The organism is Aliidiomarina shirensis (genome assembly GCF_003987345.1).
GTDB lineage: Bacteria > Pseudomonadota > Gammaproteobacteria > Enterobacterales > Alteromonadaceae > Aliidiomarina > Aliidiomarina shirensis.
On the sequence record NZ_PIPP01000003.1, the window covers coordinates 57,672 to 115,342 of the forward strand.

At 45.6% G+C, this 57,671-nt stretch carries 51 protein-coding genes, 1 pseudogene and 1 riboswitch (2 of these 53 cut by a window edge); of the genes and pseudogenes, 17 read left to right on the forward strand and 35 right to left on the reverse strand.

All coding sequences use genetic code 11. The features are described from left to right. Nucleotides 1-536: the 5' end (the start) of a GGDEF domain-containing protein gene (locus CWE13_RS07710; protein ID WP_126807458.1), read on the reverse strand. The gene continues 1,564 nt to the left of window position 1, outside the view; only the first 536 of its 2,100 coding nucleotides appear in the window; it begins with the start codon at nt 534-536; its stop codon lies off the left edge, out of view. A 249-nt stretch (nt 537-785) separates the two neighbouring features. Between CWE13_RS07710 and CWE13_RS07715 the strand changes: the two genes are divergently transcribed. Further along, a complete protein-coding gene (locus CWE13_RS07715) occupies nt 786-2,138 on the forward strand; it encodes a mechanosensitive ion channel family protein (RefSeq protein WP_126807460.1) in 1,353 nt (450 codons plus the stop codon). Between the two features lie 10 nt (nt 2,139-2,148). Here the strand turns inward: CWE13_RS07715 and CWE13_RS07720 are convergent, their stop codons facing one another. Then, nucleotides 2,149-4,203, reverse strand: coding sequence for a tetratricopeptide repeat-containing diguanylate cyclase (locus CWE13_RS07720; protein WP_126807462.1), 2,055 nt, complete (start codon nt 4,201-4,203; stop codon nt 2,149-2,151). 285 nt (nt 4,204-4,488) lie between these two features. Here CWE13_RS07720 and CWE13_RS07725 point away from each other — a divergent pair, with 285 nt between their 5' ends. Further along, nucleotides 4,489-5,205 (forward strand): YebC/PmpR family DNA-binding transcriptional regulator, encoded by a 717-nt coding sequence (locus CWE13_RS07725; RefSeq protein WP_126807463.1) that lies wholly within the window; start codon nt 4,489-4,491, stop codon nt 5,203-5,205. A gap of 63 nt (nt 5,206-5,268) precedes the next feature. Here CWE13_RS07725 and dsbG read toward each other — a convergent pair whose 3' ends face one another. Further along, nucleotides 5,269-6,036 (reverse strand): thiol:disulfide interchange protein DsbG, encoded by a 768-nt coding sequence (gene dsbG, locus CWE13_RS07730; RefSeq protein WP_126807465.1) that lies wholly within the window; start codon nt 6,034-6,036, stop codon nt 5,269-5,271. A gap of 61 nt (nt 6,037-6,097) precedes the next feature. After that, nucleotides 6,098-7,171 carry an SEL1-like repeat protein gene (locus CWE13_RS07735; RefSeq protein ID WP_126807467.1) on the reverse strand — a complete coding sequence of 358 codons (1,074 nt, stop codon included), beginning with the start codon at nt 7,169-7,171 and terminating at the stop codon, nt 6,098-6,100. A gap of 161 nt (nt 7,172-7,332) precedes the next feature. On the opposite strand from CWE13_RS07735, the gene CWE13_RS07740 reads away from it, so the two are divergent. After that, nucleotides 7,333-8,016, forward strand: a complete 684-nt coding sequence (locus CWE13_RS07740; protein ID WP_126807468.1) for a DNA-3-methyladenine glycosylase I — start codon at nt 7,333-7,335, stop codon at nt 8,014-8,016. Between the two features lie 464 nt (nt 8,017-8,480). Next, complete coding sequence (locus CWE13_RS07745; protein WP_126807470.1) at nt 8,481-10,025, forward strand: DUF4365 domain-containing protein; 1,545 nt, start codon at nt 8,481-8,483, stop codon at nt 10,023-10,025. 102 nt (nt 10,026-10,127) lie between these two features. Here the strand turns inward: CWE13_RS07745 and gorA are convergent, their stop codons facing one another. Beyond that, the gene (gene gorA / locus CWE13_RS07750) at nt 10,128-11,483 is read right to left on the reverse strand and encodes a glutathione-disulfide reductase (RefSeq protein WP_126807472.1); all 1,356 of its coding nucleotides are present in this window, start codon (nt 11,481-11,483) and stop codon (nt 10,128-10,130) included. Between the two features lie 204 nt (nt 11,484-11,687). Here gorA and CWE13_RS07755 point away from each other — a divergent pair, with 204 nt between their 5' ends. Further along, nucleotides 11,688-12,710 carry a hypothetical protein gene (locus CWE13_RS07755; RefSeq protein ID WP_126807474.1) on the forward strand — a complete coding sequence of 341 codons (1,023 nt, stop codon included), beginning with the start codon at nt 11,688-11,690 and terminating at the stop codon, nt 12,708-12,710. A 54-nt stretch (nt 12,711-12,764) separates the two neighbouring features. On the opposite strand, the gene CWE13_RS07760 is transcribed toward CWE13_RS07755, so the two are convergent. The 3 genes from CWE13_RS07760 to udk all read right to left on the reverse strand — a co-directional run bounded on the left by CWE13_RS07760 (nt 12,765) and on the right by udk (nt 15,394). After that, nucleotides 12,765-13,439 (reverse strand): MlaC/ttg2D family ABC transporter substrate-binding protein, encoded by a 675-nt coding sequence (locus CWE13_RS07760; RefSeq protein WP_126807476.1) that lies wholly within the window; start codon nt 13,437-13,439, stop codon nt 12,765-12,767. Between the two features lie 65 nt (nt 13,440-13,504). Next, nucleotides 13,505-14,716 (reverse strand): NupC/NupG family nucleoside CNT transporter, encoded by a 1,212-nt coding sequence (locus tag CWE13_RS07765; RefSeq protein WP_126807477.1) that lies wholly within the window; start codon nt 14,714-14,716, stop codon nt 13,505-13,507. Nucleotides 14,717-14,761: 45 nt separating this feature from the next. Beyond that, on the reverse strand, nt 14,762-15,394 hold the full coding sequence (gene udk / locus CWE13_RS07770; protein ID WP_126807479.1) for a uridine kinase: 633 nt from the start codon (nt 15,392-15,394) through the stop codon (nt 14,762-14,764). 226 nt (nt 15,395-15,620) lie between these two features. On the opposite strand from udk, the gene cfa reads away from it, so the two are divergent. Next, complete coding sequence (cfa, locus tag CWE13_RS07775; RefSeq protein ID WP_126807481.1) at nt 15,621-16,733, forward strand: cyclopropane fatty acyl phospholipid synthase; 1,113 nt, start codon at nt 15,621-15,623, stop codon at nt 16,731-16,733. A gap of 25 nt (nt 16,734-16,758) precedes the next feature. Here the strand turns inward: cfa and CWE13_RS07780 are convergent, their stop codons facing one another. Further along, nucleotides 16,759-17,352 carry a hypothetical protein gene (locus tag CWE13_RS07780; RefSeq protein ID WP_126807483.1) on the reverse strand — a complete coding sequence of 198 codons (594 nt, stop codon included), beginning with the start codon at nt 17,350-17,352 and terminating at the stop codon, nt 16,759-16,761. A gap of 234 nt (nt 17,353-17,586) precedes the next feature. On the opposite strand from CWE13_RS07780, the gene pheA reads away from it, so the two are divergent. The 6 genes from pheA (at nt 17,587) to CWE13_RS07810 (ending at nt 24,428) form a co-directional block, all read left to right on the forward strand. Next, nucleotides 17,587-18,750, forward strand: coding sequence for a prephenate dehydratase (gene pheA, locus CWE13_RS07785; RefSeq protein ID WP_126807485.1), 1,164 nt, complete (start codon nt 17,587-17,589; stop codon nt 18,748-18,750). A 48-nt stretch (nt 18,751-18,798) separates the two neighbouring features. Further along, entirely contained in the window at nt 18,799-20,598 is a 1,800-nt protein-coding gene (locus CWE13_RS07790; protein WP_126807487.1) for an ExeM/NucH family extracellular endonuclease, read from the forward strand. Nucleotides 20,599-20,716: 118 nt separating this feature from the next. Then, nucleotides 20,717-21,190: a Dps family protein gene (locus tag CWE13_RS07795; protein ID WP_126807489.1), complete on the forward strand. Its 474-nt coding sequence runs from the start codon at nt 20,717-20,719 to the stop codon at nt 21,188-21,190. Nucleotides 21,191-21,363: 173 nt separating this feature from the next. Further along, entirely contained in the window at nt 21,364-22,284 is a 921-nt protein-coding gene (trhO, locus tag CWE13_RS07800) for an oxygen-dependent tRNA uridine(34) hydroxylase TrhO (RefSeq protein ID WP_126807491.1), read from the forward strand. A 135-nt stretch (nt 22,285-22,419) separates the two neighbouring features. Beyond that, complete coding sequence (locus CWE13_RS07805; protein WP_126807493.1) at nt 22,420-23,073, forward strand: potassium channel family protein; 654 nt, start codon at nt 22,420-22,422, stop codon at nt 23,071-23,073. Then, on the forward strand, nt 23,070-24,428 hold the full coding sequence (locus tag CWE13_RS07810; protein WP_126807494.1) for a TrkH family potassium uptake protein: 1,359 nt from the start codon (nt 23,070-23,072) through the stop codon (nt 24,426-24,428). Before CWE13_RS07805 ends, CWE13_RS07810 begins: the two co-directional genes overlap by 4 nt. Nucleotides 24,429-24,431: 3 nt before the next feature. On the opposite strand, the gene CWE13_RS07815 is transcribed toward CWE13_RS07810, so the two are convergent. From CWE13_RS07815 to CWE13_RS07855, 9 genes are all read right to left on the reverse strand, one after another. Then, the gene (locus CWE13_RS07815; protein ID WP_126807496.1) at nt 24,432-25,118 is read right to left on the reverse strand and encodes a response regulator transcription factor; all 687 of its coding nucleotides are present in this window, start codon (nt 25,116-25,118) and stop codon (nt 24,432-24,434) included. Nucleotides 25,119-25,158: 40 nt separating this feature from the next. Next, nucleotides 25,159-26,325, reverse strand: a complete 1,167-nt coding sequence (locus CWE13_RS07820; RefSeq protein WP_126807498.1) for a sensor histidine kinase — start codon at nt 26,323-26,325, stop codon at nt 25,159-25,161. A gap of 32 nt (nt 26,326-26,357) precedes the next feature. After that, nucleotides 26,358-26,615 (reverse strand): hypothetical protein, encoded by a 258-nt coding sequence (locus CWE13_RS07825; RefSeq protein ID WP_126807500.1) that lies wholly within the window; start codon nt 26,613-26,615, stop codon nt 26,358-26,360. A 482-nt stretch (nt 26,616-27,097) separates the two neighbouring features. Beyond that, entirely contained in the window at nt 27,098-28,453 is a 1,356-nt protein-coding gene (locus CWE13_RS07830) for an MFS transporter (protein ID WP_126807502.1), read from the reverse strand. A gap of 11 nt (nt 28,454-28,464) precedes the next feature. Continuing rightward, nucleotides 28,465-29,256: a phosphotransferase gene (locus CWE13_RS07835; RefSeq protein ID WP_126807504.1), complete on the reverse strand. Its 792-nt coding sequence runs from the start codon at nt 29,254-29,256 to the stop codon at nt 28,465-28,467. Between the two features lie 26 nt (nt 29,257-29,282). After that, complete coding sequence (gene pnuC / locus CWE13_RS07840) at nt 29,283-29,897, reverse strand: nicotinamide riboside transporter PnuC (RefSeq protein ID WP_126807505.1); 615 nt, start codon at nt 29,895-29,897, stop codon at nt 29,283-29,285. Beyond that, nucleotides 29,890-30,144: a YkoF family thiamine/hydroxymethylpyrimidine-binding protein gene (locus CWE13_RS07845; protein WP_126807507.1), complete on the reverse strand. Its 255-nt coding sequence runs from the start codon at nt 30,142-30,144 to the stop codon at nt 29,890-29,892. Before CWE13_RS07845 ends, pnuC begins: the two co-directional genes overlap by 8 nt. Nucleotides 30,145-30,216: 72 nt before the next feature. Then, on the reverse strand, nt 30,217-32,340 hold the full coding sequence (locus CWE13_RS07850; RefSeq protein WP_126807509.1) for a TonB-dependent receptor: 2,124 nt from the start codon (nt 32,338-32,340) through the stop codon (nt 30,217-30,219). Nucleotides 32,341-32,434: 94 nt separating this feature from the next. Continuing rightward, nucleotides 32,435-32,544, reverse strand: a riboswitch (TPP riboswitch). Nucleotides 32,545-32,683: 139 nt separating this feature from the next. After that, on the reverse strand, nt 32,684-34,381 hold the full coding sequence (locus tag CWE13_RS07855) for a cyanophycinase (protein ID WP_126807511.1): 1,698 nt from the start codon (nt 34,379-34,381) through the stop codon (nt 32,684-32,686). A 492-nt stretch (nt 34,382-34,873) separates the two neighbouring features. On the opposite strand from CWE13_RS07855, the gene CWE13_RS07860 reads away from it, so the two are divergent. The 3 genes from CWE13_RS07860 to iadA all read left to right on the forward strand — a co-directional run bounded on the left by CWE13_RS07860 (nt 34,874) and on the right by iadA (nt 40,414). After that, the gene (locus tag CWE13_RS07860) at nt 34,874-37,648 is read left to right on the forward strand and encodes a TonB-dependent receptor (RefSeq protein WP_126807513.1); all 2,775 of its coding nucleotides are present in this window, start codon (nt 34,874-34,876) and stop codon (nt 37,646-37,648) included. A gap of 105 nt (nt 37,649-37,753) precedes the next feature. Next, nucleotides 37,754-39,229, forward strand: coding sequence for a putative basic amino acid antiporter YfcC (yfcC, locus tag CWE13_RS07865; RefSeq protein WP_126807515.1), 1,476 nt, complete (start codon nt 37,754-37,756; stop codon nt 39,227-39,229). 3 nt (nt 39,230-39,232) lie between these two features. Then, a complete protein-coding gene (iadA, locus tag CWE13_RS07870; protein ID WP_126807517.1) occupies nt 39,233-40,414 on the forward strand; it encodes a beta-aspartyl-peptidase in 1,182 nt (393 codons plus the stop codon). A gap of 3 nt (nt 40,415-40,417) precedes the next feature. On the opposite strand, the gene fre is transcribed toward iadA, so the two are convergent. The 9 genes and pseudogenes from fre to trxA form a co-directional block, all read right to left on the reverse strand. Then, a complete protein-coding gene (gene fre, locus CWE13_RS07875; RefSeq protein WP_126807519.1) occupies nt 40,418-41,119 on the reverse strand; it encodes an NAD(P)H-flavin reductase in 702 nt (233 codons plus the stop codon). Nucleotides 41,120-41,122: 3 nt separating this feature from the next. Beyond that, nucleotides 41,123-42,595, reverse strand: coding sequence for a 4-hydroxy-3-polyprenylbenzoate decarboxylase (ubiD, locus tag CWE13_RS07880; RefSeq protein WP_126807521.1), 1,473 nt, complete (start codon nt 42,593-42,595; stop codon nt 41,123-41,125). A gap of 388 nt (nt 42,596-42,983) precedes the next feature. Continuing rightward, a complete protein-coding gene (locus CWE13_RS07885; RefSeq protein WP_126807523.1) occupies nt 42,984-43,502 on the reverse strand; it encodes a hypothetical protein in 519 nt (172 codons plus the stop codon). A gap of 5 nt (nt 43,503-43,507) precedes the next feature. Next, nucleotides 43,508-44,290, reverse strand: a pseudogene (locus CWE13_RS07890) (RHS repeat-associated core domain-containing protein); the annotation flags it as partial. Between the two features lie 118 nt (nt 44,291-44,408). Further along, nucleotides 44,409-44,837, reverse strand: coding sequence for a hypothetical protein (locus CWE13_RS07895; protein ID WP_126807527.1), 429 nt, complete (start codon nt 44,835-44,837; stop codon nt 44,409-44,411). A 164-nt stretch (nt 44,838-45,001) separates the two neighbouring features. Then, a complete protein-coding gene (locus CWE13_RS07900; protein WP_126807529.1) occupies nt 45,002-45,607 on the reverse strand; it encodes a hypothetical protein in 606 nt (201 codons plus the stop codon). A gap of 224 nt (nt 45,608-45,831) precedes the next feature. Beyond that, complete coding sequence (locus CWE13_RS07905) at nt 45,832-46,326, reverse strand: hypothetical protein (RefSeq protein ID WP_126807531.1); 495 nt, start codon at nt 46,324-46,326, stop codon at nt 45,832-45,834. A gap of 263 nt (nt 46,327-46,589) precedes the next feature. Next, a complete protein-coding gene (gene rho, locus CWE13_RS07910; RefSeq protein WP_007419983.1) occupies nt 46,590-47,852 on the reverse strand; it encodes a transcription termination factor Rho in 1,263 nt (420 codons plus the stop codon). Between the two features lie 431 nt (nt 47,853-48,283). Further along, nucleotides 48,284-48,610 carry a thioredoxin TrxA gene (trxA, locus tag CWE13_RS07915; RefSeq protein ID WP_126807532.1) on the reverse strand — a complete coding sequence of 109 codons (327 nt, stop codon included), beginning with the start codon at nt 48,608-48,610 and terminating at the stop codon, nt 48,284-48,286. Nucleotides 48,611-48,709: 99 nt separating this feature from the next. On the opposite strand from trxA, the gene rhlB reads away from it, so the two are divergent. Together rhlB and CWE13_RS07925 are read left to right on the forward strand one after the other, a co-directional pair. Next, complete coding sequence (rhlB, locus tag CWE13_RS07920; RefSeq protein ID WP_126807534.1) at nt 48,710-49,972, forward strand: ATP-dependent RNA helicase RhlB; 1,263 nt, start codon at nt 48,710-48,712, stop codon at nt 49,970-49,972. Between the two features lie 53 nt (nt 49,973-50,025). Next, on the forward strand, nt 50,026-51,507 hold the full coding sequence (locus CWE13_RS07925; RefSeq protein WP_126807536.1) for a Ppx/GppA phosphatase family protein: 1,482 nt from the start codon (nt 50,026-50,028) through the stop codon (nt 51,505-51,507). Nucleotides 51,508-51,546: 39 nt separating this feature from the next. Here CWE13_RS07925 and hemB read toward each other — a convergent pair whose 3' ends face one another. The 8 genes from hemB to ubiB form a co-directional block, all read right to left on the reverse strand. Continuing rightward, nucleotides 51,547-52,548 (reverse strand): porphobilinogen synthase, encoded by a 1,002-nt coding sequence (gene hemB, locus CWE13_RS07930; protein WP_126807977.1) that lies wholly within the window; start codon nt 52,546-52,548, stop codon nt 51,547-51,549. Between the two features lie 80 nt (nt 52,549-52,628). After that, nucleotides 52,629-54,443 (reverse strand): sensor domain-containing diguanylate cyclase, encoded by a 1,815-nt coding sequence (locus CWE13_RS07935; protein ID WP_198677923.1) that lies wholly within the window; start codon nt 54,441-54,443, stop codon nt 52,629-52,631. Then, nucleotides 54,440-55,246, reverse strand: a complete 807-nt coding sequence (locus CWE13_RS07940; protein ID WP_126807540.1) for a TatD family hydrolase — start codon at nt 55,244-55,246, stop codon at nt 54,440-54,442. Before CWE13_RS07940 ends, CWE13_RS07935 begins: the two co-directional genes overlap by 4 nt. A 9-nt stretch (nt 55,247-55,255) precedes the next feature. After that, nucleotides 55,256-55,918, reverse strand: coding sequence for a hypothetical protein (locus CWE13_RS07945; RefSeq protein WP_126807541.1), 663 nt, complete (start codon nt 55,916-55,918; stop codon nt 55,256-55,258). After that, complete coding sequence (tatC, locus tag CWE13_RS07950) at nt 55,915-56,646, reverse strand: twin-arginine translocase subunit TatC (RefSeq protein ID WP_126807543.1); 732 nt, start codon at nt 56,644-56,646, stop codon at nt 55,915-55,917. The genes CWE13_RS07945 and tatC overlap by 4 nt, the downstream gene beginning before the upstream one ends. Further along, nucleotides 56,646-57,131 carry a Sec-independent protein translocase protein TatB gene (gene tatB / locus CWE13_RS07955; protein WP_126807545.1) on the reverse strand — a complete coding sequence of 162 codons (486 nt, stop codon included), beginning with the start codon at nt 57,129-57,131 and terminating at the stop codon, nt 56,646-56,648. Before tatB ends, tatC begins: the two co-directional genes overlap by 1 nt. A gap of 2 nt (nt 57,132-57,133) precedes the next feature. Then, nucleotides 57,134-57,358 carry a twin-arginine translocase TatA/TatE family subunit gene (gene tatA, locus CWE13_RS07960; RefSeq protein WP_126807547.1) on the reverse strand — a complete coding sequence of 75 codons (225 nt, stop codon included), beginning with the start codon at nt 57,356-57,358 and terminating at the stop codon, nt 57,134-57,136. Nucleotides 57,359-57,419: 61 nt separating this feature from the next. Continuing rightward, a protein-coding gene (ubiB, locus tag CWE13_RS07965; protein WP_126807549.1) for a ubiquinone biosynthesis regulatory protein kinase UbiB crosses the window boundary here: on the reverse strand, nt 57,420-57,671 show its final stretch. Its footprint extends 1,389 nt past the window's final position; 252 of the gene's 1,641 nt are visible here — the last part of the coding sequence; its start codon lies beyond the right edge, outside the window; its stop codon occupies nt 57,420-57,422.

Genomic DNA, 57,671 nt, shown 5'->3' on the forward strand with positions numbered 1-57,671 from the left:
CGTTCGTATTGGCTGTTAGCACGAAAAATACCGACCATAATGCTATTAGCGTAATAAAGGATTCGTGGGTTTTGTGTATCTTCGAGTTCTTCTATGAGTTGTTCTGCAAGAATTAGCGAGCGGGCCACCTCACCGTTATACCAATTTAATGCCACCAGGTTCGCTTGTACTTCTGCGATAACATCAGGATAGGGATAGCGCTCGGTGAAGCTCTGCATATCTTCGATGAGCTCAATAGCGCCAGGAATATCGCCTCGTTCGGCCAATTCAAATGCTTTATAAGTACGGCCACGTACATAGGTAGATGGATACTGGTCTGGGTCAAGTGAACCTAAAATATCATCAAGTTCCACGGCAGCCGCTTCGACATCATCAATACTGAGATAACTATCGAGGCGCTCTTCGAGTTCTGGATGGGTTATGCGCTCAATATCTTGAGCCCAAGCAGCCTGAACTGCCACAAAGATTAAGAACAGAAACAGATTAACAACGAGTATCGCACGATAACCAAAGCCGCTTGTTTTTCTTTTGTTCATGAACCTACCATTCAGAAAATAGTGACGGCCCGATTAAGTGCAACACAACCGAAAGCGGGGAAGTTAGATATATAACGTATATTTAACATAAAAGATGATTAAATATCCAGTTAGTACATAAACTCTTTAATCGTAGTTAGCGGTAATATTGGCAATCTGAAGTTACACATGCCGCCGCTCGAATGGTGGCGTAACACTAAAATTTAGGTCATTATTAACTAGATTTTAAGCCAACGGAGATTCGTCAGAATGGAGTTAATTCTTGCACAAGCCCAAGTGATCTTTAGCGAGCAAACCATTTCTGAATGGGTGGTGCTTTTACTTTCGATATTAGCAGCGCTCATTTCGCGCCGAATTCTTCTGAATAAACTGGGTGAGCGCGGTAATCAAAGCCAAGGTTTACGGCTTTTCGCTATTCGTTCATTAGAACGCCTGCTGTGGCCAGTAACCATGCTCGTAGTGTTATGGCTGGGGCAACTAATTGTAAACACTTACCAGCTTGAAACCTTGATGCTGGATTTAGCTTTACCACTAGTACTATCGTTTGCGGCGGTTCGCTTCTGTGTATATTTCTTACGTAAAAGTGTAAAAGGCGGCCCGTTCTTAAAAGCGTCCGAGAGCTTCATTGCCGCAACCATCTGGATAATCGTTGGCTTACACTTAACTGGGCTGTTACCGCAAGCTATGGCCGCGCTTGATTCCGTGGGCACTACTATTGGCTCCTTCCGCCTCTCACTATTATCCGGCTTGAAGTTAACGGTTCTAATTATGGTAGCCCTCACGATTGCCGGATGGCTTTCGCACTTAGTTGAAGTGCGCCTTACCGAAAATAAAACTATAAATGCCAGCGCCCGCGTAGGGTTAATCAAGTTCGTAAAATTCGCAGCCATTACCATTGCCTTATTAATTGTTCTAAGCTCTGTCGGCGTTGATTTATCAACCTTTGCTGTGTTTGGTGGCGCACTTGGTGTTGGTTTAGGTTTTGGCTTACAACGAATTGCCGCCAACTTTATTAGCGGCTTTATCGTGATCATGGACCGCTCAGTAAAGCCCGGCGATGTCGTTACCATTGGTACCGAATTTGGCTGGGTGCAAGAACTGAAATCGCGCTACATTGTGCTGCGCAATCGTGCAGGCGTTGATACGTTGATTCCAAATGAAAACTTAATTACCTCGAACGTAATTAACTGGAGTTATGCGGATCGAAACGTACGGATGGCCGTGCAGGTCGATATTGAATATACCTGCGATCCTGAAAAGGCTATTGAAGTTATGTTGCCGTGCGCTTTTGCTTCCGATCGTGTATTAAAAGACCCAGCCCCCAATGTGTTCTTAAAAGAATTTGGCGATAGCGGTATAACCATGGAGCTACGCTTCTGGATAGCCGATCCGGAGAGCGGAGTGGAGCGTGTTAAATCGCCGATTCGCGTAGCCATTTGGAAAGCTTTCCAAGAACACGGTATTACTATTCCATTCCCGCAGCGCGATTTGCACCTGAAGAGTATTGATATGGAAGCACTGCAACAACTACAAGATAAACTCGCGCGCGAGAATGCTGAAATTGAAAAAGCTGGCCCCGGAGCGGGGCCGAAAGAAAAATAATCGAGTTCTGTTACTTCGGGCCGTTAAAAATCGTAAGCGGGGCCCAACCTTTATCAATCGCTTGATTAAGATCGCGGTGCAGCACTTCATGAATTTCCGCATACGGCTTCGTAAGCTTTCGTATGTGTGAAATCTGGTTACGGCCGCGTAACTTACCTACGTAAAGCAGCATATCAGCTATTTGCAGCGCTTTTTCCCAATCACATTCGCGCTCAGAAACGTCGGCAAAAGGCAGAGTAATCATTCCGCCGGTTACCGATACTGGTATGCGGTTTTGCTCATAGTAAACCGGTGTATCGCCAATTACATGCAGAAGCTCATCAGCAAGGTTGGCAAGTTCTTCGTAGTTACGGTTACGCACGTAGATTAAGAATTCCTCACCTCCCCAGCGCACCACCATATCGTGCTCAGCTACCGCATGGGTTAATCGGGTAGCTACTTGTTGTAATACTTCATCGCCGGCCGCATGGCCAATGCGATCGTTGATCTCTTTAAATAAATCAAGATCCAGCAGGATAAGTGCATCAACATTCCCAGCATCAGCGATTGGGTAGTGTTCACCCGCCCGTAACTCCATCTCTTTCTGCATCGCACGGCGGTTGTGTAATTTCGTGAGTGGGTCGCGCAGCGTTTGTTCTTGTAGCTTTTCGTTCGCAGTGTTTAGCCGCACATTGGCTTTTCTAGCGCTTCGATAGGCGTAGTATAAAAGCGTTGCAGCCAACACCAATACAATGGCAAATAGCCATACAATGCGGCGCTGCAAAGCCGCATTCTCAATAACTTGCGCTTGTAAGTTATTGCGCTCTTCCAACAGCTCTATTTGTTGATCTTGTTCACGCGCTTCGTATTCAGCGGCCAATTCAGAGAGCATTTGCTCGCGCTCGCTGGTTAACAAATCAAAACGCAATCGCATGAGTTCACGCAAGGTATCGGCTTCTTCAATGTACATACCCGCTTCACGATACGCCCCCGATAAAAACGTTAACACTTCAGCATGATCACTGCGCCGTGCATGCTCTTTCATATACAGCGCAATAGTTTTCATTTCCTCGATACCCTCGGCGTATAGGCCCCGCTTCACTTTAATATCTGCAAGATTGAATTTTAAATAATTCATTTCCCGCATCATATTGGCATTTTCAGCAGCGCTTACACCTGCAAGTAAATACTCTTCAGCCTCCGTGTAGCGTTCCCGTTGAATAAGAATGGAACCAATATTGTTGCGAGAAACTACGGCGATACGCGCATTATCAGTGCGTTCTGCCCATTCAGCAGCGATTCGGAAAGAATCGAGTGCCATTTCGTTTTCATCGATTTCTGGGCGTGATTGCAAAAATCCCTTTAGCAAATAGAGATCGGCAAGCCTGTGGTGTACTTCATACCGCTCACCTTCAGCAATAGTGGAGTTCGTTAAATCTAACCCCGCACGGTAGTTCTCTAAATCGGTATGCAGATTGGCAATGTGATAATTCAAAAACTGGCGGCGCCGCAACGTTTGTACACCGCGGGTGCGAGTTAATGCTGCCTGCGCTTGCAAGAAAAAGCCTAGGGCTTCTTCATAACGTTCAACTTCTTGCAACGCTCGGCCCGCAACATTATTCACAAAAAACTGAATACGCGGGTTCATTATCTCGTCCACTAAAGGCGTTAACTTAATCACGTAACGCACTGCTGTATCGTTGTCACCCTGAGCACTGAGCACTTCCATAAACACAGCCCATGCTTCAGCTTGAGCTTCCACACTCTCGGCCGATCGTGCAAAGCGAATGAGTTCTTTGGCGAGTATTTCGGCTTCAGCAAAATTTTGCTCGGCGTGTGCTAACTCAAGGGCTCTATATCCCCAGGCACGAACATACGTAGAAGCGGGCACATTGATAGTAACTCGCTCTAATAATTCAGCTAATTTTTCACGATCTTCGGGGTAAAAGCCGACACCTAGAATACTATCAAGCTCTTGCTCGAGAGCGGGGTCAACTAAATCTACGGCATTTGCGGTATTGAACGCGATCAGACAACTAAAAAAGCTAATCAGAGCGAGATGCCCTAATTTGGTACATATTTTCATGTGGTTCTAAATCCTAAACTAAGTGGTGCTAAAATAACCGCCAACAGATCAGACCACAAGCAATATTTGTCATTGTTACGTCATAATCACGCCAAAATGAGATGAACTCCGGAATGAATTTAAATCACTTTCATTTCACTTTTTCCTCAAAACAACACAACGCTTTTCGCAAATTATCGAAGCAAGTATTATATGAACATGCACAAAGCATTAGGATTCCCCCAAAGCAAACGGTAGAATTCAGCAACAGCTATTTACATCGAACAAATTAACGGAAGTGAGTTTATGGGCCGCGCTTATCAAAATAGAAAAGAATCAATTGCGAAAACAGCTACCGCAAAAAGCCGAGTGTATAGTAAATATGGTCGGGAAATTTACGTAGTAGCCAAATCGGGTGGTGCCGACCCAGATACCAATATCTCATTACGCGGCCTTATTGATCGCGCCCGAAAAGACCAAGTACCAGCGCACGTAATTGCGAATGCCTTAGATAAAGCTTCGGGTGTTGGTGGTGAAGATTACTCACCGGCCCGTTATGAGGGCTTTGGTCCTGGCAACTGTATGGTCATTGTGGAATGTTTAACCGATAACCCAAACCGAACGTTCGGCGATGTGCGCAATTGCTTTACTAAATGCAAAGTTAAAATTGGCGCCCCCGGTACTACCGCACACATGTTTGATCATTGCGCAATTTTCAGTTTCGCCGGTGATGACGAAGACGTAGTACTAGAAGCACTTATGGAGGCCGATGTGGATGTTACCGATGTAGAAGTTGAGAACGGCATGGTAACGGTATTTGCGCCCCACACAGAATATGCTAATACCAAACAAGCATTAGTGGCTGCGTTTCCTGATATCGAATTCGAAACCGATGAAATTCAGTTTGTGGCACAAAACAGCATGGATATGCCGGAAGACGATATTCCGATGATGGAAAAGTTTTTAGATATGCTAGAAGATTGTGATGATGTTCAGCGTGTTTATCATAACGCTAATTTTTAACACGCTACTCTGAAACTAGAAAAGGGGCTCATGAGCCCCTTTTTGTTTTTCCAAATACCGGTTTTACGGACGCGGACCAAATATCGCTTCAAGTTGCTGCGGTTGTGGCATGCCGCGAATCACTTGCACATGATCGTTTTCATCACGGAAATATACAATGGGCGTAGAGCTTAAATTCAATTCGCGCATAATGCGATGATTGGCCCGAATTACCGATTCACCAATACGCACAAAACGTGCAACCGCTTCAATTCCGCCACGATCACGGCGATCAATATGCTCTTTTAATGCTTCCGCCGGGTCCGGGGAACCCATAATAGCCGCGGCTTGTGCTGGGCTTTCTTCACGAATAATACCCACCATCATGTGCCGTAACTGCACCTTACCAGCCGCAATCCAAGGCTCTGCGGCCTCACGAAAGCGATGGCAATAAGGGCAGTTTGGATCGGTCATGGTATAAATAACTCGTGGTGCATCCGGATCACCATCTTGCAACAGTGTGGCGCGGGAGATTTGTTCCCAAGCGTGCTCTTGTGCTGGTCCGGTAACCAGTTCATACAGAGGATCCGCTGCAATATCTCGGCCCTCCAGATCTAATAAATTTCCTACAATTACATGTTCACCATCGGCAGTAAGGTATAGCGCTATCGCTTGGCCTTGATATTCCGCCGCATACCCTTTCAAACCGCCCGGAGCAGGGAAGCTATCAACAATGGTAAGGCCTTGGTTAGCGAGCATCTGAATGGGTGCTGGCAATTCTTCCGCCTTTACCACCGATGCCATCATACAACTGCCCACAACAGCGGCCACGATTAACTTCAGATACTGCATTTATCACTCCAATTGCTAACTATTTATCTATACGGCTCAATCGCCAACCATTCTATCATGCTCAGTAACTTTCGATCAGTTCTTCGGCAATACTGCTCCCCGCTTCAGCGGCATTTTCAAGCAACTCGCGGCCACGTTCTCTCTGCTCCGCGCTTTCGGCATGCATCAACAAACGCATACCGTGCCACGCCATGACATCTATATCACCTTGAGTAATTAGATACTCAGCCCATGCTGGATGCACATAACGCAATGCCAAAAGCCGCTGAGCTTGGATGTTGCCATTGCGGGCGGCGCGCTCATACCAATAAAACGCTTCGGGTAACGCATCAATTTGTTCACTTTCATAACGCACCAGTGCCTCCGTGAGGCCACCCAAATATACTTGCTGCTCAGTAACCCCAGCATTCGCTTGATTCAGAGCATCATTGTAAGCGCTTAGCACATCCGCTTCCGCATCGGAGCTCATTTGCGTGTAGTTAATTGAAACCGTAGTTATTGATACATTCTCGCTCTCTGTATAGCGCCAACGCTGGAATGCTCGCCCTGCTTCACGGAGGAAATTTCGATCAGCAGCATTCAATGGCTGCATTGCCACAACCCTGCCTTCCGGGTTGATACCAATAATCACTTCGAGCCAGCCATGATTCCCACTCAAGGCAACTTCAGATGTCATTCGTGGTGTCGGCCGGTTAATTGCTTCTGGTGGGGGCATATCGAGATTCAAATCTTCTGCCTGAAACGATACCTGCACTGAGCGGTTAAGCTCTAGTAAAAGTTGATTCGCCTCTGCTTTTTCTGCGGCCGATAAGTGCGGTTCGATTTGCTCAATAATCTCTTGCGCTTGTTCATTCCCCCAGGCGCGTGCTGCAAACAAATACCCTAGCGATGCAACCGGGTTATATTCTACGCCCCGCTCCTCTATCAGCATCAAGCCAATCATGTAGGCCGCATCTGAACTTCCTAAGGGCATCAACTGCTGAAAAACCGTATGGGCATCTTCAAAACGTTCCAGCGCCAGTAAATCAAGGCCCACAGTAAAATCTTCGGTTTGCTGAGCCAATGCCGCAGGTGCCGATAAACTAAATAATAGGCTCATCGCCGAAATAATAATGAGCCGAGGTAGCCGAATCATGAGCAAAGTTCCTTTTTATGAAATTGCGAGGCACGATTGTTGCGCATATACAGCAAAAACACAATTAAGCTCCCGCGATAGCAAGAATTTGCAGGGCTTATTGGTTAAGGTATATTGGTTGCATCATTTTTGTGTTGCGCTTTTTCAGTGAGGAATTTTCAGTGGCGAGTAGTATCCCGAGCTTTCATCTTTTCTATGACCGAGCTATAGCCCGCAAGGGCAGTAAAAAAGCGATTCAGGGCACACTTCCGAAAGTTGCCAGCGCTGCTGAATTGATCGCTGTTGGCGATGATCGCTACCTTTCCGAGCTCACAGCCTGTGTATTTCGCGCGGGTTTTGTTTGGCGCATCATTAATCATAAATGGCCTGGCTTTGAAGAAGCCTTTAGCGGTTTTGTGCCATTATATTGGCAGCAGGTGCCACCTGAACGGTTGGAAGCTTTGGCACGCGATGAGCGCATTGTACGCAATATGCAAAAGATATTTACCGTGCCCCAAAATGCGCAAATGATCGTTGAAGCTTCAGAGGAATATAACGGTTTTGGGCGTTTTTTAAGCCAGTGGCCTTCCAATGATCAAGTTGGCTTATTGCTATGGCTAAAGAAAAACGGAGCGCGTCTAGGCGGCGCCACTGCACAACACTTTTTACGCCGAGTTGGCTGGGATGGCTATGTACTTTCATCGGATGTGGTTACCGCACTGGAAAATCACAACCTACTCGATGCCGCGCCTACCAGCAAAAAAGGGCTCACCCAAGTACAAACCGCGTTCAACGCGTGGCACAAAGAAACCGGCCTGCCCTTCAGCCATTTATCCCGAATTTTATCGTATAGCGTGGGCGCCTAAAGCTAGCGGCCGCAGCAACCTACTACTACGCCCCCTAGACAGTTTACACAATTAGGAAACTTGGTACTGTCCACTTATACTAAGCTGACAGATTTAATTTGAGAGTTTCTGGCTATACCTGTATTAGCAAGTCACCGCAGACTTCTGTAAATCTTTATCTTCCTCTTTACCAAGCCTACTAAAAAACCACTTTAATGAGTAATTGTCAATTATCACAACAAATACTATAAACACTAGCTGCTGACCTGTTGAAAGTTTCCGTAATAGACGAAAGAAGTTGAAAATAGTACGCTTATACGTGAGTTCACAACCAATCGTTGAAGTCTTCGCAGCGACTCATCGTTTGGAGAAGATATGTTCTTACGTAATTTTTTAAGTTCGAGTACTAAAAATTTTATACGTCGATATCATCGGGTTAAACCTGTATAAAGTATTCGTATATTTATAATGTATTAAGGAAATTAATGAGTCTCAACCCGTCGGAAATTGGCCGTATCGGTGAAAGCGAATTTTCAAGCTTATGCGCTAAAGCAAAGTATACGATTAATAGTTCAACTCAAGATGATCATGGTTGGGATTTTTTGCTTGAACTCCCTTCCCGCCATCCTATTGGCGTGAATACTCTCAATCACGCGGTCGAAACTATCTTTGTACAAGTAAAAGCAACAACCAGCAGGCAACCGAAAACTCAGGTTAAACTTTCAAACTTACGGAAACTGGCAACCTCACCAATTCCATGTTTTATAGCACTTCACCTTCTTAATTCCGAGCATAATACAGAGGTACTTTATTTAAAGCATGTCGACCACACTTTGGTAGAAAAATGGCTTCAATGGTCTGCCCAGCACATCAATGACAAGCTAAACACGATTAAGAAGCTTATAAAATTTGATAAGTCGGAAATACTTTTGAAAGTCCACCAAAATGAACTTGACTCTGCTATACGGTCAGCCGTAGGTGATAGCTACAACCAATATCTCTTTGATAAATCAAAACTTCTTGAAAAACTGGGCACCCCACAGGGGAAAATGCACTTTACACTTAAATCTCTGTATAGTCCTAACCCTTTGGCTGATCTTTTCACCGGCGCCCTTGATAAGGTCCAATTAGATAATCTGTGTTTTAGTGAAGAGCTTTATGGTATTGAACGTCCTCACCCACAAATTCAGGTAACGGGACCAGCTGAGCTTCGCTTAACGCCTAAATCATTTGACAAATGCACTATTTATGTAACCGATCCCGAGACTGATATTGAATACGAAATACCTGGTGATTTATTCTTGCCGCCTACAGATCTTCTTCACGAAAATTATAAACCTATGCGGATAGAAACAGAGACTTTTGCTATTCAAATAAATCTAGCCGCGTTTGATCAACCTCAAAGTGCTTCATTCACATCGAAGTTAGAGCCAAATAAAGCTCTACCCATAACCTACCTTGCTAACGCGATACCAATTTTGCATCTCTTTGAGCATACTCAAGAGCCATGCAAGATAAAGATACATTCAGAGAAGTATGGGCCACTTCAGGCTTCATTTAATTCTAATTCGCAAGACTCAACATTAAAAGAAGCCTCGAAATCGGCACAGAACCTTTGTGATTTTTGCCAACTAAAAAATTTAGCGACACCTACACATGCCACTCCTCAGCAAATTGCTGACCAAAGCACTGCGATATCTTTCTTATGGCTCGTTGCCCAAAGGCACCCAAAGCCTCACGGGATAACTCTAAACTGCACGTTTGAGGTAGATAAACAAGCTAATGTAGCTTGTGCTATTTGTACACATATATGCTTGGGTGAGCATGTTCTTATAGGTATAACCATCAATGTGGGCAAGCCAATTCCTTCGGACTTAACTCAAGTGTCTATATCAGACATCACAATCCATGATGTATTGGTTTTCAGTGCAAGTGATGTAGATAACAAAAAAATAAAGGATTCGATGGAGGCAGCGCTTGCGCCTTATAAGGCTAGTCACATTACGCATATTTTTCGTATGGATTTTTAGCACCACACTTGACTTATTTTTCTTTTACTAAGAAAGATAATTTTCCATAACATAGACCAACTTTCAGATTTTTAAACATGTAGGAGTAGTGTTTCTACACCATCATTTGAGAGTAACAAATTCTTCCGCACTTGTAGGGTGCAGCGCTACGGTGGCATCGAAATCAGCCTTGGTAGCGCCCATCTTCATGGCTACTGCAAAACCTTGTAGAATTTCATCCATACCTTCACCAATGCCATGAAGGCCCACAACTTTCTCTTCTTTACCTACACACACCAGCTTAAAGTTACTCAGCTCACGGTAGGGCGTAATGGCGTTGTACATAGCGGCAAAGCCGGAAGTGTAGGCTTTCACCTGATCCTCACCATATTCAGCGATAGCTTCAACTTCACTCAAACCAATAGTACCAATTGGCGGGTGGCTAAATACGATCGTAGGAATTAAGCTGTAATCCATATGCGCATCTGGCATATCTTGGTTAAACAAGCGCTCGGCTAACAACCGGCCGGCTTTAATCGCCACTGGCGTAAGTTGCGCTTCTCCGGTTATATCACCTACCGCATATACACCAGAAACATTGGTATTTTGATATTTATCGGTACGAATAAAGCCTTGCTCATCAGTTTTCACACCCGCATTTTCAAGGCCAATAGCATCGGTAGCCGGTTCACGGCCAATTGCCCAAATTAAGCAATCAACGCCGGTAATTTCTTCATCGTTTAGCGTCGTAATCGTTAATAGGCCATCGCTGCCTTTATCTACTTTCTTTACTTCAGAAAATGGGTGCAAGTTAGGGCCATGGCGCTCAATTACGCCCATCAGCGTATCGATAATATCGCGATCAAAATAACGCAGCGGCCGATCTTGGCGCACTAATAAATGGGTATCCGTACCAAGCGCATGTAATACGCCGGCAATTTCCACAGCAATGTACCCTGCGCCCACAACTACGGCTTTTTTCGGCTGCTCGGTTAATGCAAAGAACCCATCGGAATCAATACCATGCTCAGCGCCCGGCACTGGCGGCAGAGTAGCTCGGCCACCCACAGCAATGGTAATGTGATCTGCGGTAATACGCTCGCCATTCACTTCAACTTCATGGGGGCCTACAAACTTAGCAAAGCCTTCAATGTATTCAACGCCATTTCCTTCAAAACCGCGTTTATAGCCACCGTGAATGCGCTCAATGTAAGCTTCACGATTCTTCACTAAAGTACCCCAATCAAAGCCTGTTTGCTCTAATTCGAAACCATACGCTTTGCTATATTTAATAGCTTCGGCAATATGCGCACCGTACCACATCACTTTTTTCGGAACACAGCCAACATTTACACAAGTACCGCCAACCGCTTTCGCCTCAATTACTGCCGCTTTGGCTCCGCGAATTGCGGCACGGTTCGCCGATGCAATACCGCCGCTGCCAGCGCCAATGCTCAAATAATCGAAATGTCTGCTCATTGCTGTTTTTCCTTACATCTAGTTATTTCCAAGCGATTGCGGAGTATATCACGCTGAGCCTATTTTTTGATTTACGTAAATTCGATTAAAGCAATCTGGACGTTCATTCCACATTCGTGCAAGCTAAGCATTACGAGCCTGATTATTTTTAAAATACTAACTATTATAAAAAGGGAATTTAGGCTTTTTCGTGAGGATGGATGCTTGCAAATCACGCAATTTAACAGGCTACTAGCTATCATCGCAGCGAGCTTCTTTGTTGCCCAAGCAACAGCACAAGAAGAACCGTTGCTGCTGCCTGTAGAAAAGAAAGTTAAAGCGAAAGCAGAAGATGAACAAGATACCGACGATCTTGAGCTAGGCTGGCTCGATGGTTTGCAATCAGGTGTAGAAAGCTCGGTTGAAAATACAGCCCGTTGGATCGATAACTTTTTCGGCGATAGCCGCGCATTTGATGGTGATTACGATAGCAAAGGCCGCTTATCGGTTGGCCCTGAGTGGAGCCAATATGATGGTTGGAAAGTTCGTTCTAGCTTTCGAGCGCAGTTTACCCTACCGAACACTGAAGAACGTTTCTCGGCTATTATCGGCCGCACCAATTTTGATGATTTTACCGTTGAAGAGCAAACCTCATATCGCGGCTCAGTGATTCGCTCTGATCGTGGCGACCAAGAATGGATTGTTGGGCTGGGTTTTAATCCCAACCAAGGTGAAGCGAACCGGTTCTCTATTAGTGCCGGTATTCGCGGCGGTTTAAAAGCGGATCTATATACCCATGCCCGTTATCTGTACCAGTATCGCATAGATGAATTTAAGCAGGTGCGCACGCGCTCGAGCTTATTTTGGCGGGATAGTGATGGCTACGGCTTTAATCAACGTATTGATATCGAGAAAAGCGCCAGCCCAGAATGGCTTAGCCGTTTTACTATTGATGCTACACGCGCTGAGCGAATCGACGGTATTCGTTGGCATGGGAGCTTCGCGGTATATCACCTTTACGGAAATGAACGAGCAGTAGCAGGTGAAATCTGGTACGAAGGCGAAACCAAACAAGAAGTGCCATTGCGAGAATGGGGGTTACGTGCCATTCACCGTCGTCAGTTCGCCCGAGATTGGCTTTACCTAGAGCTTTCCGGTGGTTTGCATTGGCCGCGTGAAGAACTAGCTCATCGGCGTGAAGCACAATGGCTTATTGGCCTTGAATTTGAAATGTGGTTCGGCAATTAAAAAAGCCGGCAAGCCCAATACATTAGGAACTTACCGGCTTTCGAAAATATGCGATTAATCGTTTGTGAAATCTGAAACGTCTATATCTTCATCTAAATTAATTTCTTTGTTCGCACGCTCGCGAAGCAACTCAATCGTACCATCAATACCGTTTTGACGTAACGATGCCTCGATCTCTGAACGTTGCGCGTTCAACATGCTTACGCCTTCAGCAACCAAATCAAACGCCATCCACGGTGCATCAGGGCTTCGACGTTGCAACTGAAAATCTAAACGAATGGGTGGCCGCCCGCCTTTTTCTACGAGCTGCGCCCGAACAGTTACACGGCGCTCATTTTCATAACTTCCAGCACGGCCAAAAGATATTTTATGGCGAGTTTCATCGTACTGGGTGAATACTCGCGCGTAGGTGGTTACCAAATATTCGCGAAATACCGTTACAAATTCTTCTTGCTGACTCTCATTCAAGCGATCCCAATTGCGGCCCAATACTAGCCGTGCCGCATATTGATAATCTGAGTAGGGTAACAGTTCATCAACCATTATCTGCCGCAAGAAACCCGGATTCTCTTCAATGGTGCTGCGCTCTTCGGTAATGCGAACTGTCATTCGCTCTGCGATTTGCTCAAGCATTTTGAACGGGTTGCTCGTATCAATTTCTTCCGCTTTTGCATTACCAAAAGCGAACGCTAATAAAATTACACTAATCCATACTGTCAATTGTTTCATGTGATTACTCCTCGGTTCACACAATACTTCCTTTGAAACCACTTCTTCCTTCTACGCTGTACCTTTTATGCGGCCAGAACAAAAAAGAATCCGGCAATACAAGCACTCATTAAGTTAGCAAGTGTAGCAGCCAACAAAGCGCGCATGCCCATCGTTGCAATATCTTTACGTCGGCTCGGGGCCATACCACCTAACCCACCCAGCAAAATAGCAATCGAAGAAAAGTTAGCAAAACCACAAAGCATAAAGGTGATAATGATTTGGCTTTGCATGCTCATTGTATCTTTAAATTGCGCGAAATCTAAGTAGGCAACAAATTCGTTGATTACCAGTTTCTGGCCAATAAAGCTGCCAGCGATCTGCGCTTCATCCCATGGAATACCCATAATGAACGCGAGCGGCTGGAAGATATAACCAAAAATAACCTGCATGGTAAGCTCTTCGTAACCAAAGAACCCGCCGAACCAGCCTAAAACGCCGTTTACTAATGCGATAAGTGCTACGAACGCAAGCAACATAGCACCTACGTTTAGGGCCAATTGCATGCCGCTCGAAGCGCCTGAAGCTGCAGCATCAATCACATTTGCACGGCGTTCTTCCGTAGGCACATGTTGCAAATTATTATTCGGTTCTTCTGTTTCTGGCACTATGATCTTCGCCATTAACAAAGCACCTGGCGCCGCCATAAAACACGCAGCAATAAGGTATTTCAATTCAATACCCAAGCCTGCATAACCGGCAAGCACTGAACCGGCGATTGAAGCTAAGCCACCCACCATTACGGCGAAAAGCTCTGAACGGGTCATGTTTGGGATAAACGGACGCACAACTAGCGGCGCTTCGGTTTGGCCTACAAAGATATTCGCTGCAGCCGACATTGATTCAGGGCGGCTGGTACCCAGTAGTTTTTGCAAACCACCACCAATCAAGTTGATAACCTTTGTCATGATGCCAACATGATATAAAACGGCGATAAGTGAAGAGAAAAACACAATAACGCTTAATACATGAATAGCGAAAATAAACCCTTGTGAGTATTCACCGATATCACCAAACAAGAAGCTAATACCCGCGTTTGCGTATTCAATTACACTCGCGACACCGAAGGCGATGCCTCCGAGCACTTCTTGCCCGATAGGCACATACAATACAAATGCACCTAACCCTGCTTGCAATGCAAATGCTAAAACGATGGTACGCCACCGAATACTTTTACGTGCTGTTGAGAATGCAAACGCAACCAGTAACAACACAGCCATTCCGATAAGGCTTATCATTCTGTTTCCCTATTTATTATTCGCCGGTATTGAGCTCAATTAGCTTTATTCAGCCAGGAGCTGCCGGATTTTTGTTTTAATAATATCAATGGCAATTTCGTTTTGGCCGCCGCGGGTTACCACAAGATCGGCAAATTGCTTCGAAGGTGCGATAAATTCAAAAAATGCGGGGCGCACATAATGTTCATACTGCTCAGTAATCGAACTAAGTGAACGGCCTCGCATTTCAATATCACGATTAATACGCCGTAATAAACAAATATCTAAGGGCGTATCCATAAACACCGATATATCGAACTGATCCCGTAATTTAGGATCACAGAGTAACAAAATACCTTCAACGAGGATAACCCGAGCTGGCGTTACCGGAATAGTATCTTTTATACGTGTATGTTCTTTATATGAATATTGCGGCATTTCAACTGAATTTCCATCGCGTAAGCTCTGCAAATGGGCAGCTAACAGCTCATGTTCAAATGCGCTCGGGTGATCGTAGTTGGTAAGTACTCGCTGATCTAATGATAAATGGCTTTGATCGCGGTAGTACGCATCTTCTGAAAGAACAGAAATACGTTCGCCACCAAGTTCAGCAACTAACTCTTGGTAAACAGTTGAAGCAAATAAACTTTTCCCAGAAGCTGAAGGCCCAGCAATGGCAATAACAGTTGTTTTTCCCACAAGTAACCCTATTTTCTACATCGGTAACCGCACATTAGCGCGCATTATCCCGAATTACGGTTCATTTATAAACATGTAATTCTGGAAATCGCAGCTTATACGCTACAAATTCAATTTTTTTTGTTAATGTTTATGTTGATACGATTAGAAAAAACACAACTTTGGTAGATGTAGAGTACAAGGTTTATGGCGAAATACACATTTCCGGCAACAGGAGACGTAACGCATGAACTCATCTTATCGCCTAGCAGAAGAACTATTGCTCGCGGCTGACATTCAAATAAACGGCAACCGCGATTGGGATTTTCAACTTCACGATTCGCGCGTGTTTGCGCAAGCGCTAGCCCGGGGAAACTTAGGCTTGGGCGAATCTTATATGGACGGCGAATGGGATTGTCATGCGCTTGATGAATTCTTCTTTCACCTGTTACGAAATAAAGTTCAGCAAAAAATTAACCCATCTCGCTTGCTATTCCACTTCTTGAAAAATCGTTTCTTTAACTTACAAAGTAATCGCCGTTCCTGGCAGGTAGGCGAAGCGCACTACGATATTGGCAATGCGTTCTATAAAAAAATGTTGGACGACCGCATGGTGTACACCTGCGGTTATTGGAAAAACGCTGAAAATCTGAACCAAGCACAAGAAGCAAAACTCGATTTGGCCTGCCAAAAACTGGGGTTGCAGCCGGGCATGCGGGTTCTTGATATCGGCTGTGGTTGGGGTAGCTTCATGCGGTACGCGGCCGAGAATTATGGCGTTGAATGCGTCGGTATTACCATTTCTAAAGAGCAAGCAAAACTAGCGGAAGAACACTGCGCTGGCTTACCGGTAGAAGTACGGTTAGCGGATTATCGGGATATGAATGAACCGTTTGACCGCGTAGTAAGCCTTGGCATGTTTGAACACGTAGGGCCGAAAAATCACCGGAAATATATGGAAGTAGTGAAGCGTTGTGTAGCGCCCGATGGTCTTTTCCTGCTGCATACTATAGGCCGTAATATAGGCGATACCATGCCCGACCCGTTCATTGAGAAATATATTTTTCCAAATGGAGAATTACCATCTATGCGCCACATTAGCCGGGCGAGCGAAGGTTTGTTTGTCATGGAAGATGTACATAGTTTCGGTGCGGATTACGATAAAACACTCATGGCCTGGCACGCTAACTTTGAAGCAGCTTGGCCGGAATTCAAAGAGCAATACGGTGAGCGCTTTTATCGAATGTGGCGTTATTACCTACTTTCTTGCGCAGGCGCATTCCGTTCTCGTGATATCCAGCTTTGGCAATGGGTACTTTCGCCCAAAGGAATCATTGGCGGTTATGAGTGCCCGCGTTAGCGAGCACTCACTTTCAAATTTATAATTAGTAGCCCCAAGGTGCAGGTGGCGAATCAATAATTTCGCTTAAATCGAAATCAACTCGCCATGTCCACTCACCGTCGGCCATTGTGCCGTAGCTATAGCGTTCGCCAGGCACCACTTCTATTCGCCAACCCAGGGTTTCGCCGTTCTCACCCGTTCGTTCAGTGAAAATAAACATCTGTTGCTCCGCCGTTCCAGTATCTACTGTAGCGCCACCATAATCAGTTTCTTCAGAAGGTGAGCCGTCGGGTTCGCGATGATCATGGCTTAACGTTAAATGATCATGATGCCGAGTGTAGATCCAAGTACGAGAGCGATCCCAATCATTGCGATCCGGCTTTTCAATGTGGAACGGCGCCAGAACCTGATTTTCCGAACACTCGCGAAAGTGCACAATAAGTTTTTCATCGCCTTCAAGCAAATCACGGCCTGGACGCTCTATTACACGTTCTCCCGCATATGCTTTACCACACAAACTTTTCAACGCTGCAAAGAATTCCTGCTGTGGTTGTTCATCCGGTGCCGCGCAAGCAGTTGTTATAACAACCGCGCCCAGCACACATAAACTACGAAATAAAATTTTCGAACTCTGCATATTTTGCCTTACTCCTGATAGTAAAAACCTCACCGAATAGGCGCCTACCGAACTGTAACGCGCAAAATAAAATTTTTCAGCGTGTTTCTAAAAAAACCTACCGAATCTGTTGTTATTTACTGCACCTACGCCACCAATTTACGCAAGTTTCATGGTATCTTCATAAATTCACAAGATTATAGCTGGCCTGTTAAACGGGTTTTGGCAAAAGAGTATGAATTGAGGGCGATACCCATGGATTTACAATCGCTGCGCACGCGCATTGAAGATGTCGATCGGCGCATTTTAGAAGCACTCGCCGAGCGCCGCGAAGTTGCGTTGGCCGTAGCACGCAATAAAGCTGAAAAAGCAGGTGCCGTGCGCGATACTGAACGTGAAGCTTCACTGCTATTACGGCTTATGGAGCACGGCACTGAACTCGGCCTTGATGCCGGCTACTTAACGCGCCTTTACCAAATTATTATTGAAGATTCAGTGCTCACCCAACAAGCCTGGATGCAACAAGGCGATGGTAGCGGAAGCTTAAGTATTGCGCATTTAGGTACGGCGGGCAGTTATTCCCACTTGGCCGCACAAGGCTATGCCAATCGTCGACAGTGCACGCTGCAAGGCGTTTCCTGCGAAACCTTTAATGATGTTTTGAAATCAGTTGAAGATGGGAATACAACCCTTGGTATTTTACCGATAGAGAATTCAACATCGGGTTCTATCAACGAAGTATACGATTTACTTCGCCATACGCACCTGCACATTGTTTCCGAAACCTACCTTTCGGTTGAACATCAACTGCTGGTTAGCAAAGGCGATGAAGATAAAGAAATACACACGATTTATGGGCACCCGCAAGCAATAGCACAGTGCTCACGTTATTTAAGCCATTTAGAAAATGTGAAAGTGCTTTCTTGCCCTTCATCAGCCCATGCAATGGAGCTGGTAGCAACTAGCAAAGAACCTGGTATTGCCGCCCTAGGTTCGCAAAGCGGTGGCGCGTTGTTTAATCTTGTTGCAGTGGCGCAGAACTTAGCGGATCAGCCCGGTAATCAAACACGCTTTATTTTAATTCAACGGGAAGCCTGCCATGTTCCGCAGCAGGTGCCAGCACGTACCAGTTTAATTATGGCCACCCATAATCAGCCAGGCGCACTCGCCGATGCGCTGATTATCTTGCGCCAGCATGAACTCAACTTAATTAAGTTGGAATCGCGGCCAATGCCAGGTAATCCTTGGGAAGAGTTATTTTATGTAGATTTGGCCGTACACGAACAAAGCCCGCAATGGCAAGATGCGTTGCGGGAATTAAAGGCAATGACCCGGTTTATAAAAGTGCTCGGTAGTTATGCTGACGAGCGAGTGAAAGCAACACGAGTAATAGCCCCAGAACAAAAATCTGGCGCTTAATTTCACAACTTAGCTACACTTAACGAAATTATTTTGGATAACAAACTTATGAACTTTAAATTACTGAGCTTTTCTGCAGCAAGCATTGCGGTTCTTACCTTGAGCGCTTGTTCTGGCACGTACAGCTCTTCAGACAGCGGCGATATCATTGCCGAGCAATGTGCAAGCCCGACCGCTGGCCTCGCGCAATTAGCAGCGCTTGCGCGCAGCGATGAGAATACTAGCGTTACAGTGAACGGCGTGGTGCATGGTGTTTTCCAGGGTGAACACCAGCTTCAAGGTTTCTTTATTCAAGGCGACGACGGTGCAGCTTTTGTACCCGATAGCCCATTAATTGGCGAGGTTGTTGAAGGCCAAAGCATTCAAGTAACCGGTAATATCGATTCATATTACGGCGGCTGGCAGCTAACCAATATTAGCGATTTCGCTAACTGCGGTACTGCCGAAATTAAAACGGTAAATGTAAGCCTACCATTGCAGCAAAATGAAACGCTGGATAATCATTTACTCCAACGCGTTTCTCTCGATCACGATATGGTGGTTATTGGCAATTATCAGCTTGGTCGCTTTGGCACCCTAGATATTGCCACCGAACGCTTATGGACCGCCACTCAAGTTGAACAGCCAGGCCCTGATGTTTCCGTTAGAACCAGCTACAACAATGCGCGCCGTTTAGTGCTCGATGATGGCTCGTGGGTAGAAAACCCAGAGGTTGTGCGCTACCCCACTGGCGGCCTCAGCATGGCTAATCCCGTTCGTGGCGGTGATGAAGTGAGTAATATTGAAGGCATATTGGTACGCGTTGGCAATAGTTACCATATCCAACCTGTGATAGATCCAACATTCCAACAAAGAAACCCTCGTACTGATGTTCCTGAATTACCTGAAGGTGATTTACGAGTGGTTGCATTTAACGTGCTCAACTACTTTAACGGCGATGGCCAAGGCGGTGATTTCCCAACGCCTCGTGGCGCAGCAACGCCAGAAGAGTTCGAACGCCAGCGGGCGAAAACGTTAGCGACTATTGTTGCCTTAGATGCCGATATTTATGCGTTAATGGAAATGGAAAATGATGGCTTTGGCGAATTTAGTGCCCTTGCCGACCTAACCCGCGGCTTAAACGATACGGTTTCAGGCTCGCCATACTCGTATGTGAGCGCTGATGCTGATCAAGTTGGCGGCGATGCCATTACCCAAGCCATTATTTACCGCAATGATCGGGTTGCACCTAAAGGTGACGCGCAATGGACCGAAGAAGGCCCGTTTAGCTGGGGCAGCCGCCCGCCACTGCTGCAAAACTTTAGCGTAAATAGTACTGGTAAAGAAATTGCAGTTGTAGCCAATCACTTTAAATCGAAAGGCAGTTGCCCAAGTGAACGTAATGACGCAAACGCCAATCAAAACGATGGTCAAGCGTGCTGGAATCAATTGCGCGTTGAAACGGCTGAAGCGTTAGTGAAGTGGCTTGCTAGCAATCCGAAGGATTTAAGCCATAGTAACTACATAGTGCTTGGTGATTTTAATGCTTACAAGATGGAAGATCCGCTTGCCGCTCTAGCCGGTGCCGGCTTCCCGAACCTAGCCAACTACTTCGACACCGATGGTTACTCGTATGTGTTTCGGGGTGAGCAAGGAAGTTTAGATCACGTATTAGTGCACGATTCAATTTGGGATGCTGTTCAAGGTATGGCGCATTGGTACATTAACGCCGATGAACCAATTGCCTTCCAATATCCAACCCGTGGGAAAACTGAACAACAGCAAGAGCAGTGGTATGCGCCATCGCCTTATCGTTCTTCGGATCATGATCCTATCATCACGGTAATTGATTCAGCGCAACTACATTGATAAAAACGAATGGCACAATAGATAAGTATCGTTAGTAATCTCCACGTAAGGTGGTAGTGTTGTTAGCATGAACGATGGCGTTAGGAATTTTTTTAACGCATGGGAAAGGAGTAAACATATGCAACAGTTAAATGTTATTGGTTTGGAAGCACAAGGTGCGAAAGCGCTGGCTGATAAACTGAACCAACTCTTGGCAAACTACCAAGTGTTTTACATGAATGTTCGCGGTTTCCATTGGAATGTGCGCGGCGAACGCTTTTTCGAACTACATGTAAAATTCGAAGAAACCTACAACGATTTATTATTGAAGATCGATGAAGTAGCAGAGCGCATTCTTACCTTGGGTCAGCGCCCCCGCCATGCTTATTCCGCGTATCTTGAGCAAAGCAATATCGCCGAAGCGAAAGATGTGCATGATGGCCGTGAATGTGTAGAAAATATTCTGCAAAGCTACAAAGCGGTAATCCAACTACAACGTGAAATTTTAGCTGAAGCGGCAGAGCTAGGCGACGAAGGTACCGTTGCCTTGATGAGCGATTACATTTCTCAGCAAGAGAAAACGGCTTGGATGCTTACTTCATATTTAGGCTAAGTCTCGAATAAATACCCATTTGAAAGCCACGGTTTGCAAACGCTACCGTGGCTTTTTTGTTTAGGTTGAAGCCTAGCGAGGCGATTTTTTATTCGCTATAATGCGCCCGCGTTTTTACACGCACCCAGTTAACCGCACTGAATTTACGATTCAGCCAGCCGAAGGAAAAAGTGATGCAATATATTTGTGCAGCGCTCTATAAGTTTGTAGAGCTAAATGATTATGAAGAACTCCGCCAGCCGTTATTTGATGTAATGGCTGAAAATGAAGTAAAAGGCACCCTTTTACTCGCCCGCGAAGGTATTAACGGCACTATTTGTGGTACCCGCGATGCGGTGGATAATGTGCTCAACTGGTTGAAAAGCGATAGCCGCTTCGCCGATCTCGAGCACAAAGAATCACCTAGCGAAACCCAAGCTTTTTACCGCACCAAGGTTAAATTGAAGAAAGAAATTGTAACCATGGGCCTCGATTGGGTAGATCCTAAAAATATCGTGGGCACATACGTGGCGCCGTCAGAGTGGAACCGCATTATTAGCGATCCCGAAGTATTACTTATCGATACCCGCAACGATTACGAATATGCCGTGGGTACATTTAAGGGTGCTATTAACCCGAAAACAGAAACATTTCGGGAATTTCCCGAATACGTAAAAGAGCACCTCGATAAAGAAAAGCACAAGAAAGTAGCCATGTTTTGTACCGGTGGCATCCGTTGTGAGAAATCTACGGCATACTTGAAAGAACTTGGCTTTAACGAGGTGTATCACCTACACGGCGGTATCTTAAAGTACCTAGAAGAAGTACCCGCCGAAGAGAGCATGTGGGATGGCGAATGCTTTGTATTCGACCAGCGTGTAACCGTGAAGCATGGCTTAGAGCAAGGCTCTTATGACCAATGCTACGCTTGCCGCATGCCAATCACAGAAGAAGAAATGCAATCAGAGCAATATGAAAAAGGCGTAAGCTGCCCCCATTGTTTTGATAAAACAACGCCAAGCCAGAAAGAACGCTTCGCCGAACGCGAGAAGCAAGTTCAACTCGCCAAAGCACGTGGCGAAAAGCACATTCGTGATGGCCGCTTGGAAGGTTAGTTAACGCCAAATAACGACCGATAGAAACCTCGAGCTTTTCTGAAGCTCGAGGTTTTTTTATGGAAATTTTACACCTTCGAATCGCGTTACCTCTTAAAATAGTGAGTATCTAATATGATTTAAAGAGGAAGAATCATGGCGTATTTTGCAGTTATTGGCCTTGGCCGATTTGGTACTACTACTTCGTTGGAACTTATGCATCTTGGGAATGAAGTGCTCGGTATTGATATCGACCCGAAAGCAGCCGAGCCTCTTGCAGAGCGCCTATCACAAACTATTATTGCCGATGCCACCGATGAGCGCGCACTTAAAGAACTAAATCTTGGTAATTGTGATGGGATAGTTGTAGCAATTGGTGAGGATCTACAAGCCAGTTTATTGTGCACGCTAAACCTTTTAAATTTAGGAATTCGTTGCCTATGGGTTAAGGCGGGCGATTCCGCGCATCACTCTATTCTCAGTAAGTTGGGCGTGCGCAATATTGTTCACCCCGAAGAAGAGATGGGTATTCGCGTAGCACAATCGCTAAACTACCCAATGGTCAACAGTTACATCGGATTAGGACACAACACGTACATTGTGGATGTAAATATCACAGAGAAAATAAGCTCTAAAACTGTAGGGCACCTGCGTAAAGCAACAGGAAACCAAGTAAACATTCTACTAGTGAAACGCGACATAGAAATGTTTCATCATCCAGACGATAATTTTGCCCTGCAGAATAAAGATCACTTAGTTTTAGTGGGTGCTCGGGATGTGCTAACCAAACTTGGGCCGTTGTTGAAATGAATAGCCGCTATATTGCTCTGCACCCTAAAGTTAACCATAGCCGCAAGAAGATTCAGCTCAGCCCACCCACGATACTAGCTTTAGGGTTTGCAGGATTGATTGTTATCGGTACATTTTTATTAATGTTGCCGATGTCTGCTAATTCCAACATTTCACTACTTGAAGCAGCTTTTACTGCTACCTCAGCAGTTACGGTTACCGGGCTAGTTGTTGTTGATACCGGCACTGATTTCACCATGTTCGGGCAGCTCATTATTGCTTTGCTAATTCAAGCCGGAGGCCTTGGTTTAATGACCTTCGCTATTGTTGCGCTGATAGCGATTGGTGGGAAAATTGGTTTTCGGCAACAGATCATTGCTACCGCGGCGTTTAATCAAACATCGTGGGCCACCGTGGTACAAACGGCGAAGGCGGTAATTGTTTTCGCTTTAATCGTTGAAAGCGCGGGCATGCTTATCTTATTTTTGCGGTGGTTGCCTGAGATGGCCTGGCAACAAGCATTATTTCATAGCTTCTTCTATGCAATTTCAGCCTTTAATAATGCCGGATTTGCTCTCGATGCTAACAGCTTAATGCCGTATGTCGGCGACCCCACGATTAATATCATTATCACCGGCTTGTTTATTACCGGTGGATTGGGATTCGGTGTGTGGATGGATATCTGGCAACAGCGACGCTGGAGAAAGCTCAGCATTTACAGCAAAGCATTGCTTACAAGCGTGGTATTGATCAACGTTTTCGCCATGCTAATTATTTTTATACTCGAGTTAGATAACCCAGAAACTCTGCGTTCACTAACATCATCGGAGCAATGGTGGGCGGCATGGTTCCAAGCAACCACAACTCGAACCGCAGGCTTTAATACTATCGATATTAGCGCTTTGGAAGACAGCACAACCACTTTAATGCTGTTGCTGATGTTTATTGGTGGTGGTTCATTAAGTACCGCCAGCGGTATTAAAGTAATGACATTTATCGTGTTGGTTATGGCAACTTACGCTTATCTGCGCCAGCGTGATGAAGTTGTTTTATTAGGCCGCACTATTCCACGTAACACGGTTCGTAAGGCACTGGCGCTAACCTTAATATCTGTAGCGCTCATCTGGATAGCTATATTTTTACTTACGGTTCTTCAGCATCAACCATTTTTAGATGTTGTGTTTGAGGCGGTATCCGCATTTGGAACGGTAGGTTTATCGCGAGGCCTCACCGGCGAGTTATCTGTATTCGGGCAAGTGCTGATTATGGTGCTCATGTTCGTTGGTCGCTTGGGCCCGCTGACTATGGCTTATTTTCTTGCTAGCCCTAAACCTAAGCACTTAGGTTACCCTGAGGTAAAAGTACCGATTGGTTAATCGTTATAAAAGCTTGAGCCGATAACCTACAGCTTGTTCGGTGTGGATATAATGATGGTCGTGATCAAATTCACGGCAATCTAATTTACGGCGTAAATGGCTGATAACGATACGGAGATAATGGCTATCTTCGGCGTGTGTTGGTCCCCAAATATCACACAGCAATTGCGTTTGCGTAACTACCCTTTCAGGCGCACGAGCGAGCGCTTCAAGCACTTGGTATTCCTTACGAGTTAGTTCAACTGGCTCACTATTTAGGGTTACTAAACGAGCGGCGAAATCGATGGTTAAAAGTTTATCGCTTAGCTGCTCAGCTACTTGAACTACTTTTTTATTGCGGGTTGCTGCACGAATTCTCGCGCACAGCTCACCTACATTAAACGGTTTTGTAATGTAATCGTTTGCGCCTGCGTCGAGTGCCGCAATCTTTTCTTGCTCGTGCTCTCGCGCCGAGATCACGATGATAGGTGTATCAACTAGCGTTCGAATAAAACGCACCAGCGATTTCCCATCTTCATCAGGGAGCCCCAGATCGAGAAGAATGCAGGAAAACGCTGTGCTGTTCAGCCACTGCTTCGCCGCAAATGCACTTTCAGCCTCAAGCGCTTGATAGCCTTCGCTATGAAGAGCAATTTGTAACATTCGGCGAATATTCGCTTCATCTTCAACAATTAGAATTTTACTGCTCACAACGCCTCTACTTACCACCCGATTCAATGATGATGCACGTTCATTTATTCTCGTTTCTATGCATTGGTAAGTCGATTATAAACCGCGCTCCCATTGCGTATTCTGTATCCACTTTTAAAGAGGCCCCGTGAGCACCTAGCATACCTTTACTAATCGCAAGCCCCATTCCTCTCGGCGAACTCTCGTTAAGATTCGAGCTTCTTGAAAAGAACATCGTGAAAATGTACTCCTCTTCACCGGCGGGTATTCCTGGGCCTTCATCTTCAATTTCTATTCGCAGCGTATCAGCAGTTATTAAATAAGAACGAACCCGCACGGGAATATTTACCGGCGCGAAACGACAACAATTTTCCACAATATTGAAAAGGGCTTGTTCGATCAATGCCGCATGAACATACAAAAGCGCATCATGATCATGCAGAACAACATCAATTTGAGGAACATGACGATATTCATTATTATCTAATCGAACGGGGTATCGGGCTAACCGTTTAGTTAAAGAAGCAATAATATCGCCTAGCGTTACCCAATCTCGCTGTAATTCAAGCTCGCCGTAACCCAACCGGGTCATATCAAGAAGGTTTTGAATATATTTATCTAGCCGCTTCGTTTCCATGTAAATACCGCTAACCAGCTCGTGCTTGTTGTCATCCGAAAGCACGCTTTGCTTATCGCGAAGCATTTCAGCAGACCCCATAATGGCACTCAGCGGAGAACGTAAATCATGTGAAACTGACGACAAAAGCGCGTTTTTTAACTGCTCCATTTCAGTTTCTAACTTTGCTTTGCGCAAAGATTCTGTTGTTATGATCTGCTTCCGAATTAATGATGCAGCGGGTGCCACCAGCAAGCTAAAAGCCATCATAAAAACTAACGTAATAATATCGTCTTGGGAGTCCACACGAAATGTAAATTGCGGGCTGGTAAGAAAGAAGTTAAAGCTCAAGAAGCTTATAATTGCCGTGGTGATCGCCGCAACTAACCCTCCCTGAACACCCACGAAAACAATTCCTGCAACATATAGTAATGAGATGTTGCCAATCGTTAGCCAAGGTAAAAACAAAGCTCCCAAAAGGGTCGCGATAACAACCCATGCCGCTCCTGCCGCAATCGCTTGTGGTGTGCCTTGTATCAAAGGAAAATAACGTTGCAATGACGGCTCCAGTTCATCAGAGGTAATCGGCAGAAACAATTGTGCTTTTATCAAGAATGGCCGCAGTTTTAGCAGAACTATTCTACCTATTCACTCATCGGCTTCTTCCGCTCCATTTCTTGCCGAAGAATTCTTTTTGTAGCGTCAGATTTATCATCAATGTAGCGAATAAATAGTTCGAAAATTACGTATAAAGCCAAACCTAATGCAGGCGCACCCGCCAAAAATGTACCGATAATGATAGTTGGTAACGTGGCAATATTTATTGGTCTTTTTAGGTTACGAAGTTCTAGCCAATACTCTTTATACATACTCACAAAAGCAGCTTTTTTACTTACTTCCACAATAAACCCATCCATTTGATAGTTGTTTTGCTAACTATGACACGAATCCTATGCAATCAGAATGCTTAAATCGCTCGGTTTGCTAACGATAAAAAACCTATGCTAACTTGATAGTACATTTGGTAGTAAATATTTTCGCCGTACTGAAAACGATTGTATTCAAAATAACTGGAGTGACATTAATATTGCTAAATTAAGGAGCACATAATATGGAATTTGTACCATTCGCATCAGGGGTGCTACTCATATCACTTCTCATCTTTTTAACACTATTACCGTTATTGGTGTGGTCATTTTGCCAAGAAGCACCTCGGCCATCATGGCAGTTAGCGATAGCGTTTATTCTCTGCCTTTTCCTGCCGACACTAGGCGTTCTCTTTGTTTTGATATATGTACTCAACATAGTGATTACACATAAGGCGCGAGTGAGGAATAAGTTGAAAGTTTCAAACTCCTGAGTACTTTCGAGAACCAGTTAGGCACTATTCATCGGTTACGTTCGGTAACGTAAGTGCGCGAATACCGGCTATTACGCCCACAACAATGAGTAGCACTAGCACAGCATAGGTTCCGGCTAGCTCATCCAGCACGCCGAGCAGCATGCCTAGTAACAGTAAAATACCAATCACGGTATTGCTTACGGCAGTGTATTGCGCCCGATTCTCTTGGTTGGCCATATCAACAAGGTAGGTTTTGCGGCCTACGCGCGCGCCATGATGAGCCACCGCAGCTAGGAATATTAAACCGCCACCCACTAATACTTGGCCAAGCCACGCCTGCGCGGTGAAATCAATAAACAAGGTGAGTGCCATTACCGCCGAGGCCATAAAGGCGGCAGCGGCCATAACATGGTTGCTTGCACTATCCGACCAACGCCCCCAGAAGCGCCCTGCCAACATGCCCGCTAAACCACTAGCGAGTAGCATACCGCCTAAGCCAGTAAGCTCTCCGGCGCTTTGGCGCTGGATCAGCACTACAATATAGGGTATCGAGAACGCGGAAGAAACGAGTAACGCTCGTGTAGCCACAAACTGGCCGAACTGCTTATCTTGCCAAATCAATGCTATCGATTTTATCGCCTCAGTTATCGCATTGCCGCCGCCAGCAGTAGCGCCTGGCGTTTCCGGAATACGCGCATAGCTTATTGCTGCCAGTAGCCACAGCACCGCAGCTCCCGCCAAAAGCGCAATGAAAAGCAAATAACTGCCTTCAACTTCAGGGGCGAATATAATAACCACAGCGGTAGCTAAGGTAAGCACCCCGGCGGTTGTTGCCGCTAAGCCCGTTAGCCTTCCACGGCGAGTTTTCGATATGGTTTTTCCCAACACATCTTTGCTTGCTACCGAGCAGATCCCCCGAGATAAACTAAAAACAATCAGCCATCCGATTACCCACCAACCGAAAGTTGTTGCGCTCGCTTGCCAGCCGAATAAGCCATAATCGCTGAGCATTAAAAAACCTGAGGCCATAAATAACAACGCCAGCGCTTGCCCAACACTGCCCGCAACCCAGAACCATTTTCGCACTGGCCGTTCGCGCATGCGTTGCGCAACAAAAAGCTGGGGAAGCAGCGATAGGGATTCCCGCAAAGGCACCAGCATACTAATGAAAAACGCCGGGGCGCCAACCACAGACAGCATCCACGGTAACACTAAACGCGCACTTACCAGCGAATCGCCCAATTTTGTGAGGGTTAATGATAAGAGGTGGAGCACAAATGATGTGGGCTGCTCGCCGCAGGCTTCATCAGGAATATCTTTGCATACCCGAGCATCTTCATCTTCCGCTAAGAATTGATACATACGATCGGTGATATCGTCCTGCGATTGTTTGCTCATTTTACGCTCCTCTAGCTATCTCCATCATTCGCTAACGCATTCTGCAATGCAAACCAAATGCGATTAATAAGCGCAATAAGGCGTATCCAATCACGCAGCTCCTCACGCGCTACCGGTGTTTCTGTTGCAGAATTGTAGGCTTCTAAAAACACCTCGATTTCATCATCATAAAAATCATTGATAACAATGGTGGAAGCTACATCGAAGCCAGGATGGCCATAACCGGCGTATTCCCAATCAATCACCCGCGGTTCTGGCTCGGGATAAACGTGCTCGGCGTTTAAATCGTGGTGGCAAAATACACGCGGCCCTATTTGCCAAGCCGCAAAAAGTGCTTTGTAACTTTCACAATCTTCGCGCGATTGGGCACCTAGTTCAGGATCTAACTCAGCTAAAGCATTACAGTACCCCAACACCCGCTTCCATAAAGACCATGGCTGAATATCGGGGGTTAGCTGATGAATTTGCTGTTGGATCTTACCTAATTTATGAGCGCGGTCTTGCGGATCGAATATTGCGGCAAGTGGCTCGCTCGATAACCATTCGGTAATCACAACGCCGCGCTCGCAATCAGAAAAAATAATGGCGGGCGCTATGCCAAGTTCCGCCAGTTTGATATCAGTTTCTACAGCTTCGCCGGTTACTCGGCCAAACGCGTTATCATGGGCGTATTGTTTTACTAAAAATCGATGCTCATCATTTTCAATACACCAAGTTGCGTTGGCAAGATCTCTGCCTACCGAACTCGTTTTCCAAACACCATGCACCGGCAAGTGGGCCAGACACCAGGTTGGAAATGCCATAGAATTTTATCCTTTTAGTAGCAGAATTAACTAGGTTGAGCATATGCCAAGTTTCGCTGAAAATCTTGGCGCCAGCGCCAATACCCTATTGCAGCCATTATTACATAAACAACAAATAACAACGCGGTGGCATGATAGCCCTTAACCCAAAAGAGGCCTATATATACTACATCAATCACTATCCAATATAACCAGTTCTCTAAAACCTTTCTGGCTACTAAAAAGGTAGCAAAAAAGCTAAATACTGTAGTGAGGGTATCAATGTAAGCCATATCGGCATTGGTGTAGCGATTTAATGTAAACCCGAGTACTAGGCTTACCGCCACGAGCGCGAGCGCCCAACAGGCATGCCACTGCCAACGAAGCTGGCTTATTTCTAACGTTTTATGAGTGTGCTCTCGGCCCCGCACCCAGCTCCAATAACCGTAGCCAGCCATAATGACGTAGAAAATCTGCAGCACAGATTCCATATATAAACGGCCAGTAAAGAATAAAACCGTGTAGATACTGGCACTAATCGCAGCGGCAGGCCAACACCAAAGGCTTTGCCGAATCGCCAAAATTACGTAGGCAATGGCTAAACAAACGGCTACTAGTTCTGCAGGCGAAGAGAGCGCGAGCAACTCCAATAATCTATCCATTTGGATTTAAATCGCGGTTTATGAATTTACACACCAGAACTTGTGGCGGAATCTGTTGATAAACCCGCTCCAGCTCATCGGTAAGGGTTGTCATCAACGTACGATACTCACCAAAAATCTGCGTGCTCATGGTATTCGTGTTTACGCTTAACTCTTTATGCTCCGCCAAACGCTCCACAAATTCTTGAATAACGGGGCGGTATTCTTCAGCTAACGGATACAAACTAATTTCGGCCGATAATTGCATGGTTATTTCCTTTAATTAGGGTGAGGAGAAGCCCCAGCTCACACATCCAGAGCCTCCCCCCGTACTGCAAATTTAGAAACGGTATCGAGCAGTAATACCTACCCGGCGCGGTTCACCATATTGCACATAGTTTTCAGGCGCATACTCTTTACGCGGATCATTTCCGAAGTAGAAACCACGCGTAGTGTAATCCTTATCAAATAAATTCCGTGCCCATAAGCTGAATTCCCAGTTTTGCCACTGGTAGTTCAAACGCGCATGAAACAACTGATAGCTTTCTGATTGCTCATCATGGCTGTTGGAATAATAGAATTTATCGCGGGCATCCATTTCTAAACGCAAGGTGAGGCCGTCGCGTAATAACAGCTCCGTGCCCAGATTCACTTGATAGCTCGGCGCATGTGCCTGATCGCGGCCCGCCAAGTTAGTACCGTCTTCCAGAACAAGATTATTTAATTCGGTTGCGAGCCAGCCAAGATTTAAAAATGCCCGCAATGAATCGCTTGGTACATAATCAAACTGTGCTTCAACACCGTAATTTTTTCCATCAGAGGCATTATCTAAGTATGAAACAAACACGGCGCTGCGTTCTACATAAGCATTCACTTGCATATCATCACGCCAGCTGTAAAAAGCGTTTAAGTGCACACGCAAGCTATGATCAGGTAAGAAAGCTTTGTAGCCAACTTCGGCACTGGTGAGATACTCCGGCGCGAACGTGGCGCGAGATTCTAAAAACTCGCGGTGATCTTCAAGATTACGATCTTCCACCCGGCCCAACGCTTCGCCATTTACACCACCGCCTTTGAAACCACGCGTAAGGCTAGCGTAAGCTTGCTGCATCGGCGCTAGGCTGTATTCCAAACTAGCACGGCCACCCAAAGCACTATCGCTTGGCGCTGCCGCAATGCCTCGGCTATCTAAATATTGGTTGCTGTAACGTTCCCAGCGCAAACCATAGGTTAAGCGCAAGCGCTCCGTAAGCATCTGTTGCAACTCGGCATACGCTGCGGTGCGTTCGGTATCGTAGGTGCTGGCAAATGGCGCATCGAGATAGGTATATTCGCGCGTTAAATCTTGCTCACGCTGTTGAAAGTAAGCACCCACTAACCAATCAGTTTGCACACCAAACAAGCTAATCGGGGCAGCCGAAAGTAGGCGAGATTCCAGCTCTAATTGATCACGCTCGCGGAAATAGGCATCAGAAGAATTGTATTCCCAATCGGGGCGAATACCCTCAAACGCCCAATCTTCATCAAAGCTATATTCCGAATCAGCCTGCAAGTAGCTCGCAAATAGCTGCCATTCATAAGCCGTTGCACCGGTATAAGTAGCCGCTATTCGGCCCGCATGGCTATCCAAAGTATCGCGGCCGGGCGTATCTGAAAGGGTTTCACGGGTGCGATCTAAACTAAACGCATCGTAGCCATTATCGATATCAAAACGATGATAAGTAAGCTGCAATACCCAATCATCGGTTACGTCCCAAACCCCGTTCAAACGCAAGGTTAGTTCATCAATATCTTGAGTATCTTTACGATTAAGGTGTATGTTCTCGATAAAGCCATCGCTTACATTCGAGTACAGCGAACCACGCACCGCCAAGTTATTGGTAACGCGATTACCAAAGGCAACGCCCGCCGCATACGAATTATAATTCGCCCACATGGTTTCTACCTGGCCCGATGGTGCATAGGTAGCTTCTTCACTTTGCAAATACACCATACCTGCCATGGCATCAGCGCCAAAACGAGTGCTTTGCGGCCCACGGAACACTTCAACTTGGCCGATATCAAATAATGTGCCGGCAGCCCCGAGGCCACTGTAGTTGATACCATCGATAACCAAGCCTACTGAAGGATTAATAGGATCAACAAATTGGCTGCGCTCGCCAATACCACGAATTTGAATAAAGCTAGCCCGTGAAGCGCCCGAAGCTAGATTCACGTTCGGTGCCATCATTAAGGCTGATTCTATATGCGCAGCGGCACGGTTATTCAAATCATGGGCAGATAAAACGGAAACGCTGGCGGCTACATCTTCGATGCCACGGCTGCGGAAATCGCCAGTAACCGTAATGCGTTCAATATCTTTTTTAATATCTGTAGATGATTCTTCAGCAACTGCAATAGAGCTCACAGAAAGTGCTGTAGAGAGTGCGGTAGCAACCGCGAGGGAAGTTCGAGTAATTTTCATTTGGGATCTCTTCTTTTAATAATGCTTTAAAGATGAGATCCGGTTAAACGTTGTATTGGTGAGATTATTGGCACTGTTTCGAGTTCGCCAACAATAGATGCTGATTACCAATCCCTACGCCAGTATTAACCGGATCAGGTACAAAGAGTTCACTACGTATCTCAGCCATCGCTTATAAAAAGCTAGGCACCCCTTTGGTAATTGTTGTCAGTTATTCACTGCAACGCCGCGCAGTATAACGAATGCGCGGCTCTTTGCAAGCTTCGTTATTCGCTTCGAGATTTATCATCACCCCAGTCAATCGATTGTTAAGATCTGTTTTAAGGTAAGCTCTCATTAGCGATTAATCGTCTTCGACGGCAAAATGTATGATTCCGTTTACCACCTCGCATCCATCCTTTTCATTTGCTGTTCGCGTAAACTGATCAAACGCAAGCAAAACACTAATACCGTTGTATTCTTGGAAATAATGGGCTGGTTCAGATTCGGGAGCACACGCTTGTAAAGCTGATGTGATCGAACGGTCACGCAAAAACTGGGAACTCCCAGAAGCTCCCGAATCTCCTTGAGCTTGAGTATTAAATGCGATTTCTACGATGCCATCTTCCTTGGAAAATTTTCCACTCGTTCCGTTACGTAAATAACTAAAACGCGCTAACAACCCTGTATCGGTGCGATCCGGGTGTGCTTGCACAAACACACCATGCGCTCCCTGTACTCGAAAATCTCCGGAATACGTATTTACAAGTAAAGCCGTAGTTTCATCAACTCCTACCGCGAATGGGGCTTCAGTAGCGATTTGTAAAGCGAGCAAACGCCCTTGCCGGCCTCGCTCAGAAAAATGCGTATCAAGAATGCCGAATGGAAATAAATCTAAACCACCCTCTCGGTTATAGGTTAGGCTATCGGCAGATACCGCAGGCTTACAACTATCAAAGCGAGCACAATCAGCTGCTGGAGGTTGCGTCATGGCGAATGCGCCTTCGCGTAAACCTGCGTCACTGCTTCCATTAGTGATCATTGGGTTACCAGACATCACCGCAGTTCCCGCGCTTGTGCCTCCGGCGATCATTTGCCCAGAAAAAACACGAGCACGAATGGAATTTAACCAATTTGTGGGGCTTCCATCAGGTTTGAAAAAGGCCTGCCGTGTTAACGATTGATCACCACCATTGATGAAAACCCCATGGGCTCTCTCAACTAGATCTAATAAGGATTCGGGATTTTCACAGGCTCTCTTTTGTATTTCAGCAAGCCACGGGTAAACTCGCTCACGCGCGAAAGATTGTTGATATTGTCCACGATATTCAGGCAACGCATCACATTCATTTGCTGCCACCGCGTGGCCGAAAGCAGCATCAATGGGTAACCACTCAGCACTGACCCCTTGAACTCGAAATGTTTCCAAGTAGAAATCTACCGCATCAAAGCTATCTCTCCCTGAAGCAGTAACAACCAATACTAATGGTTCCTGATTCTCAGCTTCAGCTAACTGTCTCGCTCGGTTTGCAAAAGTTAAAAATAGATCTGCGCCCTCAGGCTGCTTACTTAAATCCGGGCGACTGACTTCAGGAGCATCTTGCGCTTCGGAAGCCTGCAGATGATCACGAATTAAATACCATTGCGGAGTAGTAATGTCACGCCACAAGTTCGGATAAAGTTCACGGAAAAAAGCGCTAAAATCTGACATTGTCGTCGAATTGTCGGAAAACCTTCGCTTTGCAGCGTTCAACATTTCTGCCGTTTTTTGCCTCGTTTCCGAACTACCCGACCAGTTGCTTTCAGCCAAAATCCGTTGAATATTTTCCTCGCGAAAATCAGCATACGTAATTGTGCGCATAGTGGCTGAATCAATCCAACTTTCATCGGAGCACCTTCCCGCGGAGATACTTGAGCAAGTGTTCATCGAGCCACCGACCAACATTAAATTCCACTCAACTTTTTCGACATTTCCAGCGCTAGGTTCCGCTTCCGCAACTACCGTGAAAGTGAAAATAAATAATAGGGATAACAACCATTTGAATCTTTTTACAACAAACATATTCCTCACCAATCGGGGCTATATTCATAACCAATAAATTTATTTAAGAATGGTTTACAAAAAATTCACTTTGTTGACACTAAAAAAAACTAATGCTAAACCATATGTAAAGCCAATGTTGCAATTCGCTCGCTGGCTCTCTATTATTTATAGTTACAACTCACTCGGAGATAGCGCAAGCTTTTTAAATTATGCTGAAAAAAGCGATACGTTTATCAACCTACCACTATCAGAGTTTTTACCTCTCGGAGTGGTGGAACGAATAGGAACCCAGCTAACAATCTCTGTTTAGCTGCGGCGGCCTTGTGTCCATCGCCCAAATACTTCGCACGATTAATTAAATTTATTTTAATTCTAAATCTAAGCTAAGAATCGCCCGGAATCCCGGTTTTTGGGGTTAATCCGTTCGTATTCAGGCTATTCGCATCGAACTGGAGTTCATCCTCCAATTGTTCGAGTGCGCAAACTAATAATTAAAATCTGAGGTCTTTTATGAAGAACCGGAAACTACAACTGCCTTTGCTAGGCTTTTCTCTATCCGCATTAACACTTGCGATGGGGGGAGCTCTAGCGAACGAAGAGGACGAAAACACCACCCAAGAAGCGGAATCGAACGAAAAGGTTGAGCGTATTCAAGTAACTGGCTCCCAAATTCGCGGCGTTGATCTTGAGGGCGCACAACCGCTAATCACTATCGGTTTCGATGATATTCGAAACTCTTCAGCTACCACTGTTAGCGAATTGCTACGCGATGTAGGACAAACCCGAGGCGGTGAAGGCAGCTTTTCAACATTTTCTAGCGGCGCATTACAAGGCGATTCTCCAGTTGGCCAGGCAGCCGCTTCACTTCGGGGATTAGGTGCCTCATCCACTCTAACCTTGATAAACGGCCGCCGGGTTACGGGTAGTTCATTTGCAAACAACTTTGAAAATTTTGTTGATATCAACTCGATTCCGCTCTCGGCTATTGAGCGGGTTGATATTCTAGCTACTGGAGCTTCGGCCACTTATGGTGCTGACGCCATAGCTGGTGTAATTAACTACGTTCTACGTCGAGATTTCGAAGGCGCAGAAGTTAATATCAGTTACGGAAATTCAGAAGCAAGTTCAAACGATGGCAAGCTCAACGTTAACGTAATTGCCGGCAAGAACTATGGTGACACCAACATTACCGCATTTTTTGACTATTACGACCGCGAGCCTCTATACGACCGCGATAGATCTCGTACAGCAAATAGTTTCTTTCCAAGCCAACAAGGTATCTACCCTAGTTGGAATACCCGTTTCTTTGATGACGATGATTATGTTGAAGCAACCTGCCCAGATGATTTAAGTAAATCTGGTGCCTTTGGTGAATATTGTGAATACAACCAAAATGCCGTAATGCCTACGTACACCGCTTTAGAATCATACGGTGCTGGCATAATGCTAACCCACGAATTCGATTCGGTGACTTGGTTTAACGAACTTATGTTTTCTCGTACAGAAGCCTCGAGCAACTCAACTGCCGCACCATGGAGTGGTTACGATGTTTCGTTTGAACACCCGGATATGCCTGCTGAACTTCGCGATCGGTTCTTAGATTTATGGGATTCAATTGGTGAAGCGCCATTGGGCGAAATTCGTGGTTGGGGCCGATTTGCCGATGGCAGAACTATTAGCAATGAAACCGAAAGCCTACGTTTAGTTTCTGGATTGGAAGGCAACTGGGGAAGTTGGTTTTGGGAGGCAGCAGCGACCTACTCTGAGTCCAGCTCTGAGCAGCGCGCTATTGCAGGAATATACAACCGCGCGCGGTTTGAAGCAGCCCTTTTGGGCGAATTATGTGCTGATGGCACCACAAACTGCGCACCTGACGAAAACGGCTTGTGGTACAACCCGTTTGGCGGCCAAGCTAATAATTCTGAGCAGGTTCTTGGTTTGTTAGAGGAGCAATTACCCCGAAACGGTAACTCGAAATTATACGGTATTGATTTTCGCACTTCCGGTGATCTCTACGAAATGCAAAACGGTATCCTTTCTGCCGCATTCGGCGTTGAAGCTCGCCGTGAAGAGATTTCTGATAACCCGGATCCACTCGCGCGCGGCACGTTCGAGAACAATTATATGCCTGGTGTAATTGGATTCGGTTCAACGGGGGCGCAAGCGAGTCGTGACCAATGGGCTGCATTTGCCGAATTATTTATCCCAATTACTGAACGCTTAAATGCTCAAGTGGCCGGCCGTTATGATTATTATGACGATTTCGGTGGTGAGTTTAATCCCAAAATTGGTTTGCGCTACGAAGCTTCCGATGAGCTTGTTGTACGCACCTCTTGGGCGCAATCATTCCGAGCACCATCCTTAAGCCAAGTTGGTGCAGAAATTACGCTGAGTTCGTTTAATCTTGAATGTAAAGAGGCGTTCCGCGGAAATTATTGTGGCGATACTCAAATTGAAACAAATATCCTTACCAAGGTATTTGGTAACGAAGATCTCGAAGCAGAAGATTCCGAATCTTTCAGTGCTGGTTTTGCCTGGAGCCCTAATCGCGATATCACATTCACGGCTGATTACTGGCGTTTTGAACACAACAATATTGTAGGGGTAGATGGCGAATTTATGCTGCTTCGCAGTTTATCTGATCCGAGCTTGCGCTTCTGTGGTGAGTTACCGGCAAACGTTAGCCAAGGTATCGGTTTTGAAGAGTGTGATGAGAACGGTGTTGGTATTGTAACTAGCCGTCTAGCTGGAGATGTTCATCTTCAGCTTGAAAACCTAGGCAAACAAACGACCCAGGGTGTCGATTTAACCTACACCCAATACTTTGAAGTTGATGGTATTGCCAGCTTCACTTGGTTGGTAGATTTCACGCATTTACTCAACTTCGACCGCCAACTTTCACAAAACGCGGAAGAAGAAGCCCTCGCTGGTAGTTTCCGCTATCCGCGCACTGTCGTAACGAACACCTTACGTTGGGATCGAGAAGAATGGTTTGGTAATTTGCGCGTACAATACACCAGTGGCTATGACGACGATATCGAAGCGTTTCAACAATCCGACCTCGATCGCTTAGGTATTAGTGCCAATCGCAAAGTACCAAGCTGGACGAAAGTGAATGCAACCGTTGGCTATGAAATAAGCGAAAACATTACACTTCGTTTCAACATCGAAAATCTGTTTGACCGTCAAGCGCCCTTTGCCTATGGCACAAGTGCGAACGTTGATCATTTTAACCACGATACCATGGGGCGCTTTTATCGCTTAAGCGCTACGTATCGGTACTAAGCTAAAAGGTTAGAAAATAAACACCCTAGAGCACTAAAGTTCTCTAGGGTGCTTTAATTTAGTACCCTATCATAAAGCAAGATGCCACTTTTAAGTGAGAGTTCTATGCAACAACAACAGCGGCGAATGCCCGATACGTTCGTTATTCTTTTCTTCGTGGCACTTCTTGCTGCTGCGCTTTCATGGTGGATTCCCGCAGGCGAATTCAGCACGGAAATAGTAGAACGAGAAACGCCTACAGGCGTGCAAGAGCGCGAAGTTTTAATAGCTGATTCGTATCGAATAGCTCCGCAAGAAGGTGGCTTTAGATGGTTCGCTGAGGGTGGTGAAATAGGCCTTGCCAATATTCCATTCGAAGGGATGGTTTCTGGTTCAAAGTGGGGTGCCGCGATTGGCGTAATGGCCTTTATTCTCCTTGTCGGTGGCTCGTTTGGAATTATCGTAAAAACCACAAGCATCGAACGCGGCATACTCGCGCTAATACATCGAACGCAACGCTATGATCAACTATTCTTGATTCTACTTTTCTTAGTCTTTTCGCTAGGCGGGGCCGTTTTTGGAATGGGTGAAGAGGCCATAGCTTTTTGCTTGGTATTGCTGCCGGTAATGACAAAGCTCGGATACGATAAAGTTACGGTAGTTTTAGTAACCTATGTGGCCACGCAAATAGGTTTTGCTACTTCTTGGATGAACCCATTCAGTGTTGCCATAGCCCAAGGGATTGCCGAAGTTCCATTACTTTCGGGTGCAGGTTTTCGTATGGTGGTATGGCTATTGCTTACAACCATCGGGATTGCCTATACCCTGCGTTATGCGAACCGCACGCGCAATCGAGACGCCGTGAAAAGTTTAATGCCAGCGGAATCAATCAATACCAACCCGGAAAATACGGATGAGTTGCGCCAACCATTCACTACCCTTGATACCGTAATTCTGAGCGTTTTCGCACTCGGTATGGTTTGGGTAGTTTGGGGCGTGGTGGCTCGCGGATATTACATACCCGAGTTAGCTAGCCAATTTTTTGTAATTGGCATTGTTATCGGCTTATTGGCTGTGTTTGGTAATCGCTTTCGAGCGAATGATATGTCCGAAGCTTTTGTAAAAGGTGCTCAAGATCTATTGCCGGCGGCACTTATCGTGGGCTTTGCAAAAGGTATCATTCTTATTCTCGGCGGCGGCGAACCCGATGCACCCTCGACGTTGAATACTCTACTTTACTACGCAGGCTCGAGTTTATCGGGAATGTCGGAACATGTAGCCGCAGTGAGCATGCTGTTGTTTCAGGGCGGTTTTAACTTCTTCATGACATCGGGTTCCGGGCAAGCCGCACTCACTATGCCCATTATGGCACCCTTATCAGATTTAGCCGGTGTGAGTAGGCAAACTGCAATACTAGCCTTTCAACTTGGTGATGGCTTAACCAATATTATCGTTCCAACATCTGCAGCACTGATCGGGTGTTTAGGCGCGGTAAAATTAGATTGGGCGTCATGGTTAAAAGCTATTTGGCGTTTTCAAGTTCTACTCGGTGTTTGCTGTATCGCAATTATGCTGGTAGCCGTTATTACAGGATATAAATAACTAATGCTTACTTTAATTAAAGGGGCCGAAGTTTACGCGCCCGAATACCTTAATCGTAAAGATATCCTTATCGCTGATGGCCGCATCGCTGCCATTGCGGAAAACTTGGAAATCGACATTTCAGGGGTGGAGATTGAAACTGTTGATGGTAAAGGTTTATATGCCTTTCCTGGCTTTGTAGATCCGCTTGCACATATCACTGGTGGCGGTGGTGAAGGTGGCTTTCATACTCGTACCCCAGCAATGGAATTGACCGATGCTTCGATGTTCGGTGTTACCACTTTGGTGGCAGGTTTAGGTACCGATGCGACCACTAGAACATTGCCAGATATGCTCGCAAAAGCACACGGGCTCTGCAACGAAGGGCTTAGCATATATTGCTATACAGGTTCTTATGAAGTTCCAATTCGAACTCTTTTAGGCTCGGTGCGCGACGACATAATGATGATCGATAAGTTTATCGGCGTTGGCGAAGTGGCGATTGCTGATCATCGAGGTTCGCACCCAACGGTTCATGAGTTGGCTCGGATAGCTGCCGAGGCGCGAGTAGGTGGAATGCTCAGTGGTAAACGCGGCATTGTATTTCTTCATGTAGGTGAAGATGAAGACAAGCTAAATTTAGTTCGAAATGTAACTGAGAATTTTGCGGTTCCCATCACTCAGTTTTATCCAACCCACATGAACCGCTCGGCCGAGCTGCTTCGTGATGGCTATGATTTAGCTAAAAAAGGTATGGTAATGGATGTAACGGCTAGCACTACACCAGAACTATTAGCTCAAGGGGAATTAAGTGCGGCGGCGGCATTAGCACAAGCTTTGCAGGATGGTATTGCTCACACTCAAATAAGTTTTAGTTCTGATGGCAATGCAAGCCTTCCCGATTTCGATGAAAGCGGAACATTAGTTGGGCTACAAGTGGGTCAAGTGCGTTCGGTTTACGATGCCTTTGTAGAAGCGGTTAACAGTTACGATATCGATATTTCAATTGCTTTGCACGCGGTTAGTTCAAACGCTGCGCGCTACCTCGGGCTAAAAAGAAAAGGTGCGTTAGCTGCCGGAGCTGACGCTGATATCGTTTTGGTGAAGCGTGATAGCCTAGCGATTGATTCCGTTTGGGCTAATGGAAAGCGCTTAGTTGGTGGAGGGAAAGCTCTCGTAAAATCTACGTTTTATCGAGAGCCATAACGGTTAGATATATGCCAAGGCATCGCCAAAGAGCTGTTCTTTAGGCAGGCCTTCGGCGTTAAACGCATCGCGCGCCACTCGAACCATTTCAAAACGGCCGGCTATATACACATCGTAGTCGGTCAGGTTTTTCACAGTTTCTAGCACCGCAGGAATGAGTAATCCCTGTATTCCTGGCCAGCTTTCGTTATTCACTTCCTCGGCCACCGGCACATAGTGAAAACGCGAATCACCTGCTGCCAGTTGTTGCAGCTCTTCATGCATGTATAAATCACTGGCCTTGCGCCCGCCCCAAAATAACGTAATCGGCCGCTTATTATCACTGGCCAAGTGCGCTTGTAAAATCGACCACGTATATGAAAAACCGGTACCACCGGCAACCAGCAACAACGGCCGCGTACTGCCCGCGAGATAGCCGGCATCACCGCTTGGTAGATTGATAGTAAGTTTGCCCTCAGCTCGAATTTTTTCAATAACTTCCCAAGCGTAGGGGTTTTCTGCCGTAGCACCAATATGCAATTCAACGAAATCAGTTTCCGCTGGCGTGGAAGCTATCGAAAAAGGCCGCATATCGCCTTCGCCCATCACCACCATTAAATACTGGCCTGGCACAAACGAAATAGGTTCTGGCAATTCTAGCTCTACCAAAAATACAAACTCACTAACCGCTTCACAGCGGCGTACCTTACTATCAAATACTGGCATAAATTAAGAATCCAAAATTCCGAGGTCGTCCCAAAGATCATCAATACGTTTTTTTACGTTCTCATCCATTATGATTGGCGTGCCCCACTCGCGATCGGTTTCGCCCGGCCATTTATTGGTGGCATCGAGGCCCATTTTTGAACCGAGGCCAGAAACCGGCGAAGCGAAATCAAGGTAATCGATTGGCGTATTCTCAATCATTACCGTATCGCGTGCTGGGTCCATGCGCGTGGTAATGGCCCAAATAACATCTTTCCAATCGCGAGCGTTTACATCGTCATCGCACACAATAACAAACTTGGTGTACATAAACTGCCGCAAGAAACTCCACACACCGAGCATTACGCGCTTGGCGTGCCCAGGATATGATTTCTTCATGGTTACTACGGCCATTCGGTAGGAACAGCCTTCCGGCGGTAAATAAAAATCTACAATCTCTGGAAATTGCTTTTGCAAAATGGGCACAAACACTTCATTCAAAGCCACACCCAAAATTGCTGGTTCATCGGGTGGCCGGCCGGTATAAGTGCTGTGATAAATTGGATCTTTACGGTGAGTAATATGCGTTACCGTAAACACTGGAAATTCATCTACTTCATTGTAGTAACCGGTGTGATCGCCATACGGCCCTTCCGGTGCAGTTTCGCCCGCTTCAATATAACCCTCAAGCACAAATTCTGCGTGCGCTGGCACCTGCAAATCATTGCTTAAGCATTTCACTACTTCGGTTTTGCTATCGCGCAACAGCCCGGCGAACGCGTATTCCGATAAGGTATCGGGCACCGGCGTTACCGCCCCTAAAATAGTAGCCGGATCAGCACCGAGCGCTACCGCAACCGGAAAGCGTTTGCCCGGATTTTGTTGGCAAAACTCACGAAAATCCAAGGCACCACCACGGTGGCTGAGCCAACGCATAATCAGCTTATTCTTCGCAATGAGCTGCTGCCGGTATATCCCGAGATTCTGACGTTTCTTTTGCGGCCCACGAGTAACCGTGAGGCCCCAAGTTACTAACGGTGCCACATCACCTGGCCAACAATGCTGAATTGGAATATTGTTCAGATCTACCGCATCACCTTCAATCACCACTTCTTGGCAAGGAGCCTTCTTCAATACTTTCGGCGCCATACTTAACACTTTCTTCAGCAGCGGCAATTTGCTCATGGCATCTTTAAAGCCAGCCGGCGGCTCGGGCTCTTTCAAATACGCTAAAAGCTTGCCTACATCGCGCAATGCCGCAACATCGGTTTGCCCCATACCCATAGCAACCCGCTCTGGGGTGCCAAAAAGGTTGGCAAGCACCGGAATATTATGGCCTTTCGGGTTCTCAAAAAGTAGCGCAGGGCCGCCCGCTTTCAGGGTACGGTCGGCTATTTCCGTCATTTCTAAATACGGATCGATCTCTTGAGAAATGCGTTTTAAATCACCACGCGCTTCAAGTTGCGCAATAAAGTCACGTAAATCACGATATTTCATGCAAACTGCCAATTCAGTGAAGAGTAAATGAAGTATATCAGTTTCGCCGCAGCAATCATCCGCCAATGTTTCAGCGAAACACCAAGAGTTATGTTGCGAACGTTATCAAAACGATAGGATTAGTGATACATACGTGGCGGGCGAGATTAAAGTTTTCGGCAAATACCTATCGGGGGCTAATCTGAATTATCTACCGTCAGTTGAGTACGCAAAACAGGCGATATAGAAAACTGAAACTTCATTGAAACTGTAATGCCATTTCAGGGAAATGGTCAGCGGCACCAGAACCCGCTGGCAGTATCCAAGCGGTCGAGTCCATCGTAGCTCATCGTCATGGAGTTGTCGCTGATAACCCCATCAGTGATACTCGTGATTTAACCGTACTCCATTAATTCACGCTGAGAATCTCGCTGTTTCTTATTTTGATAAAAGTCATATTTCCTTGAATCCTGCCTTTATCTAAAAACACCCAATATAGCTCTTTATCTCTGGAGTCTTGTCGCAAAAAAAGTACAAGCGAGTAGTCATCTTTGCCTATTTCAAGTTCAGCTGTATTAATAGGATGAGAGCCGCTCATTTTCGATTGTGTTCGATTTGCGAAGACGTCTGATAAGTACTCACGCACATCCTGTGGCGCTGCAACACCATCAATTGTAACCATGGACTGTGGATTTCGCAGTTCCGTTATCACGTAGTGAAAAAGGAAATATCGGCTAGTAAGCTGGAGCGAAAAGGAAATGACAATTAATGTAATCATATAAGGGGCTAATTTCCTTACTGGTCGCAATTTCCTATTCTGGAAAGAATAAGTAAAAAGAGTCAAAAAAATTAAAAACAAAAATGCGACAAAGATAAAAAAAATTAAAAACTTACTAAAGCTTTCTATCATTAATTGTGAAAAACTCATAAAGACTATTGCTCCTGATTTTCGTTTTTTACACTTATAGGAAGAACCCAAGTACGAATGATGTTACCCGATGCATGAAGTGGAGCTCTGGGGCCAGCGGCTACTCCAAAACCTACGTATCCCTCACCCGCTATGGAAGTACCTGACAAAAAACCCGCACCGACCGTGGTTAACCCTGCATAGCCTTCTAAATCAGTGACATAACTTGCATTGTTCTTGTGACTCCAACATCCACTCCAGCATTTGGCGTGCCGCCTCCTCCACCAAGCAAAAAAGTAAAACTCTGACTCTCTTCCAGCTGAGTCAATATACTTATACGAATTATTATTCCCATACGCATACCGATTGAACATCATCGGATTACTGGCGCTGAACCCAACCGGGTCATTCGAATAAAACCGGCCTATCACTGGGTCGGAATACCGTTGCTGCATATACGTTAGCTGAAAATCATCATCTTCCAAGTGGCCGGTGTAGCCAGGTTGGTTATCGTTCGGTTGGTTATTGGAATGCCACGCAACTAACTGGTCACCTAAGTAAATATAGTCGGTTATCGCACCATTCTGAATCGTGCTGATTAACCTGCCTTGCTGGCTATATAAACTATAGGTTTTGCTGCCACTGTTATTTTTCATGATGCGGCGACCATGGCCATCGTACAGGTAACTAATACTGCCGGAGCCTGCGAGCCTACCTGCGCGGTTAAACGTGAAACTGCGTGTGCCGTTGTTCTCTACATTACCCCGCGTATCGTAGCTAAACGAGCGGTTTAATGCGCCAGTTACGTTGGTTAAACGATTAGAGGCTCACTTCCGAATTCCGCCATAACGCTTTAGCTCTTCTAACACAATAATCATTATTGCACAGGTAGATTACTATAATTCTTAGATTAGTTCGGACTTAATCTTAGTCTGCCACTACAGGAAGTTCAAAGAACCTTTTTCTTCTAAATATCTCTATCAATTTATCGTCTTCGAACCGAAGTTTAATTACATCAAGATAACTACCATTAATATAGAAAGTCCAAGTATCCTCCTGCATAAATTCAGCTTCACCTGAAAAATTAAAGAGTGGCTCAACCAAAATCATGAAATCCGGGTCGGTCGCCAAGTACCCTGATGCTGATTCAGTTACTTTAACTACAATAAAGATCCTGTCCCCTCTAGATTTGTACTCAGAAAGGAAAGAAGGCAGCTTTTTATAAGCCTCTAACTTTGCATCCCCAATAGTCAACCCGTGTTTATCACCGATTCGCAATGAGCTCTCATAGTTATTAGTTAAATAAAATACGGTTATAATTATTGCTACAATTACAAGCCACAGAATAGCTTTCACTCTCAGCACTCCAATTTAACGACTTCATTCTTTCTTTAGTTTTTCAGAATCAATCCGGGCATTCTTCCTGAATCTATTAATGCACAACCACTATCTCACATGCAATTAGCTAGAGTTTAAATCTATCTAGAATCTTTATCTTATGGCTTTCGGAAATATTAAATTCAGAGGTTTTCCATAAAAAGCCTAGTAGGCATGTTCTCGATAGAAGATTTGGAGAAGTCAAAATTTAAGAAATACTCCCTTAAATCTTCAATTCTGACTCCAGATTCACATTCATCCTGGCCTACCTCAGTTACAAATAATGGAGAGTCATTTTCGTTGTATGGGCTAAAATCTTCCCCACAAATCATCCAATCAAGCCCGTTATCGCTGCCAGAATAGCTAATCTTTCTCGTTAGAGCCGCTACATGCACGTCATTTAGCTTCACTAGAAATACGTAAACATAACCGTCCGTTAAATAATCAGGCCAACTACTTTTGCTCTCAAAACCATAAAACTCAATATCATCTCCAATGAAGTCACCATATATTAATTTGTCAATGTAGTATGTTATTTTTAAAGCTCGCGGCCCCTCACTCAAGACAATGGATTCTGAACTCCGCGGGTAGATTAGATCACCATAAGAGCCTTTTTGACTTTCAACAGAAATAGGAGCTCCGATAAATATAACCGGCTCCCCTATTTGAACATTCGCTAACTCCGATGTGCGATGTTGAATAAAGGATGATGACATTGATATTAAACTCAATAATATTACAAAATTCATTTATTATATTCCTTGAGTTGTGTGCCAAAACTTTAATTTTGAATCGTTACGTCATACGGACTTAAGTTGTAATGCCCACTACGAAGGCATTTATAAAACCCTAGCTTTATCAAAGTGGCCCTCACAGCGATCTGGTTCATTGAGTTAATCTGAACTTTTTCTGTCTTTGCTCTTCGCTCTAAGCCCAAAAGTAGAAGACCAACGTGGAATTCATCAACACCACCTTACAGTTCCACACCTTTAAATAACTCTGATGGGAAGCAGTCAATTTCTCCTGAAGCATAATTACAAGCTCTAAATGTCGATAAAAACAGCTCCATAGAACTTCTATCATCGCTCTTTATTTGGATTCTCAAATCTACCTTATGGCCACCATCACTTTGATTTTCAATAAAAATTCTATGCTCGGTTGAACCTATTTTTTCTGCAGATATGAGATACCCATCTATTGGCTTTTGAACTAGGTAGGCATTTGAATAATCAAACCTTTCAGGATGTCTTCCATGATAAATCATTACATAATCACCACTAGTAAGATGAACTTCGTGAATCCTGAAATCCGCTCTTTTCACCATCGTATATTTGTCGCCATTTTTAATGTCAAAACATGCAAAATGCGTATATATCGAACAAAAAGAACTTTTCTCTTCTGAAACAGCAGGTGGTGACAAGAAAAAATTTAATAAAATAATAAGGCATACGCACTGAATTAATCTCATCCACTAATCCCTTCTAATCCAAGCGGTAAAAGCCTAGCAGCCGGCGGAAAAACATAGCGCGTGTATTCGCCATTGAGTAGATACTGCTTTTGAGTACAAGTTAGAATTTTATGTACAGGTGGTATGAAAAGTAAACAAATATGATTCCGACTATCAAATCAAAACTCGAATCCGCGGCACAAAAAAACCGCCCTACTTACCTTCTATGCTGGTTGTTCCAACACTAAAGACAAGTAGAGCGGTTTTCGAGTAACGCGAGAAGCTTACTTCGAACGCTTCATTGAATCGAAGAATTCGTCGTTAGTTTTCGTCATTACCAAGCGATCAATAAGGAATTCCATCGCTTCGATTTCACCCATTGGGTGTACGATTTTGCGCAGAATCCACATTTTTTGAAGTTCATCTGGCGTGGTTAATAACTCTTCGCGGCGGGTACCCGAACGATTGTAATCAATAGCTGGGAATACACGTTTTTCTGCGATTTTACGGTTTAAGTGAAGTTCCATGTTACCGGTACCCTTAAACTCTTCGTAAATTACTTCATCCATTTTTGAACCGGTATCAATCAATGCCGTTGCAATAATGGTTAAGCTTCCGCCTTCTTCAACATTCCGTGCCGCACCAAAGAAACGCTTCGGTTTGTGTAATGCGTTGGCATCCACACCACCGGTAAGTACTTTACCTGAGCTTGGAATAACGGTGTTGTAAGCGCGCGCTAAACGGGTAATTGAATCAAGCAAAATCACCACATCTTTCTTGTGCTCTACCAATCGTTTGGCTTTTTCAATAACCATTTCAGCTACCTGCACGTGGCGGCTAGCGGGTTCATCGAAGGTTGATGCAACTACTTCGCCTTTCACCAAACGGTGCATATCCGTTACTTCTTCTGGGCGCTCATCAATTAGCAATACCATGAGTTCGCACTCAGGGTGATTCGCCGCAATTGATTGTGCAATGTTTTGCAGTAGTAACGTTTTACCGGCTTTTGGTGGTGCAACAATCAAACCACGTTGACCTTTACCGATAGGCGAAGCTAAATCAAGAATACGGGCCGTGATATCTTCAGTAGAACCATTGCCTCGTTCCATGCGCAAACGCTCGTTTGCATGCAGTGGCGTTAAGTTCTCGAACAAGATCTTGTTGCGCGAGTTTTCTGGCTTATCAAAGTTTACTTCGCGAATTTTCAATAGCGCAAAGTAACGCTCACCATCTTTTGGCGGGCGAATTTTACCGGCTACGGTATCGCCTGTGCGCAAGTTAAAGCGCCGAATTTGGCTTGGCGATACATAGATATCATCAGGGCCAGCAAGGTATGAAGAATCTGCTGAACGTAAGAAGCCGAAGCCGTCTTGGAGGATTTCTAATGCACCATCACCAAAGATATCTTCGCCACTTTTAGAGTGTGCTTTTAAAATCGCGAAAATAATATCTTGTTTGCGCAAACGCGCCATGTTCTCAAGGCCCATCTCGGCGGCGAGGTTTACCAGTTCGTTAACGGGCTTATTCTTTAATTCGGTTAGATTCATAGTTTGATTGGTTTTCAAGGTTTTTGGATGAGAGCAACAAAGATTGATGAGCGCTTAATTTGCATAAGGTTAACTCACTTGCACGCTAAATTGTTAGCGCCCAGCAATGTTGCGTTTATAGTATTTAAATTCGTTTCTAAGCTTCCTTTCGCGAGTTCCGTTGTTTAAACGCTTTACGTGATTTTTCGGATCTGCATACATGATAAATAACATTTATGACAAAATCGAAAAGGCGCAAGCTCGAACTATCGAAAAAGTGTAATTCAAATATTCGGATTTCAAGTCTGCAACGGGCTCGTTCACAGACAGCAGCGAGTAGGGATTAAATGCTGCGGATTAAAAATAACACTAAATGCAAAAATCGTCCAGTTTTTAAACGCCCTTCCGCATTTACTTGCAATCTATGCAAACGGAAAGGCGTTTTTTTATGCTTAAACGTGTTCGTTCAAGAACTCAGCTAACTGAGTTTTAGACATTGCACCTACTTTGGTGCCAACTACTTCGCCATTTTTGAACAGTAACAGGGTAGGAATACCGCGAATACCGTACTTCGGAGGAGTTTCGTTGTTATGATCGACATTAAGCTTGCCAATTTTCAGCTTACCGGCGTATTCTGCTGCCACTTCATCGAGAATTGGCGCGATCATTTTACATGGTCCACACCACTCGGCCCAGAAGTCTACTAAGACCGGTTGATCAGCATTTAGTACGTCTGCTTCGAAGGCTTCGTCGCTTAGCTGAACAATATTGTCACTCATGTTGCATCTCCAATCGGTTGCATGCGTGGGTATATTTTTAACGCATTGCATTATATTCTGTTTTTTAATACAAGTCTAAACCTGTTAAACTTGAAACCTATGACTACAAAACATTTAACTGAAACCCAATTCGCCGAATTGGGATTGCATCCTAAAGTGCTAGATGCCTTAAAGCAAATCGGCTATGAGTACTGTACCCCAATACAAGCAATGAGCTTGCCTATTGCCGTACAGGGAAAAGATGTGGCCGGCCAAGCACAAACCGGCACTGGGAAAACTATCGCGTTTCTCGTCGCATTATTCAACCATTTAATGACTCACCCACAGCGTGTACCGGGAGAAACCCAACCACGCGCTCTGGTAATGGCACCTACGCGAGAACTTGCCGTTCAGATCGCTAATGATGCCGAAGCTATCGCAAAAAGTTGCGGGCTAAAGATGTCGGTAGTTTATGGTGGTGAGGGTTACGATTCTCAACGCGCTGAACTTCAAGAGGGCGTTGATGTACTGATTGGTACATGTGGCCGCCTTATCGATTACTTCAAGCAAGGCGCTTACAAGCTGAACAATATTGATGTTGTTGTGCTCGATGAAGCTGATCGTATGTATGATTTAGGCTTTATTGATGATGTTCGTTACATGCTGCGAGCCATGCCACCTGCCGAAGAGCGTTTGAACTTATTATTCTCAGCTACGCTTTCATTCCGCGTGCGTGAACTTGCTTACGAGCAAATGAACGACCCAACAAGCGTTGAAATTGAACCGGAGCAAATGACCGGTGCGCGCATCGAAGAAGAATTATTTTATCCTTCGAAGCCGGAAAAAATTAAGCTTCTGCTTACGCTAATTGAAGAAGATTGGCCTGATAAAGCGATTGTGTTTAGTAACACCAAGCATGGTTGTAGTTATGTGTATCACTGGCTCTTAGCGGATAAACATCGAGTGGGCTTACTTACGGGTGATGTTCCGCAGCGTAAACGCCTCAAAATACTCGAAGATTTCACGTCTGGTAAAATTGATATTCTAGTTGCTACCGATGTAGCGGCTCGCGGCTTACATATTCCTGCGGTTAGCCATGTGTTTAACTATGATTTACCAGACGATTGTGAAGATTACGTACACCGTATTGGCCGTACTGGCCGTGCCGGCGCAAGTGGTAAAGCAATTAGCTTCGCCTGCGAAGAATACGTATATAATTTACCTGCTATCGAAAGCTATATTCAGCACGAGATCGGGGTAACTAAGTACGATTCTGAAGCGCTGTTAAGTGATTTAAAACGCCCGCATATTCCACAGAAACGGCGTTTACAAAGCGGCAGAGATGGCCGGCGCAGTTCAGGCCCACGCCAACGCCGTAGCTAAATCACGAACAATATTTTTTAGCTAAAATATTGAATGCATAAGGAGCTCGGCCAATGCGCTCAACGGATTACTACGCAGCTATTGATTTAGGTTCAAATAGCTTTCATATGTTAGTAGTTCGGGTAGTGGCGGGCTCCGTGCAAGTTGTTTCCAAGATACGCCGCAAAGTGCGCCTTGCCAGTGGTTTAAAATCCGATGGAAGTTTAGATTCTGCAGCGCGCGAACGCGCTCTGCAGTGCCTTGCCATATTCGCGGATCGAGTAAACGATATCGCGCCCGAAAATATTACTGCGGTTGGCACTGCTACTTTGCGTAAGCTCAAAGACAGCGACCCTTTCCTTACCCAAGTGCGTGAAACGTTGGGTCATCCATTGCGAATTATTTCTGGCGAAGAAGAAGCCGCAACTATTTTCCAAGGTATTGCGCACACTACAGCCCACCATGGCCGCATGTTAGCCATAGATATTGGCGGCGCCAGTACTGAACTTGCGCTTGGCCAAGGGTTTCAGCCAAACATTCTACGCAGCCTCGATTTTGGCTGCGTTACCTGGATAAATCGCTTCTTTCCCGATAATAAAATTGCGGAAGCAAACTGCGCCGCAGCTATTCAAGACGTTGAAAACATCGTAAACGAGCATGCCGAGCCTTATAAAGAACATGGCTGGGATATTGGCCTTGGCGCTTCCGGAACGTTTAAAGCGTTGCAAGAAATTGCCCTTGAGCGGCGCATGCCAGAACGCATAACGCTGCCATGGTTAGAACAGCTACTCACTGAATCCATTCAACATGGCGACATTAATGCGCTGAATTTGCATGGATTAAAAGAAAGCCGCAAACCTACTTTTATTTCTGGCCTGTGTATTCTTATCGGTATTTTTCGTTCGCTCGGTATCAACACCATTGAAGCCACCGAAGGAGCCCTTCGTGAGGGCTTGATTTACGGCATGTTGGAAGAGTTGCAGCACCCTGATGTGCAACTACGCACTCTAGAAAGCCTTGCGCGCACCTATCACCTCGATCAACAGCAAGCGAAGCGCGTGCACGAACTAGCGCTAAAATATTACCAGCAAGCGCCCGCAGCGTGGTGCGATATTGCTGAAGAAGAAGCCATTAATTTACTGCGAGCTGTGAGCTATCTACATGAAATTGGCTTAAGTTTGAGCTACCAACATGCCAGTTCGCACGGCCATTACTTGTTGGCGAACAGCAATTTGCCTGGTTTTAATGCTCGGCAACGCGAAAATTTGTTGAAATTGGTACAGGCGATAGCCGGTATTATTGATGACGATGAACAGCCTGAAGCGCTGCCAGAGCATTTATCGTTAGCGCGTTTAGCCCGTTTGTTGCGGTTAGCTGTGTTGGCCTGCCAACGCCGAAACGATGCCATGATTGCCGAAGCAAGCCTAAGTATTGATGAGAATGAAATTACGCTGAATTTTGCGGATGGGTTTCTTGAAAATAACCCCTATCTTTATAGCCTGTATTGCACGGAAAGTGCCTGGCAAGAAGCGTTTGGTGGTCTACGCTTAAGTTAATGATTAGGTGAACCACCAAACTATTTTATATTGTTTCTGCTATTTCTTTGCCAAATCTTGCGCCACACGTTTAGCAAAATAGGTGAGAATGCCATCGGCACCCGCTCGCTTGAACGCTAATAATGATTCGTGAATGGTTGCTTCACCTAACCAACCATTTTCAATGGCCGCCATGTGCATCGCATATTCACCACTTACTTGATACGCGAAAGTGGGCACTTTGAACGTTTCTTTCACCCGGCTAACCACATCTAAATAAGGCATGCCCGGCTTCACCATGACCATATCGGCGCCTTCTTCTAAATCCAATGCAACTTCATGCAATGCTTCATCAGAATTCGCTGGGTCCATTTGATATGTTTTCTTATCGGCACCTTTCAAGTTACCGGCAGAGCCTACCGCATCGCGGAAGGGCCCGTAATAATGCGAAGCATACTTTGCTGAATAAGCCATAATTTGCACATTCACATGCCCCGCCATTTCTAGCGCTTCACGAATTGCGCCAATACGCCCATCCATCATATCCGAAGGGGCAATAACATCGGCACCCGCTTCGGCATGTGAAATCGCCTGTAACTTCAGAATTTCGGTGGTAATGTCGTTTAATACGTAGCCATCATCGTCGATAATGCCATCTTGACCGTGGCTCGTGAATGGATCGAGGGCCACATCGGTCATGATGCCTATTTCAGGAACCGCAGCTTTTACCGCTCGCACCGCCTCTTGGGCTAAGCCATCAGGATTGTATGCCTCTTCCGCCATCAACGATTTAGCTGACGCCGGTGTTACCGGAAAAATAGCAATCATCGGAACGCCAAGTGCATGTAACTCTTTTGCTTCCGCAACTAACAAATCAATGGATACACGCTCAACACCCGGCATAGAAGGAACAGCTTCACGCTTACCTTCTCCCGGTAAAACAAACATGGGATAAATTAAATCTGCCGCGGTTAACTGATTTTCAGCTACCAAGCGCCGGCTAAAATCATGCCGACGAAGACGACGAAGACGACGAACTGGAAAACCACCGTATGGGTACATCACTTTATCTCCACTTTCATATATCTTGGGTGTTAGCTTGCGTAATTCTTAGGCTGCGAGCTTTCTAAGTAGCCTATTTCTCAGGTAGCTAGGCTGAGCATGTTTCGGCCCTGATCTTTGGCCGCATATAGGGCTGTATCAGCAGCCTCCACTAAATCGGTTGCATTATCCATGGTATCTTCTAAAACTGCCACTCCAGCGCTTGCCGTAACGTTAAGCGGTGGCGCTTTTGCACCGCTAATATTCACAAACGGCTTCTCGCTGATAGCCTTTAAAAAGCGATCAGCAACAACTTCGGCAGATGCGAGCTGAGTGGCGGGCAATATCACTGCAAACTCTTCACCGCCATACCGGCAAACCGCATCGTTTGCTCTGGTGGCTAAACTTTGCAAGCGTTGCGCAAACTCAATTAAAACAGCATCGCCAGCTTGATGCCCATGGGTATCGTTTAACGGTTTAAAATGATCAATATCCAACAAAATTAAAGCGAGCGGGGTACCTGAGCGGCGGCTACGTTGAAACTCCTCACGGATACGCGTATCAAAGAAGCGGCGGTTGAATAATTTAGTTAAACCATCTTCATTGCTCTGCCGTTCGAGTTCAGCATTGGCTTTTTGCAATGATTCGCTTACTTCCTGCAGTTCTCGGGTTCGATCCTCAACTCGCACTTCGAGCTCTTCGTTAAGCACGCGTTGCGCCTCTTGTGCCGCTACTGCATGTTTGAGCATTTGTTCTTGGGCGCCAAGCTTCTCGGTGCGCTCGGCTGAATACATTAAGGTAATCACCCAAGATAACAACAGTACTTCGATACCAGAACCGATCATAATGGCGTAACGTTGAATAAACTGACCATCAATTAAGCCAAGGTAGCCCAACGAATTAAATATGATTGACGCTAGGAAACAGAACCACGCTAGGGTAAAAATCTGTGCGTGCTGCATACCCTTTATCCACATTGCCACGCCGAGTATCAGCACATAAAAGCAGGCAATTACCGCAAAGGGAAGGAGCATAAAAATAGTAATTGCATAGGGTAAAAAGAGGCTACAAATCGCTACCAGAGCCGCAAAGCTTCCAAGCATTAACAAACCCGCGTGCCAAGCTTTACTTTGTTTTTTAAGCCCTAAAAGTTGGGTGATAAAGAGTGTTGCGAACACGAAAGCCAAACCACCAAACAAGGTTATGGCCCGCTCTTGTAACCAAAGCCAATTAGGCCAAAGATAACGAAAACCTACGCCACTTAGTGCAGCCATTAACAAACCGGTAAACACCACGTAAATGGAGTAACTAAAGAAACTGGTTTCGCGCGTAACCACATAGCCAAAGAGGTTATATACCACCATGCATATGAGCACCCCGAAATATAATCCGATAGCTACATAGCGCGGGCCTTGCGCTTGGTGAAAAGCCGACGTTTCCCAAACGCGGATAGGAACACTCACAGAACTGCTAGTTTGCACCCGGATGAACACTTCATGCGGCTCATTAAAAGGCACCGGCATTACAAAGCCATCGGCAGCAATTGGCCGTTGATAAAATGGCTTTTTGTCACCCACGTTGTAGTGCTCAATTTCCCCTTGCGGTGAAATAAAATAGACATCAACGTTATCGAGCAATGGGTATTGCAGATGAAACAAACGGTAATAGCTAGCCGCGTTTAACTCGAGCTTTAACCAATGCGGGGTATTATCGTAACCGAACGAAGGCGGCCCACTTCCAATGTACGTCCAGTTTTCTGGGTGCATCTCTCGGATATCATTTAGCGATACATCACTGTTTTCTGCTTTGTAATATGCAATCTCTGGCGTAATCGACTCTTCGGCAACACAGGCACCGATAGTGATGAGTAACAAACTACTTAAAACAGCAAAAATAGCGCTTCGAATTCCATTCACGGTTGTGTTTCTCCAGCCGGCCATGGCCCGAAAACACGCTGGGCATTTACAGTTGTAAATTCGGCTAATGCATCAATATTATCACCACGCAAGTTCGCAACTACTTGCGCAACCCAAGGTAAGTTTGCCGGAACATTGGTTCGAGATTTAGGCTTCGGCCGAATGTTTCGCGGCATTAAGTAAGGCGCATCGGTTTCTAAAAGCAAACGGTTGGCATCTATTTTTGGAACTGCCAGTTGCAATTCATGCCCTCGACGTTCATCGCATACCCAGCCGGTAACACCGATATAGCAGCCGCGTTCTTGATACGCTTCGAGCGCATCAGGGCCACCAGTAAAACAATGCACGATGGCCGCCGGCAACTCACTGAGGTAACGATCCAAAATAGCCAGCTGGTCACCTATGGCATCGCGCTCATGCAGATAAACAGGCAATTGCAGCTCTACTGCCAGTTCAAGTTGCGCGGCAAATACTTTGCGTTGTACATCGGGTGGCGAGTAGTTGCGGTTATAATCGAGGCCGCATTCGCCAATCGCGCGCACTAACGGATGATTTGCTAAACTGCGGAGTGCTTCGATAAAGTTCGTATCTGCTGCTGCCGCATCGTGAGGGTGGATACCAGCCGTAGCAATACAGCCGGGAAGCCTCTCCGCTAAGCTTAAAGCGTGTTGCGATTCTTGCACCGAAGTGCCCACCAACACCTGCCGGGTCACGCCGGCAAGCATTGCATCGGCCACCACATCATCAGCCCGCTTTTGCAACGCGCTTGCTGTTAGGTTTACGCCAATATCTATCCACGCCACAGTGAGTGCTTAATCCACCAAGCGAATGCGCATTCGCCGATTATTATCGTCTGAGCTCAAAAAATAACTGCCAAAAGAGCCGGGTTCAATATAGTAATTCATACCTTCACGATAACGCACACCACCCTCCGATGAGGTTTGATGCCATTCTTGGCCATTATCTAAGCGGAAGCGCCATAAACCACGGGCATTCTGCCAAGCTTCATTGATCGTGATGTACGTTTTATCGCTTGGGGGTTGATTACGGGCGGCTTCGGCGTTCCGCCGTTCAGCCTCTGCCGCAGCTCTTCTCTGCTCTGCTTGTTGTTGCATTAAACGTTCTTCTGCTTCTGCAGCACGGCGTTCAGCTGCCGCGGCCCGTTCTTGGGCTGCGCGTTCACGTGCACTTAAGGCGCTCGAAGTTGCTTCGGCAGCCCGCTCTTTCCCGCGCGTTTCAGCGTTTCCGCGCGCACCTCTATCGGCAGCTTCAGCCGTTACTGTTGGCAATGCGGCCACTAAATCATCGAAACAAACTAAGCGTTCAATCGCATTGGAAATCGAGGCGCATGCCTTCATTTCTTCAGCCAAACTTGGTTTCTCTTCTTGCGCTGCCGCTGGTGCAATCATCAACAAGCCGAGCGCACTCGTTAACAACCAGTGTTTCGGTGAAGAATGGTTCAATATCTGCTTCATTCCGCAGGTTCCTCTGATTTTTTCATGTAAAAACGAGATAGCAATACCCCTAATTCATACAGAATCCACATGGGTACTGCAAGTAACGTTTGTGAAATAATATCGGGCGGTGTCAGCAGCATGCCAATAATAAACACAATAACAATCACGTAAGCACGTTTAGCCCGAAGTTGTTCTGGCGTTACTACGCCGCTCCAAACCATCAGCAAGATGGCTACCGGAATTTCGAACGCAATGCCGAAAGCAAAGAATATTTTTAATACAAAATCGAGATAACTGGATATATCAGTTGCTATAGTAACGCCCTCTGGGGCCATGCTCGTGAAAAAGCCGAAGGCGATGGGAAGCACAACATAGTAAGCAAAGGCAATGCCTGCATAAAACAGCAAGCTGCTACTTATTAGCAAAGGCGCAATAAGCCGCCGCTCATGCTTATACAAGCCCGGCGCAATAAAACGCCATACTTGATGCAATAAAAATGGAATGGCGAGCAACACAGCCACCATTAGGGTAAGTTTAAACGGGGCAAAAAACGGGGCGCCAACATCGGTTGCGATCATGCTGGTGCCTTCCGGCAGGTGCACCATGAGTGGGTCGGCTAACCAACGATAAAGATCACGCGCAAAATAAACTAACGAGAGAAATAAAATGGCTACGGCGGCAAACGAGCGTAATAGTGTTTTGCGAAGATCTACCAAATGATCGAGCAACCCGGCTTGGCTTTGCATTATTTATCGCCCTTGCTAGATGGCTTGCTGCCCTCAACATCCGTATTTTCGGTGTTTTGTACATCAGCTGGGGAAATAGAAGAAGTATCGTTCGATGTTTTCGCAGCAGCGTGTTGTTCAGCAGCGTTTTCTTCTAGCGCATTTTTCTTCTCTTTTTCGAGTTCAGCTACTGCCGTATCCATATCTTTTGCAGCATAGGGGCTTCGTACCGAAGCGGCGGCATCTTCCAATTCTTTCATAGAACGTTTTAACTCAGGCGAAAGCTTTTCCATATCGGCGGAAGATTCAATTTGCTTCAAGTGCTCATGTAATTCTTTTACGCGCAATTCGTGGTTCAGCTCGGCTTCCATTTTACTGCCAAACGCTTTTATTTTCGCATAGCCGCGCTGTACCGAGCGAATTGCGCCTGGCAAACGTTCTGGCCCGAGCACAAACAGCCCGATAGCTGCAATAAGCAATAATTCCCAGAAGCCGATATCAAACATAATTAATGTCGCGTTGGACCATTTTTATCATCTTCGCCATCAGTATCTTGCGGCTTCGTTGTATCGCTTTGGTTGTCTTTTTTGGTTTTGTCTTCGTCCATTTCTTTTTTGAAGCCCTTGATGGCCGAACCCAAATCAGAGCCAAGGCTGCGTAAACGCTTACCTCCAAATAACAAAACTGCAATCGCCAATATGATTAATAATTGCCAAATACTAACGCCACCCATGATCTTATCCTCTGATTACGTTCTTAATATGTTCACTACTCGGTGTGCTGTGGTTTACCCGCTATGGCTTGCTAAACCAAGCCTGCGCCCAACTCACCACGGCGCCAGCCGCTACCACGTAAGGTAAAACTGGCCATTCGGTTGCCACAAATAAAGCTACCGCCGATACTGTTAAGCTTGCCGCAAACAGGCTCCACCATCGGCTCACTGCAGCTTGCCGTTGATGCACTAACAAACGCTCAACCCACAACTGCTGAGTTTGATTGCCACGTTGAATCTGCTGCAATGTATCGTACAGCAAGCCCGGCATTTC

What these genes read in the sequence shown, in the direction of transcription:
- iadA (WP_126807517.1), top strand. Translation starts at nt 39,233, where the DNA reads ATGCTTACTTTAATTAAAGGGGCCGAAGTTTACGCGCCCGAATACCTT.
- CWE13_RS07715 (WP_126807460.1), top strand. Translation starts at nt 786, where the DNA reads ATGGAGTTAATTCTTGCACAAGCCCAAGTGATCTTTAGCGAGCAAACC.
- CWE13_RS07745 (WP_126807470.1), top strand. Translation starts at nt 8,481, where the DNA reads ATGAGTCTCAACCCGTCGGAAATTGGCCGTATCGGTGAAAGCGAATTT.
- CWE13_RS07845 (WP_126807507.1), bottom strand. Translation starts at nt 30,144, where the DNA reads ATGCAATTATCGGCCGAAATTAGTTTGTATCCGTTAGCTGAAGAATAC.
- CWE13_RS07795 (WP_126807489.1), top strand. Translation starts at nt 20,717, where the DNA reads ATGCAACAGTTAAATGTTATTGGTTTGGAAGCACAAGGTGCGAAAGCG.
- ubiD (WP_126807521.1), bottom strand. Translation starts at nt 42,595, where the DNA reads ATGAAATATCGTGATTTACGTGACTTTATTGCGCAACTTGAAGCGCGT.
- pnuC (WP_126807505.1), bottom strand. Translation starts at nt 29,897, where the DNA reads ATGGATAGATTATTGGAGTTGCTCGCGCTCTCTTCGCCTGCAGAACTA.
- tatA (WP_126807547.1), bottom strand. Translation starts at nt 57,358, where the DNA reads ATGGGTGGCGTTAGTATTTGGCAATTATTAATCATATTGGCGATTGCA.
- rho (WP_007419983.1), bottom strand. Translation starts at nt 47,852, where the DNA reads ATGAATCTAACCGAATTAAAGAATAAGCCCGTTAACGAACTGGTAAAC.
- rhlB (WP_126807534.1), top strand. Translation starts at nt 48,710, where the DNA reads ATGACTACAAAACATTTAACTGAAACCCAATTCGCCGAATTGGGATTG.
- hemB (WP_126807977.1), bottom strand. Translation starts at nt 52,548, where the DNA reads ATGTACCCATACGGTGGTTTTCCAGTTCGTCGTCTTCGTCGTCTTCGT.
- CWE13_RS07760 (WP_126807476.1), bottom strand. Translation starts at nt 13,439, where the DNA reads ATGAAACAATTGACAGTATGGATTAGTGTAATTTTATTAGCGTTCGCT.
- CWE13_RS07780 (WP_126807483.1), bottom strand. Translation starts at nt 17,352, where the DNA reads ATGCAGAGTTCGAAAATTTTATTTCGTAGTTTATGTGTGCTGGGCGCG.
- CWE13_RS07835 (WP_126807504.1), bottom strand. Translation starts at nt 29,256, where the DNA reads ATGGCATTTCCAACCTGGTGTCTGGCCCACTTGCCGGTGCATGGTGTT.
- CWE13_RS07720 (WP_126807462.1), bottom strand. Translation starts at nt 4,203, where the DNA reads ATGAAAATATGTACCAAATTAGGGCATCTCGCTCTGATTAGCTTTTTT.
- CWE13_RS07810 (WP_126807494.1), top strand. Translation starts at nt 23,070, where the DNA reads ATGAATAGCCGCTATATTGCTCTGCACCCTAAAGTTAACCATAGCCGC.
- CWE13_RS07905 (WP_126807531.1), bottom strand. Translation starts at nt 46,326, where the DNA reads ATGAGATTAATTCAGTGCGTATGCCTTATTATTTTATTAAATTTTTTC.
- CWE13_RS07830 (WP_126807502.1), bottom strand. Translation starts at nt 28,453, where the DNA reads ATGAGCAAACAATCGCAGGACGATATCACCGATCGTATGTATCAATTC.
- CWE13_RS07790 (WP_126807487.1), top strand. Translation starts at nt 18,799, where the DNA reads ATGAACTTTAAATTACTGAGCTTTTCTGCAGCAAGCATTGCGGTTCTT.
- CWE13_RS07765 (WP_126807477.1), bottom strand. Translation starts at nt 14,716, where the DNA reads ATGATAAGCCTTATCGGAATGGCTGTGTTGTTACTGGTTGCGTTTGCA.
- trhO (WP_126807491.1), top strand. Translation starts at nt 21,364, where the DNA reads ATGCAATATATTTGTGCAGCGCTCTATAAGTTTGTAGAGCTAAATGAT.
- fre (WP_126807519.1), bottom strand. Translation starts at nt 41,119, where the DNA reads ATGCCAGTATTTGATAGTAAGGTACGCCGCTGTGAAGCGGTTAGTGAG.
- tatC (WP_126807543.1), bottom strand. Translation starts at nt 56,646, where the DNA reads ATGCAAAGCCAAGCCGGGTTGCTCGATCATTTGGTAGATCTTCGCAAA.
- gorA (WP_126807472.1), bottom strand. Translation starts at nt 11,483, where the DNA reads ATGAGCAGACATTTCGATTATTTGAGCATTGGCGCTGGCAGCGGCGGT.
- CWE13_RS07855 (WP_126807511.1), bottom strand. Translation starts at nt 34,381, where the DNA reads ATGTTTGTTGTAAAAAGATTCAAATGGTTGTTATCCCTATTATTTATT.
- CWE13_RS07860 (WP_126807513.1), top strand. Translation starts at nt 34,874, where the DNA reads ATGAAGAACCGGAAACTACAACTGCCTTTGCTAGGCTTTTCTCTATCC.
- CWE13_RS07925 (WP_126807536.1), top strand. Translation starts at nt 50,026, where the DNA reads ATGCGCTCAACGGATTACTACGCAGCTATTGATTTAGGTTCAAATAGC.
- CWE13_RS07735 (WP_126807467.1), bottom strand. Translation starts at nt 7,171, where the DNA reads ATGATTCGGCTACCTCGGCTCATTATTATTTCGGCGATGAGCCTATTA.
- CWE13_RS07900 (WP_126807529.1), bottom strand. Translation starts at nt 45,607, where the DNA reads ATGAATTTTGTAATATTATTGAGTTTAATATCAATGTCATCATCCTTT.
- trxA (WP_126807532.1), bottom strand. Translation starts at nt 48,610, where the DNA reads ATGAGTGACAATATTGTTCAGCTAAGCGACGAAGCCTTCGAAGCAGAC.
- CWE13_RS07725 (WP_126807463.1), top strand. Translation starts at nt 4,489, where the DNA reads ATGGGCCGCGCTTATCAAAATAGAAAAGAATCAATTGCGAAAACAGCT.
- CWE13_RS07885 (WP_126807523.1), bottom strand. Translation starts at nt 43,502, where the DNA reads ATGAGTTTTTCACAATTAATGATAGAAAGCTTTAGTAAGTTTTTAATT.
- CWE13_RS07805 (WP_126807493.1), top strand. Translation starts at nt 22,420, where the DNA reads ATGGCGTATTTTGCAGTTATTGGCCTTGGCCGATTTGGTACTACTACT.
- cfa (WP_126807481.1), top strand. Translation starts at nt 15,621, where the DNA reads ATGAACTCATCTTATCGCCTAGCAGAAGAACTATTGCTCGCGGCTGAC.
- dsbG (WP_126807465.1), bottom strand. Translation starts at nt 6,036, where the DNA reads ATGCAGTATCTGAAGTTAATCGTGGCCGCTGTTGTGGGCAGTTGTATG.
- pheA (WP_126807485.1), top strand. Translation starts at nt 17,587, where the DNA reads ATGGATTTACAATCGCTGCGCACGCGCATTGAAGATGTCGATCGGCGC.
- tatB (WP_126807545.1), bottom strand. Translation starts at nt 57,131, where the DNA reads ATGTTTGATATCGGCTTCTGGGAATTATTGCTTATTGCAGCTATCGGG.
- CWE13_RS07850 (WP_126807509.1), bottom strand. Translation starts at nt 32,340, where the DNA reads ATGAAAATTACTCGAACTTCCCTCGCGGTTGCTACCGCACTCTCTACA.
- CWE13_RS07945 (WP_126807541.1), bottom strand. Translation starts at nt 55,918, where the DNA reads ATGAAGCAGATATTGAACCATTCTTCACCGAAACACTGGTTGTTAACG.
- yfcC (WP_126807515.1), top strand. Translation starts at nt 37,754, where the DNA reads ATGCAACAACAACAGCGGCGAATGCCCGATACGTTCGTTATTCTTTTC.